17 protein-coding genes, 1 tRNA gene and 2 pseudogenes (2 of these 20 only partly in view) are annotated in these 57671 nt (G+C 73.9%); 13 read left to right on the forward strand and 7 right to left on the reverse strand.

Annotation, left to right across the window (positions count from 1 at the left end; translation table 11 throughout):
* Together ACQP2H_RS20415 and ACQP2H_RS20420 are read right to left on the reverse strand one after the other, a co-directional pair.
* Positions 1-11813, reverse strand: the 5' portion of a protein-coding gene (locus ACQP2H_RS20415) for an amino acid adenylation domain-containing protein (RefSeq protein WP_433228503.1). The gene continues 736 nt to the left of window position 1, outside the view; 11813 of the gene's 12549 nt are visible here — the first part of the coding sequence; it begins with the start codon at positions 11811-11813; its stop codon lies beyond the left edge, outside the window.
* 4 nt (positions 11814-11817) lie between these two features.
* The gene (locus tag ACQP2H_RS20420) at positions 11818-33024 is read right to left on the reverse strand and encodes a non-ribosomal peptide synthase/polyketide synthase (RefSeq protein WP_433228505.1); all 21207 of its coding nucleotides are present in this window, start codon (positions 33022-33024) and stop codon (positions 11818-11820) included.
* A gap of 193 nt (positions 33025-33217) precedes the next feature.
* Between ACQP2H_RS20420 and ACQP2H_RS20425 the strand changes: the two genes are divergently transcribed.
* The 5 genes from ACQP2H_RS20425 to ACQP2H_RS20445 all read left to right on the forward strand — a co-directional run bounded on the left by ACQP2H_RS20425 (position 33218) and on the right by ACQP2H_RS20445 (position 37670).
* A complete protein-coding gene (locus ACQP2H_RS20425; RefSeq protein ID WP_433228507.1) occupies positions 33218-34189 on the forward strand; it encodes a glycosyltransferase family 2 protein in 972 nt (323 codons plus the stop codon).
* Positions 34186-34701, forward strand: a complete 516-nt coding sequence (locus ACQP2H_RS20430) for a flavin reductase family protein (protein ID WP_219463566.1) — start codon at positions 34186-34188, stop codon at positions 34699-34701. The genes ACQP2H_RS20425 and ACQP2H_RS20430 overlap by 4 nt, the downstream gene beginning before the upstream one ends.
* 810 nt (positions 34702-35511) lie before the next feature.
* The gene (locus tag ACQP2H_RS20435) at positions 35512-36219 is read left to right on the forward strand and encodes a hypothetical protein (RefSeq protein ID WP_357537649.1); all 708 of its coding nucleotides are present in this window, start codon (positions 35512-35514) and stop codon (positions 36217-36219) included.
* Positions 36216-36767, forward strand: coding sequence for a hypothetical protein (locus ACQP2H_RS20440; protein WP_357537651.1), 552 nt, complete (start codon positions 36216-36218; stop codon positions 36765-36767). Before ACQP2H_RS20435 ends, ACQP2H_RS20440 begins: the two co-directional genes overlap by 4 nt.
* A 57-nt stretch (positions 36768-36824) precedes the next feature.
* A complete protein-coding gene (locus ACQP2H_RS20445; protein WP_357537653.1) occupies positions 36825-37670 on the forward strand; it encodes a hypothetical protein in 846 nt (281 codons plus the stop codon).
* A gap of 204 nt (positions 37671-37874) precedes the next feature.
* Here the strand turns inward: ACQP2H_RS20445 and ACQP2H_RS20450 are convergent, their stop codons facing one another.
* Entirely contained in the window at positions 37875-40922 is a 3048-nt protein-coding gene (locus ACQP2H_RS20450) for an SMC family ATPase (RefSeq protein ID WP_357537655.1), read from the reverse strand.
* Positions 40922-42067: an exonuclease SbcCD subunit D gene (locus ACQP2H_RS20455; protein ID WP_219463576.1), complete on the reverse strand. Its 1146-nt coding sequence runs from the start codon at positions 42065-42067 to the stop codon at positions 40922-40924. Before ACQP2H_RS20455 ends, ACQP2H_RS20450 begins: the two co-directional genes overlap by 1 nt.
* A 479-nt stretch (positions 42068-42546) precedes the next feature.
* On the opposite strand from ACQP2H_RS20455, the gene ACQP2H_RS20460 reads away from it, so the two are divergent.
* Positions 42547-43989 (forward strand): recombinase family protein, encoded by a 1443-nt coding sequence (locus tag ACQP2H_RS20460; RefSeq protein WP_433228510.1) that lies wholly within the window; start codon positions 42547-42549, stop codon positions 43987-43989.
* A 2-nt stretch (positions 43990-43991) separates the two neighbouring features.
* Here ACQP2H_RS20460 and ACQP2H_RS20465 read toward each other — a convergent pair.
* Positions 43992-44075 (reverse strand) — tRNA-Leu (locus ACQP2H_RS20465).
* 209 nt (positions 44076-44284) lie between these two features.
* Between ACQP2H_RS20465 and ACQP2H_RS20470 the strand changes: the two are divergent.
* The 6 genes and pseudogenes from ACQP2H_RS20470 to ACQP2H_RS20495 form a co-directional block, all read left to right on the forward strand.
* A pseudogene (locus ACQP2H_RS20470) lies at positions 44285-44458 on the forward strand (tetratricopeptide repeat protein); the annotation flags it as partial.
* Positions 44459-46738: 2280 nt separating this feature from the next.
* Positions 46739-47338, forward strand: coding sequence for a fibronectin type III domain-containing protein (locus ACQP2H_RS20475; RefSeq protein ID WP_433233605.1), 600 nt, complete (start codon positions 46739-46741; stop codon positions 47336-47338).
* A gap of 184 nt (positions 47339-47522) precedes the next feature.
* Complete coding sequence (locus ACQP2H_RS20480; protein WP_219463581.1) at positions 47523-50147, forward strand: fibronectin type III domain-containing protein; 2625 nt, start codon at positions 47523-47525, stop codon at positions 50145-50147.
* A 35-nt stretch (positions 50148-50182) separates the two neighbouring features.
* Positions 50183-51181, forward strand: a complete 999-nt coding sequence (locus tag ACQP2H_RS20485; RefSeq protein ID WP_219463583.1) for an AAA family ATPase — start codon at positions 50183-50185, stop codon at positions 51179-51181.
* Between the two features lie 11 nt (positions 51182-51192).
* Positions 51193-52376 (forward strand): annotated as a pseudogene (locus ACQP2H_RS20490) (DUF58 domain-containing protein).
* The gene (locus ACQP2H_RS20495; protein WP_433228513.1) at positions 52352-54700 is read left to right on the forward strand and encodes a DUF3488 and transglutaminase-like domain-containing protein; all 2349 of its coding nucleotides are present in this window, start codon (positions 52352-52354) and stop codon (positions 54698-54700) included. The pseudogene ACQP2H_RS20490 and the gene ACQP2H_RS20495 overlap by 25 nt, the downstream one beginning before the upstream one ends.
* Positions 54701-54849: 149 nt before the next feature.
* Here the strand turns inward: ACQP2H_RS20495 and ACQP2H_RS20500 are convergent, their stop codons facing one another.
* Together ACQP2H_RS20500 and ACQP2H_RS20505 are read right to left on the reverse strand one after the other, a co-directional pair.
* The gene (locus tag ACQP2H_RS20500) at positions 54850-55659 is read right to left on the reverse strand and encodes an SDR family oxidoreductase (protein ID WP_219463587.1); all 810 of its coding nucleotides are present in this window, start codon (positions 55657-55659) and stop codon (positions 54850-54852) included.
* A gap of 1 nt (position 55660) precedes the next feature.
* Positions 55661-56680, reverse strand: coding sequence for an LLM class F420-dependent oxidoreductase (locus ACQP2H_RS20505; protein ID WP_357537122.1), 1020 nt, complete (start codon positions 56678-56680; stop codon positions 55661-55663).
* An 86-nt stretch (positions 56681-56766) separates the two neighbouring features.
* Here ACQP2H_RS20505 and ACQP2H_RS20510 point away from each other — a divergent pair, with 86 nt between their 5' ends.
* On the forward strand, positions 56767-57671 hold the 5' portion of the coding sequence (locus tag ACQP2H_RS20510) for a low temperature requirement protein A (RefSeq protein ID WP_433228515.1). Its footprint extends 358 nt past the window's final position; 905 of the gene's 1263 nt are visible here — the first part of the coding sequence; its start codon is at positions 56767-56769; its stop codon lies off the right edge, out of view.

The following is a 57671-nucleotide window of genomic DNA, read 5'->3' on the forward strand; positions in this document are numbered from 1 at the left end:
CCGTGGTAGCCGAGGGCCAGCCCGGCACCCCCGATCCAGAGCTCGCCGGGCACACCGGCCGGGGTCCGGCGCAGCCCCGGGTCGAGCACGTGCAGTGTGGTGGCGCGGACCGGTCCGCCGATGTGCGGGCTGCCGTCGACCACGGATGCGGTCGACCAGACCGTGGTCTCGGTGGGTCCGTACATGTTGAGGACCTGCGCGGCCCGCGCGGTCAGAGCGGTGGCCAGCGCCGGCGGCAGGGCCTCCCCGCCGACCAGGACGCGCAGCCCGTCGATCGCCGCCGGGTCCTCGTCGAGCAGCGCCTGCCACAGGCTCGGCGTGGCCTGCATCAGCAGGTCACCGACGGCGGAGCGGTGGGCGTGCACGAGCGCGGCCAGCCGCGCCGGGTCTCCGACGACGTCGCGTGCGGCCAGCACCACCGTCGCGCCGACGGTCAGCGGCAGGAAGATCTCCAGCACCGAGATGTCGAACCCGACCGTGGTGACCGCGACCAGGCGATCGCCGGCGCTGAGGTCGCACCGCTGCTCCATCGCGGCCAGGAAGTTGTCCATGGCGGCGCGCGGGACGACCACGCCCTTGGGCCGGCCGGTCGAGCCGGAGGTGTAGATCGTGTAGGCCGGCGCCATGCCCGGCACCGTCTCGTCCGGGATCCGGTCGGGCCCGGTGACGTCGCCGATCAGCAGCACCGGCACACCGGCGTCCACGGCGGTGTCGGTCACCAGCACCGACGGGGCGGCGTCGGTGAGCATCCAGGCCACCCGCTCGGCCGGGAAGTCCCGGTCGACCGGCAGGTACTGGGCGCCCCGGCGCAGCACCGCCAGCAGGGCGGCGACCAGGTCGGCGTCGCGCGGCAGGGCCACCGCCACGGTCGATCCGGGGGTCACGCCCCGGGCGGCCAGGGCGGCGGCGATCGCGGCGGCCCGGCGGTCCAGCTCGGCGTAGGTGACGAAGACGCCTCCGGCGTCCACGGCGACCGCGTCCGGCGTACGCGCGACCGCCGCCGCGAACCTGTCGAGCAGCTCCGGGGTCGTCCCCGCAGGCTCGCCGGTACCGGCGACGACCAGCTCGGCGACCTCGGCCGGGGTGGTGAGCGGGAATCGGCTCACCGGGGCGTCCGGGTCCGTCACGACCGCCTCGACGACGCGCCCGAGCCAGTCGGCCAGCCGTTCGGCGGTGGACCGGTCGAACAGGTCGGTGGCGTACTCCAGGGCGCCGGTCACCCCATCTGGGGAGCCGTCCGCTGCCCGCCGTTCGGCCAGGTTGAGGGTCAGGTCGACCTTGGTGGTCACCGCCGGGGTGGGCAGCGCCCGGGCGACCAGGTCACCGAGCGGCAGTTCCCGGTCGCCCAGGCTCTCGTTGTTGTTCCACATCAACAGGGTCTGGAACAGCGGGTGACGGGCGGTGGACCGGGCCGGGTTGAGCACCTCGACGAGCCGCTCGAACGGCACGTCCTGGTGGGCGAAGGCGGCCAGGTCGGCCTCCCGGACCCGGGCCAACAGCTCGGTGAAGCTCGGATCGCCGGACACGTCGGTCCGCAGCACCAGCGTGTTGATGAACAGGCCGACGAGGTCCTCGACCGCGTCGTCGGTGCGACCGGCGACCGGTGTGCCGATCGGGATGTCGTCGCCGGCGCCGAGCCGGTGCAGCAGCACCGCGAGCGCGGCCTGCACCACCATGAAGACACTGACCTGCGTACGGGCGGCCAGCGCGGCCAGCCGCCGGTGCGCCTCGGCCGGGATCTCCAGCGGCACCTGGCCACCGCGGTAGGAGGCGGTGACCGGACGGGACCGGTCGACCGGCAGGGTCAGCTCGTCCGGCAGGCCGGCCAACGCCCCGGTCCAGTGGCCGAGCTGGCGGCTCAACTCGCCGCCCTCGTCGAGGACCCGCTGCTGCCACAGGGTGTGGTCGGCGTACTGCACCGGCAGCGGCGCCCAGCCGGGCGCGCGGCCGGCGCTGCGGGCGGCGTACGCGACGGCCAGGTCACGCACCAGCACCGGCATCGACCAGCCGTCCCCGGCGATGTGGTGGAGCACAACCACCAGGGCGTACTCGTCGGAACCGAGGTCGAACAGGACCGTACGCAGGGGCGGCTCGGTGGCCAGGTCGAAGCCGAGCCGGGCCTCGGCGGCCACCGCACGCTCCAGCTTGTCCGGCGAGCAGCTGATCACCCGCAGGCCGGGCCGCGACTCCGGCCGTACCACCTGGTAGGCGCCATCGTCGTCCTCGGCGAAGATGGTGCGCAGGCTCTCGTGCCGGCCCGCCACGTCGGCGAACGCCGTGGCCAGCGCGCCGGGGTCCAGGGCGCCGCTGATCCGCAGCGCGGTGGTGAGGTTCCAGGTGGCGCTCGGTCCTTCCATCTGGTGCAGGAACCAGAGACGCTGCTGGGCGAAGGAGAGCGGCAGCCGTTCCGGGCGCTCGGCCGGGGTGACCCCGGCCCGGGCTCCGGCGGCGCCGGCCAGCGCCCGGCTGAGACCGGCCACCGTCGGCGTCTCGAACACCTGCCGAACCGACAGCTCGACGCCGAGCATCGTGCGGATCCGGCTGGTCAGCCGGGTGGCGAGCAGCGAGTGACCACCGGCGGTGAAGAAGTCGTCGTCGATGCTCACCACCGGCACCCGCAGCACCTCGGCGAACAGCCCGCAGAGCAGTTCCTCGCGCGGCGAACGCGACGCCCGGCCCTCGGTCGCCCGGGTGTAGCGCGGCGCGGGCAGCGCCCGGCGGTCGAGTTTGCCGTTGTGGGTCAGGGGCAGCCGGTCCATCGGCACCAGCGCCGACGGGAGCATGAAGTCCGGCAGCGAGGCGGCCAGGTTACGGCGCAGCGCGTCCGCGTCGAAGGTCCAACCCGGCTCCGGTACGACGTAGCCGACCAGCCGCTTGTCGCCGGGCCCCTCCTCGCGGACCACGACGGCGGCCCGCAGGACGCCGGGCGCCCGACTGAGCACGGTCTCGATCTCGCCCAGCTCGATCCGGTAGCCGCGCAGTTTGACCTGGTCGTCGGCGCGGCTGACGTACTCCAGGACGCCGTTGCGCCAGCGGGCGAGGTCGCCGGAGCGGTACATCCGGCGGCCGGGCACACCAAACGGGTCGGGCAGGAAGCGCCCGGCCGTCATGCCGGGCCGGCGCAGGTAGCCGCGGGCCAGGTTGTCGCCGGCGATGTAGAGCTCGCCGGTGACGCCGGGCGGCACCGGCAGCAGCGCGCTGTCGAGCACGTAGACCCGGGTGTTGCTGATCGGGACGCCGATCGGCGGGCTGTCCGGCCACTCCGCCACGTCGGCGGGCAACGTCCACGCGGTGACCACGTGGGTCTCCGCCGGACCGTAGTGGTTGTGCAGCCGGTGACCGGGGTGCGCGGCGTAGAAGTCGCGGACCCCGCGGCGCAGGGTGAGCGCCTCGCCGGCCTGGACCACGCGCCGCAGGTGGCCCAGCCCGGCGTCACCGCGCTCCTCGAAAAGGCCGTCGACGACCAGATTGGGCGCGTAGAGCTCGGCGACACCGTGCCGGTCGAGCCACCGCGCCAGCGCACGCGGGTCCCGGCGGACGTCCTCCGGGCAGACCGCGAGGGTACGGCCGTGCAGCAGCGCGGAGAGGAACTCCTGCACCGAGACGTCGAAGCTGACCGCGGTGAACTGGGCGACCACCGCGCCGTCGGGGCTCGGCATCGCCTGTTCGTGCCAGGCCATCAGGTTGGTCATCGCCCGCCCCGGCATCACGATGCCCTTGGGGCGGCCGGTGGATCCGGAGCTGAAGATGACGTACGCGGGATGGTCCGGCCGGATGTCCGGCGCGGGACCAAAGCTCCGCTCCGGCAGCGTGGCCGTGTCGAGCAGGAGCCGCGGCGTGTCCGCCGGCAGCAGCGTCCCGGGGATCGCCGCAGTGCTGATCACCAGCGCCGGGCGGGCGTCGGCCAGCATCGCCTGGATCCGCTCGGCCGGATACTCCAGGTCGAACGGAACGTAGGCCGCGCCGGTCTTGAGGACGGCGACCACCGCGACCGCCAGGTCAGCGCCGCGCGGCAGGGCCACCGCGACGAACTCCTCGGGGGCGGCGCCACGGCGGGCCAGCTCGGCGGCGAGCCGGTCGGCGGCGGCGTCCAGTGCGGCGTAGGTGAGCTCCCGGCCGTCCTCGACGATCGCCACGGCTTCCGGCGTACGGGCGACCTGAGCGCTGAACTGCTCGGCCAGCGACGCGTCGGTGCGCGACGCCGTCGTCGCGTCGTTGATCCGGTCCAGGGCGGCCCGCTCGGTGTCGTCGACGATGTCGATGCGGTGCACCGGCCGGTCCGGCGCGGCGGTGACCGCGGTGAGTACCCGGACGAAACGGTCGGCGATCCGCGCGGCGGTGGCGGTGTCGAACATGTCGGTGCTGAACTCCAGCCGCCCGGCGAGCCCGGCCGCCGCCCCGCGTTCTCCGCGCCGGTCCTGGATCGCGAGCAGCAGGTCGAACGTCGCCACGTCGGTGCCCAGCTCGAGCTGGCCGACCGACAGGCCGGGCAGGCTGAGGGTGTCGGCGGCGCCGGCCTGCGACCGCGCGGTGTTCCAGGTGATCATGGTCTGGAACAGCGGGTGCCGGGCCATCGACCGACCCGGGTTCAGCTCCTCGACGAGCCGCTCGAACGGCACGTCCTGGTGGCTGTAGGCGTCCAGCGCGGTGGCCCTGGTCCGGGCGATTACCTCGGCGAACGTCGGGTCGCCGGACAGGTCCGTACGCAGGACCAGGGTGTTGACGAAGAACCCGATCAGACCTTCCAGCGCGGCGTCGGTGCGGCCCGCGGTGGGTGTGCCGAGCGGAATGTCCTCACCCGCGCCGAGCCGGGACAGCAGCACCGCCAGCGCCGCCTGCACCACCATGAACGTGCTGGTGCGGTGCTCGCGGGCCAGGTCGTCGAGGCGGGCGTGCAGAGCGGCGGGCACGGTGAACGCGACGGTCGCGCCGCGGTGGGTGGCGGTCAGCGGCCGGCCGCGGTCCACCGGCAGGGACAGTTCCTCGGGCAGCCCCGCCAGCTTGGTTCGCCAGTAGTCGAGCTGCCGAGCCATCTCGCTGCCGGTGTCCTCGGCCTCCCCGAGCACGTCACGCTGCCACAGGGTGTAGTCGGCGTACTGGACCGGCAGGGCGGCCCAGGCGGGCGGGGCGCCGGCCGTACGGGCGGTGTAGGCGACCGTCAGGTCCTTGATCAACAACGGCATCGACCACCCGCCGTCACCGGCGATGTGGTGCATGACCAGCAGCAGCACGTGCTCGTCGGCGGCGACGCGGAACAGGTGGGCCCGCAGCGGGATCTCGGCGCCCAGGTCGAAGCCGACCCGGGCCGCGCGGGTCAGTGCCGCGTCCAGGTCGTCCGGGGCCACGGTCCGCGACGACAGGCGGAACTCGGCCGGGGGCAGGATCCGCTGGTGGACGCCCTCGGTGTCCTCCTCGAAGAGGGTGCGCAGCGTCTCGTGCCGGGCCACCACGTCGCCGAGGGCCGCGGCCAGCACGGCGTCGTCGAGGTCGCCGGTGAGCCTCAGCGCGGCCGGCACGTTGTAGGTGGCGCTCGGTCCCTCCAATTGATTGAGGAACCAGAGCCGCTGCTGGGCGTAGGAGACCGGCAGCCGCCGCGGCCGGTCGCCGGCGATCAGCGGGGGCCGGGCGGTGCCGTTCGTGGTGAGCAGCGCGGCCAGCCCGGCCACGGTCGGCGTCTCGAACAGCGCGCTGATCGGGATGTCCTGGTCGAAGACCGCCCGGACCCGGCTGAGCAGGCGCATCGCGGCCAGCGAGTGGCCGCCGGAGGCGAAGAAGTCCTCGTCGATGAAGACCTGCGGGCGGTTCAGGATCTCGGCGAACAGCCCGCAGAGGATGTCCTCCTGCGGCGAGCGCGGCATCCGGCCGGCCGCGTCGGTCACGACCTCGGCCGGCTCCGGCAGCGCAGCCCGGTCGATCTTGCCGTTGGCGGTCAGCGGCAGCTCGTCGAGCAGGACGAACACCGACGGCACCATGTAGTCCGGCACCGCGGTGGCCAGATGTTTGCGCAGGACGCCGACGTCCACCGCGCCACGGGTCACGGCGTAACCGATCAGGCGGCTCTCGCCGCGCGAGTCGGGCCGCACCGCGGCGACCGCGGCGGTCACGTCCGGGTGCCCGGCCAGGACGGCTTCGATCTCGCCCAGCTCGATCCGGAAGCCGCGCAGCTTCACCTGGCTGTCCACGCGGGTGAAGAACTCCAGCTCGCCGGCGGCGGTCCAGCGGACCAGGTCGCCGGTGCGGTACATCCGCTCGCCCGGCTCGCCGTACGGATCGGCGACGAACCGCTGCGCGGTCAGCCCGGCCCGCCGCAGGTAGCCGCGGGCCACGCCGAAGCCGGCGATGTACAGTTCGCCGGCCACGCCCACCGGCACCGGTCGCAGCGCGTCGTCCAGCACGTAGACGCGGGTGTTGGCGATCGGGGCGCCGATGGTCGGCGGCGCGCCGGTGACCGCCGCGGCGGTCGACCACACGGTGGTCTCGGTCGGGCCGTACACGTTGGTGACCGAGGCGGCGTGCCCGGCCAGGGTGGCCGCCAGGGCCGGCGGCAGCGCCTCGCCACCGACCAGGACGTCCACGCCGCCGAGGACCTCCGGCTGCTCGGCGGTAAGCACCTGCCACAGCGTCGGGGTGGCCTGCATGGCGGTGATCCGGTCACCGGCCAGCAGGTCGCGCAGGGCGGCCGGGTCGCGCACCGTGTCCCGTTCCGCGACCACCACTGTCGCGCCGGCGAACAGCGGCAGGTAAAGCTCCAGGCCGGCGATGTCGAAGCCGACCGTGGTCACCGCCAGCAGCCGGTCGCCCTCGGTCAGGCCGAGCCGGTCGCGCATGGCGAGCAGGAAGTTGTCCAGCGCGCCCCGGGAGACGACCACGCCCTTGGGCACCCCGGTGGAGCCGGAGGTGTAGATGACGTAGGCGGCCGTGCTGTCCGGGACCATCCGGCGGCTGAACTCCCGGGCCGGCTCGGCGACGTCCAGCAGGACCGGCGCCGCCGGGGTCGCCGGCAGGCCGAGCAGCAGGGCAGTGGACGTTAGCAGGGCGACCGGCGCGGCGTCGGCGAGCATCAACCGGATCCGCTCGGCCGGGTACTCGGTGTCGATCGGCAGGTACGCGGCCCCGGTGCGCTGCACCGCGAGCAGCGCCACGACCAGGTCGGCGGAGCGCGGCAGGGCCACCGCGACGAACGTCTCCGGCGCCGCGCCACGGGCGGCGAGACGGCCGGCGAGGGCGTCGGCGCGGGCGTCCAGCTCGGCGTAGGTCAGCCGCACACCGGCGCACTCGACGGCGATCGCGTCCGGCTGGTCGGCGGCGAACCGGTCGATGCGGTCGAGCAGGGAGCCGCCGGTCAGCTCGGCGCCGGTGTCGTTCCAGTCGTCGAGCAGCAGCCGGCGCTCGACGGCGGTCAGCACGTCGGCGGCGCCGGCCCGCAACGCCGGGTCGGCGGCGAACTGCGCGAGCAGGGCGGCGAACCGGTCGGCGAGCTGTTCCACGGTGGCCCGGTCGAACAGGTCGGCGGAGAACTCGATGATGCCGGTCAGCCCGTCGGCGCCGGGCTGCTCGGCCAGGTTGACTGCGAGGTCGAACTTGGCCACGCCGCCGTCCACGCCGTGGCTGCGGATGCGCAGGTCGCCGAGGGAGGCGAGCGCCTCGGTCCTACCGCCCTGATCGTTGTTGTTGAACGAGAGCAGCACCTGGAACAGCGGCGACCGGGAACGGGACCGGACCGGGTTGAGCACCTCGACGAGCCGCTCGAACGGCACGTCCTGGTGGGCGAAGGCGGCCAGGTCGGTCTCCCGGACCCGGGCCAGCAGCTCGGTGAAGGTCGGGTCGCCGGACACGTCGGTCCGCAGCACCAGCGTGTTGACGAAGAGGCCGACGAGCTCCTCGAGGGAGTCGTCCGGTCGGCCGGCGACCGGGACGCCGATCGGGATGTCGTGGCCGGAACCGAGGCGGGACAACAGCACGGCCAGGGCCGCCTGTATCGCCATGAAGACGGTCACCTGCTGGTCGCGGGCCAGCTCACGCAGCGCGCGGTGCACCCCGGCCGGGACATGCAGGGGCACCGTGCCACCCCGGTAGGAGGCGACCGCGGGCCGGGGACGGTCGACCGGCAGCGGCAACTCCTCCGGCAGCCCGGTCAGGTGACTCGTCCAGTAACCGAGCTGGCGGACCACCGGCGAGTCCGGGTCGTCCTCGGAGCCGAGCAGCTCACGCTGCCAGAGGGCGAAGTCGGCGTACTGGACCGGCAGCGGCGTCCAGGTGGGAGGGGCTCCACCGGCCCGGGCGGTGTAGGCACGGGTCAGGTCACGGGAGAGCAGCGGCGTGGACCAGCCGTCCCCGGCGATGTGGTGCAGCAGCACGAACAGCACGTGCCGGTCGGCGTCCAGGCGGAACAGCCACAGCTTCAGCGGGTTCTCCCGCGACAGGTCGAAGGCGTAGCGGGAGCACTCGGCGAGCCGCTGCGGCAGGGCCGCCTCGGAGCAGTCGACGACCGGCAGGTCGAACTCCGGCTCGTCCACGATGATCTGGTACGCGCCCTCGGCGTCCTCGGCGAAGACGGTCCGCAGGCTCTCGTGCCGTGCCAGCACGTCCCCGTAGGCGGCACGCAGCGCGGCCACGTCGATCGGGCCGGTCAGCTCCAGCGCCGAGCCGAGGTTGTAGACCGGGCTGGGACCCTCCAGGCGGTGCAGGAACCACAGGCGCTGCTGGGCGAAGGAGAGCGGGAGCCGCTCCGGGCGCGGGCCCGCGGTCAGCGGCGGGCGGGCGGTGCCGGCCGAGCTCAGGGACCGGGCCAGCTTGGCCACCGTCGGATTCTGGAAGAGCTGCCGTACGGACAGCTCCGCGCCCAGGGCGGCCCGGACCCGGCTGACCAGGCGGATGGCGAGCAGGGAGTGCCCGCCGACGGCGAAGAAGTCCTCGTCGACGCCGACCGACGGCCGGCCCAGGACCGCCGCGAACAGGTCGCACAGCAGCTCCTCGCGGGGGTCGCGAGGGCCGCGGGCAGCCGCGGCGCCGTCCGCCCAGTCCGGCGCCGGCAGGGCCGCGCGGTCTACCTTGCCGTGCGCGTTGAGCGGCAGGTCGGCCAGCGGCACGATCGCGGCCGGCACCATGTACTCGGGCAGGGCGGCGGCGAGGTGCTCGCGCAGCGCGGGGATCGCCGGGTCGGTGCCGACGACGTAGAGGACCAGGCGCCGGTCGCCGGACTCCTCGCGGACCACGGCGACGGCGCGGGTCACCGCCGGGTGGGCGGCCGCAGTGGCGGCGATCTCGCCGAGCTCGATCCGAAAACCACGGATCTTGACCTGGTCGTCGGCGCGGCCGACGTACTCCAGCGCGCCGCCGACCCGGCGGCGGACCACATCGCCGGTACGGTACATCCGGGCGCCGGGCGGGCCGAACGGATCGGCCGGGAACCGTTCCGCGGTCAGGCCGGGGCGGCCGAGGTAACCACGGGCCAGCACGACGCCGGCCACGTAGAGCTCCCCGGTGACCCCGTCGGCGACCGGGCGCAGGGCCGAGTCCAGCACGTACGCCCGGGTGTTCCAGAACGGGGTGCCGATCGGCACCGGGCCGTCCGGGAGCGGCTCACCGGCCGGGATGCGGTGCTCCAGGCAGTTCACGGTCGCCTCGGTCGGGCCGTACGCGTTGATGATCTGAACCTCGGGGTGAGCGGCCCGCCAGGCGCGCAGGGCCTCACCGCGCAGCGCCTCACCGCCGAGGATGAGCGTGCCGCTCGGGCTGACCGTCTCCGACATGGTGTCGAGCAGCGGCAGGTGGCTCGGGGTGCCCTTGAGGAAGGTCGGCCGGGGCCCGTCGACCGCGTCCGGCAGCTCGGCGACGTGCACCTGACCACCGGAGACCAGCGGGGACCACAGCCCGGTGACGGTCAGGTCGAAGGCGACCGAGGAGTGCGCCAGCGCGATGCCGGCCGCGTCCGGGTAGACCACCCGGGCCCGGCTCAGGTAGGCGCCGACCGAGCGGTGCTCGACCACGACGCCCTTCGGGCGGCCGGTGGAACCGGAGGTGAAGATGACGTAGACCGGGTCGTGCGGTCGGACCCGCACGGTGAACGGCTCGGACTCATGCTCCCCCAAGGTGACAGTCCGCAGGCCCTCCGGCAGGGCGGTCCCGGCCGTGGTGACCGCGAGAACCGGGTCGGCGTCGCCCAGGATCACCGCGATCCGGTCGGCCGGATAGTCCGGGTCGATCGGCGCATAGGCCCCGCCGGCCTTGGTCACCGCGAGCAGCGCCACCACCAGCTCGACCGAGCGGGGCAGCAGCACCGCGACCAGCCGGCCCGGGCCCACCCCGCGGGAGGCCAGTTCCCGGGCGAGGTGGCTGGCCCGGGCGTCCAGCTGACGGTAGGTCAGGGTCCGGCCGCCGGCTAGCACGGCCGGCGCGTCCGGGGTCCGGCGGACCTGCTCGTCGAAGAGCTGCGGCAGGCTGGCCGGAGCGACCTCGCGGGCGGTGTCGTTCGCTAGGGCGAACTCCCGCTCGGCCGGCGTGAGCAGGCTGATCCGGCCGATCGGCCGGTCCGGGTGCTCGACGAGCGCGTCGAGCACCCACCGGAACCGGTCGACGATCGCCGCGACGGCCGCGTCGTCGAACAGGTCCGGCTGGTGGAACAGCTTGAACCGCAGACAGTCCTGCGGCATGCCGACCAGGCTGAGTGGGAAGTGGTTGGCCGAGTGGCTGCGGGCACCGACGACGCGCAGCTCGTCGTTGTCCGGCGCGGGGGCCGGGGCGTCGTCGAACGGGAAGTTCTCGAACACCACCGAGGTGTCGAAGAGCGCGCCCAGCCCGGCCCGCCGCTGGATCTCGCCCAGGCCGATGTGCTGGTTCGCGACCAGGCGCAGCTGCTGGTCCTGCACCCGGGCGAGCAGGTCGCCGACGGTCTGGCCGGGATCGAGGCGTACCCGCAGCGGAAGGGTGTTGATGAACAGGCCGACCATCGACTCGACGCCGGGCAGCTCAGCCGGACGGCCGTTGACGGTGACCCCGAAAACGACGTCGTCGCGGCCGGTGAGCCCGGCCAGCACCAGCGACCAGGCCGCCTGGACGACCGTGTTGACGGTGACGCCGGAGGACCGGGCCAGCGCGGTGACCGCCCGGGTGCGCTCGGCAGTCAGCCCGAACTCGGTGCGGCCGGGATCCTGCGGGGCGCGGTCAGCCGGCACCGTGATCACCCGGGTGGGCGCGTCCAGCCCGGCGAGCGTCTCGTCCCAGGCGGCGCGGGCCGCGTCCTGGTCCTGGGCGGAGAGCCAGGCCAGGTAGTCCCGGTACGGCGCGACCGGGGGCAGCATGCTCGCGTCGCCGCCGGCGAGGTAGAGGGCGTGGAACTCCTTGAGCAGCGTCGGGAACGACCAGCCGTCCAGAACCGTGTGGTGAATGGTCAGCACCAGGCGGTGGTCCCGCTCGCCGAGCCGGATCAGCAGGAACCGGATCAGCGGCGGCCGACTGATGTCGAACCGGGTGGCCCGGTCCGCGAGAACGGCCTGCCGGGCCTGCTCCTCGGCGTCCGCGCCCGACCCGGCCAGGTCCAGGACGGTGAACGGCACCGTCACCCGCGCCGCGATGAGCTGCGCCCAGTCCCCGTTGCCCCGATGCCGGAACGCCGCCCGCAGATTGGCGTGCCGCCGCACCAGCGCGTCCGCGGCCGCCCGGGCCCGCTCCTCATCGAGCGTCCCGGCCAGGTGGAAGGTGGACTGCACGGTGTAGATGTCCGGCGTCGTCTCGTCGAAGACGCTGTGGAAGAGCAGGCCACCCTGCAGGGGTGACAGCGGCAGGATGTCTTCGATGGTCCCCCGACGAGTCACGTCACTACTCCAAATCCGAGTCGAATGCTGATTCGAACTCTTCGATCTCGTTCTGTGTCAGGCCTATAAGGCCCACGTCATGCGGGGTGAGACCGCCGGCGTCGGGCCGCTGCGCCCAGGCCGCGAGACCGCCCAGAGCGCTGATCCAGAGGTCGGCGAGCGCGGCCGTCTCCGCTTCGGTGAGCACATCGCCGGCCCAGGTGAAGGTGACGCTCAGGACCGACCCGTCCGCGGTCTCCGAGGTGCCCGCGTTGAGCTCGAGCACGTGCGGCAGCGGAGTGGACGGGTCCTCGCCCGGCGGACGGGGCAGACCATCGGCCACCGCCCAGTCGACGGTCTCGGCGGTGACGAAGCGGCCCAGGTAATTGAAGCCGAGGTCGGCCTCGCCGAGCCCGGCCAGCGCGCTGCGGGTGGCCGGGTTCAGGTGGCGCAGCAGGCCGTAGCCGATGCCCTTGTCGGGGACCGCCAGCAGCTGTTCCTTGACCGCCTTGAGCAGGGCGCCCGCGGCGGGTCCGCCGGCCAGCGCGGCGGCGGTGTCGAAGCCGCGCGGGTCCAGGGCGACCGGGTGCATCGCGGTCAGCCAGCCGATGGTCCGGGACAGGTCGATGCCGCCGCCCGGGCCGCCGGTGCGGCCGTGCCCCTCCAGGTCGATCACCACCGGGCCGTCCCCGCGCCACCGCGCCACCGCCACCGTGAGCGCGGTGAGCAGCACGTCGTCCACGCCCGCGCCGACCGCGGCCGGCACGGTGGTGAGCAGGGTCCGGGTGAGCTCCGAGGGGACGGTACGGGTCAGCCGCCCGGCCGTGGCGTAGGTGTCGGCCCGGCTCAGCGGACGCCGGCCGATTCCGCGCCGGTCGCCGGAGAGCACCCCGGTCCAGTGCGTGAGCTCGGCGGTCCGGGACGGACTGATGGCCTCCGCGGCCAGCGCGTGCGACCAGCGGCGCAGCGAGGCCGGCACCGGGGCCAGCGACACCTCCCGACCGGCCTGCACGGCCTGCCACGCCTCCAGCAGGTCGGGCATCAGGATCCGCCAGGAGACGCCGTCCACGGCGAGGTGGTTCACCGCCAGGACCAGCACGCCGGGCCGGTCAGCCCGGTCCAGCCAGGCAACCTGCAGCATCACCCCGTCGGCGGGGCGCAGCCTGCCGACCGCGGCACGGCCCTCCCGGTCGACGGCGGCGGACAGCTCGTCGTCGTCCAGGCCGGAGGCGTCGACGCGGTGTACGCACCCCTCGGCCCGCACCGAGCCCGGATCGGGCACCTCGCAGCGCCAGGTGGTGGCGTCCCCCGGATCGACGGCGTCCACCCGCATCCGCAGGCTGTCGTGCCGGTCCAGGACCGCCTGCAGCAGAGCGTGCAGGGTGGCCAGGTCGAGTCCGGCCGGCGACCGCACCAGCGTGGACTGGTTGAACGCCTCCAGCGGCGCGGCCCGGTCGGCGAGCCAGTGCATCATCGGCGACGGCACGACGTCGCCGACGCCGACATCCGGGGTGTCCGGCTCGCCGTCGTCCGTGCCGGCCACCGTGGCCAGATCGGCGACAGTGCGATGCCGGAACACGTCGGCCGCGGTGATCCGCAGCCCGGCCCGGGTGGCCCGGCTGACCAGCTGGATGGCCATGATGCTGTCGCCACCGAGGTCGAAGAACGCGTCGTCGGGGCCGACCTCGGGGAGCCGGAGCACCTCGGCGAAGAGCTCGGTGAGGATCCGCTCGACCGAGGAGCGCGGCGCCCGGGCCGTCTCGCCAGTGGTGAACACCGGTGCCGGCAGTGCCCGCCGGTCGACCTTACCGAGCCCGGTGAGCGGCAGTTCCGGCAACTCGACCAGGACCGGTACGGCGTAGTCGGGCAGGACCGCGCGCAGGTGCTCCCGGGCCCGTTCGGTGTCGTAGCCGTCGACCGGGACGACGTACGCGACCAGGCGCTTCTCACCCGGCCGGTCCTCGCGCAGCAGGACGGTCGAGGTGCCGACACCACCGGCACCGGCCACCGCGGCCTCCACCTCACCCAGCTCGATCCGGAACCCGCGCAGCTTCACCTGGTCGTCGATGCGGCCGACGAAGTCGATCTGTTCGTCGCGGGTCCATCGGGCCAGGTCGCCGGTGCGGTACATCCGGGCGCCGGGCGCGCCGTACGGGTCGACCACGAACCGTTCCGCGGTGAAACCGGGCCGGTCCCAGTAACCGCGGGCCAGGCCGTCCCCGGCCAGATAGAGCTCACCGGTGGTGCCGGGCGGCACCAGCCGCAGGCGGTCGTCGAGCACGTAGTGGCGCAGGTTGTCCAGGGAACGGCCGATCGGCACGGTGGTCGCCCACTCCCGCTCGGTCTCCGGATCGGCCCGGTAGACCAGCGCGAACACGGTCGTCTCGGTCGGGCCGTAGCCGTTGACGATGCGGCAGCCGGGCGCGTGCTTGTGCAGCCGCCGGACCGAGCCCGGGGTGGTCACGTCGCCGCCGGCGCTGAGCTGGCGGACCCGGCGGAACGCCTCCGGCGCCTCCTGCGCCATGACGCGGACCAGTCCGGACGTCATGAACAGCGAGGTGATGTCGTTGCCCTCGATCAGCTCGCGCAGGGCCGCGACGTCCAGGTCACCGGGCGGGGCGACGACCACGCAGCCGCCGCGCAGCAGCGGCACCCAGAGTTCCAGGACCGAGCCGTCCCAGGCGTGTGGCGAGTGCAGCGGCACCCGGTCCAGCACGTCGTCCCAGAGCCGGTCACCGGCCAGGGTGGCGACATCGCACTGCTGGACGGCCACCCCCTTGGGCTCCCCGGTCGAGCCGGAGGTGAACATGACGTACGCCAGCTGCAGCGGCGCCACCACCACACCGGTCGGGCTCGCGTCGCCACCGGTCCAGCCGGTCTCGTCGATCGTCATCACCGCCGCCGCGACGCCCAGGCTCTCCGCCCGGGCCCGGCCGGGCCGGTCGGTGACCAGCAGCGGGGCCTCCACCTGCCGGTCGAGCAGCGCGGCGAGCCGGTCATCCGGGTAGGTGGGGCTGAGCGGCACGTAGACGCCACCGGCCTTGAGGATCGCCAGCAGGGTCACGATCAGGTCGAGGGAGCGTTCCATCAGCACACCGACCCGGGTCTCCGTGGTCACGCCGCAGGCGATCAGGCGGTGGGCGAGGCGATTCGTGGCGGCGTCGAGCTCGGCGTACGTGAGGACCCGCTCGCCGAACCGCACGGCGGGCATCGCCGGCGTGGCCCGGACCTGTGCGGCGAAGAGGTCCGGGATCGACCCGCTCAAGGTCGGCTGCCCGGTGTCCAGCAGGCCGACCAGCAACCGGTCGCGCTCGCCGCCGACAAGCGTCTCCAGGCCGGAGATCGCCGCGTCGGGCCGGCGGGTCGCCTGCTCGAGGACACCGAGGAAGCGCTGCGTCAGCGTCTCGACGGTCGTGACGTCGAAGAGGTCGGCGCTGTACTCGACCGCACCGGTCTCACCGACCAGGGTGACCATCAGGTCGAACTTGACGTGCTGCGGCCCGACGTGATCGGTGGTGACGACGAGGCCGGGCAGCTCGGCGACCGCTTCGGCGGCCTCGGCTCCCGCGGTGTCCACCGTCAGAACGGTCTGGACGAGCGGGTGGCGTCCGGTGACCCGGGCCGGGCGCAGCGCCTCGACGAGCCGCTCGAACGGGACGTCCTGATGCTCGTACGCGGCAAGATCGGTCTCCCGGACCCGGCCGACCAACTCGGCGAAACTCGGATCACCGGAGACGTCGGTCCGCAACACCAACGTGTTGACGAAGAACCCGACCACCTCGGCCAGCGCCTCGTCCACCCGACCGGCCACCGGCGTACCGATCGGCACGTCAGCCCCGGCTCCCAGCCGCGACAACGTCACCGCCAGCGCCGCCTGCACCACCATGAACGGCGTGGCGCCGAGCCGGGCGGCCAGGCCGGCGATCCGGTCGTGCACCCCGGCCGGCAGGGTGAACGTGCTCCTTCCGGCCCGCTGCGGCCCGTCGAGCGGCCGGGATCGGTCGACCGGCAGGGCCAGCTCGTCCGGCAGCCCGGCCAGCGCCGACCGCCAGTAGTCGAGCTGCTCCTCCTCGTCGCCGGCGACCGCTCGCTGCCAGAGCGCGTAGTCGGCGTACTGCACCGTCAGCGCCGCCCACCCGGGCGCCCGGCCGGCCAGCCGCGCGGTGTACGCGGTCACCAGGTCCCGGGCCAGCACCGGCATGGACGCGCCGTCGCCGGCGATGTGGTGCACCACCACGAGCAGCTGGTGGTCGCGCTCCCCAGCCCGCCCCAACCGGGCCCGGATCGGCAGGTCGGTGGTCAGGTCGAACGGCTCGGCCGCCGCCTCCCGCAGGGCCGCGACGGGCACCACTGGCAGCGCGGGCCGGGCCGCTTCGGCCGGCACCACCACCTGGTAGGCGTCGTCGCCGGAGCCGGCCACCAGGGTGCGCAGGCTCTCGTGGCGGGACACCACGTCGGCGAGGGCCGCGGTCAGGGCGGCGACGTCGAGGTCGCCGCCCAGGCGCAGCAGCACCGGAATGTTATAGGTGGCGTCCGGGCCGCCCAGCTCGTGCATCAGCCACAGCCGCCGCTGCGCGGCGGAGAGCGGCAGCCGGTCCGGGCGCTCGGCCGGGGTGACCGGCGGCCGGGTGGTCCGGGCCGCGCCGCCCAGCACGGCGTCCAGGCCGGCCACGGTCGGCTCCTCGAACAGTTGCCGCACGCTGACCTCGACGCCGAGGACGGCCCGGATCCGGGCGACCAGGCGGGTGGCCGACAGCGAGTGCCCGCCGAGGGCGAAGAAGTCGTCCTCGGCCCCGACCGAGGGCACGCCGAGGATCTCGGCGAACGCCTCGGCGAGCAGCCGCTCGCGCGGCGTGCGGGGTTCGCGGCGGGTCGCGGTGGAGACGTGCACCGGCGCCGGCAGCGCCCGCCGGTCGAGCTTGCCGTTGGAGGTGAGCGGGATGGCGCTCAGCTCCACGAAGGCGGAGGGGACCATGTAGTCCGGCAGCGCCTCGCCGAGAGCGTGCCGCAGCTGGTCCGTGTCGCACTCGCCGACCAGGTAGGCGACCAGGCGCTGGTCGCCGGGCTGGTCCTCGCGGACGACGACTACGGCTTGGGCGACACCGGGCTGGGCGGCCAGCACCGTCTGGATCTCGCCGAGCTCGATCCGGAAACCGCGGATCTTCACCTGGTCGTCGATCCGGCCGAGATACTCCAGCGTGCCGTCGGCCCGCCAGCGGGCCAGGTCGCCGGTGCGGTACATCCGGGTGCCGGGGGCACCGAACGGGTCGGCGACGAACCGGATCGCGGACAGGCCCGGGCGGTTGAGGTATCCGCGGGCCAGGCCGGCGCCGGAGACGTACATCTCGCCGGCGACCCCGGCCGGCACCGGCTGCAGTCCCTCGTCGAGGACGTACATGCCGAGGTCCGGGATGCCGACGCCGATCAGGCTGGCCGCCTGCTCGGCCGCGGTGCGCTCGGTCAGCGGCTGGTAGGTCACGTGGACCGTGGTCTCCGTGATGCCGTACATGTTGACCAGTACCGGCGCGTCGTCCGCGTGCCGTTCGTACCAGCCGGAGAGACGGCCGAGGTCGAGCGCCTCCCCACCGAAGATCACGTAGCGCAGCGCGAGATCGGCGCCGCCGACCTCCCGGTCAGCCTGCATCAGCTGGTAGAAGGCGGACGGGGTCTGGTTGAGCACGGTGACCCGTTCCCGGCTGAGCAGGTCGAGGAAGTCCGCCGGGCTCCGGCTGGTGTCGTACGGAACCACGACGAGGCGGCCGCCGTGCAGCAGCGGGCCCCACAGCTCCCAGACCGAGAAGTCGAACGCGTACGAGTGGAACAGCGTCCAGGTGTGCGTCTCGTCGAAGCCGAACCAGTGCGCGGTCTGCCGGAACAGCCGCAGCACGTTGGCGTGGGTGACCGCCACGCCCTTGGGGGTGCCGGTGGAGCCGGAGGTGTAGATGACGTACGCCGGGTGTTCGGCGGCCGGCTCAGTCACCGGCGGGGTGTCCGGCAGCCCGGTCAGGTCCACGTCGTCGAGCAGCACCCACCGCACGTCCCCGGCGTCGATGCGGGACCGAACGCCGGCGGTGCCGACGATCAGCGCCGGCTGCGCGTCGGCCAGCATGAACGCAATGCGGTCGGCCGGGTAACCGGGGTCGATCGGCAGGTAGGCGGCGCCGGACTTGAGCACCGCCAGGATGGCGACGACCAGCTCGGTACGGCGCGGCAGGGCCAGCGCGACAAAGCGCTCGGGGCCGGCCCCGTGCCGGGCGAACAGGTGGGCCAGCCGGTTCGCGGCGGCGTCCAGTTCCGCGTACGTCAACTCGCCGTCCTCGCCGGTCACCGCGACCGCGTCCGGGTGCCGTCGCGCCGCCGCCTCGAACTCGCGCACCAGGTTCCGCTGGGCGCCGGCCGGGACCGGCTGTTCCGGGGCGGGCCGGCTCCACGATCCGAGGATGCAAGCACGCTCCTGCGCGTCGAGCAGGTCGATGCGGCTGATCGGCTCCTCGGGGCGGGTCAGGGCCGCGTCCAAGACCCGGATCAGCCGGGCGGCGAGCCGGGCGGCGGTGTCCGGGTCGAACATCTCGGCGCTGTACTCCAGGACCCCGGCCACCTCCCCGGCGTCGCCTGCGGTGAGGTGGAAGACCAGGTCGAACTTGGCGGTCCGCAGATCGACGGTCACCGGCGTGACGGCCAGGCCGGGCATCGCGCCGAGGGCGGCGAGCGCGGCCGGCTGCCCGTCACTCCAGTCGAGAACGGTCTGGACGAGCGGGTGGCGTCCGGTGACCCGGGCCGGGCGCAGCGCCTCGACGAGCCGCTCGAACGGGACGTCCTGATGCTCGTACGCGGCAAGATCGGTCTCCCGGACCCGGCCGACCAACTCGGCGAAACTCGGATCACCGGAGACGTCGGTCCGCAACACCAACGTGTTGACGAAGAACCCGACCACCTCGGCTAGCGCCTCGTCCACCCGACCGGCCACCGGCGTACCGATCGGCACGTCAGCCCCGGCTCCCAGCCGCGACAACGTCACCGCCAGCGCCGCCTGCACCACCATGAACGGCGTGGCCCGCAGCGCCCGTGCGGCGCCACGCAGCCGCTCGTGCAGGTCGGCGGGGAGGGTGAACTCGGCCCGGCCACCTCGGCCGGCGCTGCCGGACGGGCGCGGCCGGTCGACCGGCAGGGCCAGCTCGTCTGGCAGCCCGGCCAGCGCCGACCGCCAGTAGTCAAGCTGGTCGTCGGCTTCACTGGTCATCTCCAGCTGCCAGAGCACGTAGTCGGCGTACTGGACCGGCAGCGGCGCCCAGTCTGGCTCACCGCCGCGGGTGCGGCCGGTGTAGGCGGTGGCCAGGTCGGCGGCGAGCGGCTGGACCGAGCCGGCGTCACCGGCCACGTGGTGCAACAGCAGGAGCAGGACGTGCTCCCGGTCGCCGGTCCGGAACAGCGAGACCCGCAGCGGCGTCTCGGCGGACAGGTCGAACCGGTACGCGGCGGCCTCGGCGAGCACGGCCGGAAGGTCGGCCGGGCTCACCTCGCCCGTCTCGAACGGCGTCGGCCGGTCCACGAGGATCTGGTACGGCCCGTCGGTGTCGTCGGCCAGCACGGTCCGCAGCGTCTCGTGCCGCTCGACCAGGTCGGTCACCGCCTGACGCAGCGCGGCGACGTCGAGGTCGCCGTGCAGGCGCAGGGCGGCGGCGATGTTGTAGGCCGGGCTGGGGCCCTCCATCTGGTGCAGGAACCAGAGGCGACGCTGGGCCGCGGAGAGCGGCAGCCGGTCCGGCCGGGTCCGCAGGCGGACCGGGGGCCGGCCGGTCGCGGCGCCGTCCAGTAGGGTCGCGATCCCGGACGCGGTCGGCGTCTCGAAGAGCTGCCGGACGGTGACCTCGACGCCGAACAGCACCCGGATCCGGGCGACCAGCCGGGTGGCGGTCAGCGAGTGGCCGCCGAGCGCGAAGAAACTCTCGTCGGGTCCGACTCGCGGCACGCCGAGCACCTCGGCGAAGGCGTCGCAGAGCAGCGCCTCGCGCGGGGTGGCCGGTTCCCGGCCGGTGCCGGCCGGGCCGGCCAGCACCGGCGAGGGCAACGCCTTCCGGTCCACCTTGCCGTTCGGGGTGACGGGGAGCTGGTCGAGGACCATCACCACGGCCGGGACCATGTAGTCGGGAACGCCGGCGGCGACGTGCTCGTGTACGGCCGCCGGTTCGGCCGTGCCGGTCACGTAACCGACCAGGTGCCGGTCGCCGAGCCGGTCCTCGCGCACCACCGCGACTGCGGCGGTCACCCCGGGATGCCCGGCCATCAGGGCCTCGACCTCACCCAGCTCGATCCGGTGGCCACGCAGCTTCACCTGGTCGTCGCTGCGCCCGCGGAACTCCAGCTCGCCGTGGCCGGTCCAGACCGCCACGTCGCCGGTGCGGTACATCCGGGCGCCGGGCGGACCGGCCGGGTCGGCGACGAACCTCTCCGAGGTCAGCGCGGAGCGGCCGTGGTAGCCACGGGCCAGGCCGTGGCCGGAGACGTAAAGGTCACCGACCACGCCGGGCGGCACCGGCTGCAGGTGCGGGTCGAGCAGGTAGACCCGGGCGTTGACGATCGGCCCGCCGATGGTCGGCGTGTCCGGGCCGGCCAGCGGCGTGCTCATGGTGGCGCAGACCGTCGTCTCGGTCGGCCCGTACGCGTTGATCATGCGACGGCCGGACGACCACTGGGCGACGATGCCGCCCGGGCAGTGCTCACCGGCCACCGCGAGCGAACGGACGCCGGGCAGCGAGTCCGGGTCCAGCTCGGCCAGGAGCACCGGTGGCAGGGTGACGTGACTGACCCGCTGGGCGGTGATCAGGTCGACCAGGGGTGCCTTCGGCAGCAGCCGGGCCTTCGGCGCGACCACCAGGCAGGCTCCGGAGAGGAGCGTGACGGCCACCTCGGAGACGGCGGCGTCGAAGCTGGGCGAGGCGAACTGCAGCACCCGGCTGTCCGGCCGCACGTCGAATCGCTCGCGTTGCGCCTCGACCAGGGAGTCGATGCCGCGATGCGAGACCACCACGCCCTTCGGGCGCCCCGTGGAGCCGGAGGTGTAGATGACGTACGCAGGATGATCGGCTCGCAGGCCGGGCTCGGTCCACGGGGCGGAACTCGCGTCCAGGCCCGCGATGCTCTTCTCGGTGATCACCACATCCGGCGCCGCGTCCCGCAGGATGTAGGCGATCCGCTCGGCCGGGTACTCCGGGTCGACCGGCACGAATGCCGCCCCGGCCAGGACCACCGCGTGCATGGCGGTGATCAGCTCGATCGACCGCGGCAGCAGGACGGCCACCCGGCGCTCGGGGCCGGCGCCGGCTGCTGCCAGCGCTCCGGCCCAGGCCGTGGCGCGCCCGGCCAGTTCACCGAAGGTGACCTCGACGCCCTCGAAGGCCAGCGCCGGGGCGTCCGGCGTCCGGCGGGCCTGGGCCAGGAACTCCACCGGCCACAGTCCGGTGGCCTCCGGGACCGGCCGGCCCTGCTGGCGGGGATCGTCCCGCCCGACCAGGCCGACCGCGCCGACCGGCGTCTCCGGGGCCAGGGCGACGACGTCGAGCAGTTCGCCAAGCCAGCGGGCGACCAGAGCGGCCCGCTCGGCCGGCACCACGTCCGGCCGGTGGTGCAGGCGGAGGTCAAGTCCGCCACCGAGCCGGGGCGCGGCCTCCAGCGCGAGGGCGTAGTGCGGCGCCGAGTGGTGGGCGATGTCGCCGATCTCCAGGCCGGCGCCGCGGGCGTACGCCCGGATCGCCTCCGGGTCGAACGGGTAGTTCTCGAACACCATGGCCGTGTCGAACAGCTCGTCGGCCCCGGCCGCCCGCTGGATCTCGGCCAGGCCGAGGTGCTGGTGCTCCAGCAGGGTGACCTGCTCGCGCTGCAGCCGGCGGGCGAACGCGGCGAGGCTCTCCCCGGCGTCGAGGCGGGCACGCAGCGGCAGGGTGTTGATGAACAGGCCGACCATCTCGTCCACGCCGGGCAGCTCCGGCGGGCGACCGGCCACCGTCATACCGGTGACCACGTCGTCCCGGCCGGTGAGCCGGGCCAGCAGCAGCAGCCAGACGGTCTGCAGCACGGTGCCGGGGGTGACGCCCAGGGCGCGCGAGGTGACGTCCAGCGGGACCGGCCCGGCGTAGGAGACGTCGATGCGGGCCGGTTCGGCGACGCCGGGCGCGGCGGCGACGAGCGTCGGATCCTCGAGCCCGTCGAGGGCGGTGCGCCAGGCGGCCAGGGCGGCGGGCCGGTCCCGCCCGGCCAACCAGGCGAGCTGAATCGCGTACGGCCGCGGCGCCGCCAGCGGTTCACCGCGGTAGAGGGCGAGCAGCTCGCGCACGATGATCGGCACCGACCAGCCGTCGCGTACCGCGTGGTGACCGGTGATCGCCAGCCGCCACCGCCCCTGCGCCAGACTGATCAGCGTGAATCGGATCAGCGGCGGCCGGCCCAGGTCGAAGCGCCGGTCCCGTTCGGCGGCCAGCACCGCGTCCGGTGAGCCGGTGTGCACGCTGAAGTCCAGCGGCGGGTCGGCCAGCACGACCTGCACCGTGGTGCCCTTGACGGTGAGCCGAAATCCGGAGCGCAGGGCGGTGTGCCGCCGCACCACCTCGGTCGCGGCCGTCCGCAGCCGCGCCACGTCCAGGTCCCCGTCGATATCGGCGACGAGCTGGGTGAGGTACGGGTCGCGCTCCCCCTCCTGGTGGGCGCTGTGGAAGACCAGGCCCTCCTGCAGCGGGGCGAGCGGTAGCAGCGCCGCGACGTCGCCCGCCGCCTCCAGCTCGTCGATCTCCGCCTGGGTCAGCCGGACGAGCAGGTCGGATGGGGTGTGCCCGGCCCGCGGCGGGGCCGCGGCGAGCGCCCGGAGCGCGGTGAACCACAGGTCGGCGAGTCGTTCCATCCGCTCGTCGTCGAGCGCCGCGCCGGCCCAGGTCCAGGTCGCGACGAGTTCGGGGCCGTCCGGGCCCTCGTGGGTGGCGGCGTTCAGCTCGACCAGGTGCCCGAGGGCGCGTTCCGGGTCGTCGGGCGCGCCCGGATGCGCATCCAGGGCGAACTCTCCGGCCTCGCCGGTGGTGAGCCGGCCCAGGTAGTTGAAGGCGAGCCCGGGGTGGCCGCGATCAGCGAACTCCGGCGCGGTGACCGGGTCGAGGTAACGCGTGACCCCGTACGCGAGATCTTGTTCCCCGGCCGCCCGCAGCTGCTCCTTGACCGTCTTGAGTAGGCCGTGGCCGCCGCGGCCGGCGAGCACGTCGGTGGCCCGGGCCGCGCCCAGCCGCAGCCGGACCGGCTGCACACCGGTGAACCAGCCGACCGTACGGGACAGGTCGGTGCCCGGCACCAGCCAGTCGGCACGGCCATGGCGCTCGGTGTCGACCAGCACGCCGTCGTCGTCGCCGCGCCAGGCCGAGACCGCCACGGCCAGGGCGGTCAGCAGCACGTCGTCGACGTCGCCGTGCACCGCGGCCGGGATCGTGGTGAGCAGGGGCAGAGTCGTGGCGGTGGACAGCCTGCGGGTAAGCCGACCGGCGCCGGCCACGGTGCCGGGGTCGGTGCGGCCCGGGTCGACGGCGAGCCCGGGCTCGTCGTCGAGCAGTGCCAGCCACGGCGCGGCGCCCACGGCCGGCAGCCGCGTCGAGCGCGCCGCCCAGGTCCGGAACGAGGTGGACGCCGGGTCGAGCGGGGCGTCCGGGTCCCGCCAGGCCGCCGCCAGGTCGGGCAGGAGGATCCGCCAGGACACGCCGTCGACGGCCAGGTGGTGAACGACCAGCAGCAGTCGTCCCGGAGCGTTGCCGGCGTCGAACCAGACGGCCCGGACGATCACTCCGGATGCCGGGTCCAGCTCGTCGCGGGCGATTTCACCGGCCGCAGTCAGCTCCGCGTCGGCGCCCGGGCCAGCGATCCGGCGCAGGCAGGTGGTGACGTCCACCGAGCCGGGCGGGGTGATCTCCAGTTCGGTGTCGTCGAGCAGCCGCAGCCGCAGCCGCAGCGCGTGGTGGTGGTCGAGCACGGCCTGCAGGGCGGCGGTCAGCCGGGCCGCGTCGGTCGGCGGGACGGTCACCACGACGGATTGGTGGTAGCGACTGGTCCGGCCCCCGCGTTCGGCCAGCCGCCGCATGATCGGGGTGGCCGGCATCCGCCCGAAGGCGGCGGCGACCGGCTCGGTGAAGGGGGCGGCCGCCTCCGCGGCGACGGCGAGCAGGGCGGCCGCCGTACGGTGCTCGAACACCTGCCGGGCGGTGAAGTGCAGACCGGCCGTGCGAGCCCGACCGACCAGCTGCATCGACATGATGCTGTCCCCACCCAGGGTGAAGAAGTCCTGGTCGGGTCCGACGTCGTCGCGTCCGAGGACCTCGCCGATCAGCCGGCACAGGCGCTGCTCGCCGGGGGTGGCCGGGGCTCGCCCGGACGCCGCCGCGGTGAAGTCGGGCGCCGGCAGGGCGGCCCGGTCGACCTTGCCGTTCGCGGTGGTCGGCAGGTTGGTGAGGGAGACCAGCGCCGACGGTACGAAGTGCTCCGGCAGGGTGGCACGCAGGGCGGCCCGGACGGTGTCGTGCTCGGCGACCCCCACCAGGTAGCCCACCAGCCGGCCGTCGCGGACGGCGGCGACCGCGCGGGTCACGCCGGGCTGACGGCCGAGCGCCGCCTCGATCTCCCCGAGCTCGATCCGGTGTCCACGGATCTTGATCTGCTCGTCCGAGCGACCGAGGTAGACCAGGAGTCCCTCCGGCGTCCAGCGGACCAGGTCGCCGGTGCGGTACATCCGGGTGCCGGGCGCGTCGTACGGGCTGGGTACGAACCGCTCGGCGGTGGCGCGCGGCGCGTTCAAGTAGCCGCGGGCCACCCCGGCGCCGGCCACGTACAGTTCGCCGACAGCGCCGACCGGGACCGGGCACAGGCCACTGTCCAGCACGTACGCGCGGGTGTGGGCGAACGGGCGGCCGATCGGCAGCGGCCCGGGCGGCAGCTGTTCGCCCGGTTCCACCCGGTGGTCGATGCAGTTCACCGTGGTCTCGGTCGGGCCATACGAGTTGATCACTGTGACGTCCGGGTGAGCCTCCCGCCACTCGTGCAGCCCTTCGGCGGTGAGCTGCTCGCCACCGAGCATCAGCAGCCCGGTGGGCGACACGTCGATCCGCTGGTTGACCAGGACCGGCAGGTGGCTCGGGGTGCCCTTGAGGAAGGTCGGCCGCTCGGCCGCGTCGGCGAGCTCGTCGAGCTGCACGCAGCCACCGGTCACCAGCGGGCCGAACAGCCCGGTGACGGTCAGGTCGAAGGCCGGTGAGGAGTGCACCAGGCTGGTACCGCCGACCTCCGGGTACGCCTCGCGGATGCGCAGCAGGTGCGCGGCGAGCGCGTCGTGCGGCACCACCACGCCCTTCGGCACGCCGGTCGAGCCGGACGTGAAGATGACGTAGGCGGCCTGCTCGGGGCCCGGATTCGGGGCCGGGACGGCCGTCGAGCCGGTGGCCAGGCCGGGCAGGTCCGCGGGGCGGATCACCAGGGCCGGGCGGGCCTCGGTGAGGATCCGGTCGATGCGGTCGGCCGGATAGTCCGGGTCGAGGGGCAGATACGCGGCACCCGCGTGGTGCACCGCCAGGAGCGTCGCGACCAAGTCGATGCCGCGCGGCAGCAGGACCGCGACCAGCGACTCCGGTCCGGTGCCGCGGGCCTGAAGTCCGGCCGCCAGTTCCCGGACCCGGGCGTCGAGCTGCCGGTAGGTGAGCACGGCGCCGCCGGAACCGACCGCGGGACGGTCCGGGCCAGCCGCGACCTGCTCGGCAAAGAGCTGCGGCAGGCTGGTGCGGGGCCGCTCCGGAAGGGTGCCGTTCCAGCGGGTCAGCACCCGGTCGCGGTCCTCGTCGCTGATCAGGTCGAGCCGGCCGACGGCGCGGTCCGGCGCCGAACTGAAGGCGCGCAGGGCCCGCAGGAACAGCTCGGTGACGCGGGCCGCGGTGTCCCGGTCGATCTGCGCGGACTGGTGGTGCAGCCGGAACCGGAGCCGCTCGCCGGGCATCGCCATCAGGCCGAGCGCGTAGTGGCTGGCGTCGGTGACCCGGGCGTCGATCAGGCGCAGCCCGGTGGTGGCGGCCAGGTCGTCGAGGGCGTCCTGCTCGAACGGGAAGTTCTCGAAGATGACTGCGGTATCGAAGAGCTCGCCGAGCCTGCGGTCACGCTGAATGGTGGTGAGCGCGACGTGCTGGTGGTCCAGCAGCCTGGCCTGCTCCCCGGCCAGGCGACCGAGCAGGGCGGTGACCGGCTCGGCCGGGTCCAGGCGGACGGCGAACGGCACCGTGTTGATGAAGAGGCCGACCATGTCCTCGGCACCGGCCAGATCGGCCGGCCGCCCGGCGACGGTGATGCCGAAGACCACGTCGTCACGGCCGGTCAGCCGGCTCAGGGCGAGCGCCCACGCCGCCTGCACCAGGGTGTTGAGCGGAACCCGGGCCTCGTGCGCGGCCCGGACCAGTGCCCGCGTCTCGGCCGCCGTCAGCTCGCGGTCCAGGCGGATCGGCTCGCTGTCGGCCGCCGCGGGGGTGCCGGTCCCGAGCAGCGTCGGCCGCTCCACGCCGGCCAGGGCCCGCTGCCACACCCGGGCCGAGCCTTCGTCCCGGGTGGCCAGCCAGTCGAGGTAATCGCGGTAGGGCCGGCGGACCGGCAGTTCGGTGGCGCCGCCGTACAGCTGGAGAAGCTCCCGGACCAGAATCGGCAGGGACCAGCCGTCGGCCACGAGGTGGTGCAGGGTGAGGACGATCGCCCGCTCGGCCAGACCGACCCGGATCAGCGGCGGGTTCGCCAGATCGAACCGCTCGGCCCGATCGTGGTCGAGGAACGCGTCCAGGTCGGTGATCTCGCTCCACGGCAGGGCGGCCGACTCGTGCACCACCTGGGCCGGCTCGGGCAGCCCGGTGGAGACGAACCCGGTGCGCAGCACGGGGTGCCGGTCCAGCAGCGACGAGCAGGCGGCTCGCAGCCGCGCCGCGTCGATCAGCCCGGCGACGTGCAGCACGATCTGGATCAGGTACGGGTCACGCGTACCGCCGTCGTAGGAGCTGTGGAATAGCAGCCCCTGCTGGATCGGCGCGAGCGGCAGCACGTCGGCGACCCCGGGCCGGGCCAGCAGCTCGGCGTGCTCGGCGCGCGGGGCGGCCACCGCGGGTGACTCCGGCGCCGTCCCGCGGTCACGGGTGACCGAGGCCAGCGCGGCCACCGTACGGCGCTCGAAGACGTCTCGGATGGCGAACGTGACACCCCGGACCCGGGCCCGGCTGAGCAGCCGGAAGCAGAGCACACTGTCCCCGCCGAGCGCGAAGAAGTCATCGTCGACACCGACCCGCGGCAGACCGAGCACCTCGGCGTAAAGGTCGCAGAGCAGCTGCTCGCGCGGGTTGTGCGGGGCACGCCCGGCCGATTCGGCCCGCTGCGGCGGGGCGGGCAGCGCCCGCTTGTCGACCTTGCGGTTCGGGGTCAGCGGGATCTCGTCGAGCGGCACCACCACCGCGGGCACCATGTACTCCGGGAGGGTGGCCGCGGCGTGCTCGCGCAGCGCGTCCGGATCGATCGCCGCGTGGGCGCCCACGACGTAGGCGACGAGCTTGCGGTCACCGGCCCGGTCCTCGCGGACCACCGCGACCGCGCGGACCACGACCGGGTGGGTCGCCAGCGCGGCCGCCACCTCGCCCAGCTCGATCCGGAAGCCACGCAGCTTGACCTGGTCGTCGACCCGGCCGAGGAAGTCCAGGCGGCCGTCGGGACGACGCTGGACCAGGTCTCCGGTGCGGTACATGCGAGCGCCGGGCGGGTCGTCCGGCGCGGCGACGAACCTCTCCGCGGTGAGCCCGGCCCGGCCGTGGTAGCCGCGGGCCAACCCGTCCCCGCCGAGGTAGAGCTCGCCCGGGACGCCGGGCGGGACCGGGCGCAGCGCGGTGTCGAGCACCCGGGCGACGGTGTTGAGAACCGGCGTGCCGATGTCCGGCCGGTGGTCGGTGACGACGCCGACGGTCGACCAGACGGTGGTCTCGGTCGGGCCGTACATGTTGAGCACCACGTCAGCCGCGCCGGCCAGCACGGCCGCCAGGTCCGGCGGCAGCGCCTCGCCCCCGACCAGGACCCGCAGCCCCTGCAGCGCCGCCGGGTCCTCCTCGGCCACGGCCCGCCACAGGTTGGGGGTGGCCTGCACGAGCAGGGCCGATCCGGAGCGGCGGGGCCGGCGCAGGGCGGCGCAGAGCGCGACCGGGTCGGTCACGACGTCGCGCGGGGCGAGGACGACGGTGGCGCCGACGAGCAGCGGCAGGAACAGTTCGAGGACCGCGATGTCGAACCCGACGGTGGTGACCGCGAGCAGGTAGTCGCCGGCGGCCAGGCTGGTCCGGTCGATCATCGCGATCAGGAAGTTGTCCATCGCCGCGCGCGGGACGACCACGCCCTTCGGCTTCCCGGTCGAGCCGGAGGTGTAGATCATGTACGCTGCGGCTCCGCCGGGCACGTCGACCCGCACCGGGGCGGTGCCGGTGACCGTGGTGTCCTCGACGTAGAGGCGGGTGACCGGGTGGTCCAGCTCGACCGTACGGTCGGTCAACAGCAGGACCGGCCCGGCATCGGCGAGCATGTAGTCGGCGCGGTCGGCCGGGAACCCGGTGTCGATCGGGACGTAGGCGGCGCCGCAGCGCAGCACCGCCAGCACCGACACCAGCAGGTCGGCCGTGCGGGGCAGGGCGATCGCGACGAACTCACCGGGCTCGACGCCGGCCGCCACCAGGCGCGCGGCCAGCGCGTCGGCACGGTCGTGGAGTTCCCGGTAGGTGAGCGTCGCGTCCGTGGCGACCAGCGCGATCCCGTCCGGGGTCCGTCGGGCCTGCTCGGCGAACCACTGCACGGTGTCGCCGGCCGGCAGCTCCCCGGCCGGTCCGGCGAGCGCGGCCGGGCCGCTCTCGAGCGCGACCGCGCCGAGGGTTCGGGTGGGGTCGTCGGCGACGGCCCGCAGCAGGGTAAGCAGCCAGTCCAGCGCGTGGCCGGCCAGCAGTCCGGTGACCGGCTGGTAGTCCAGGCGCAGACGCAGCTCGTCGCCGGGGAAGGCGTACAGGGCGAGCGGGTAGTGCGTGGCGTCGTCCACGCCGGCGTCAAGAATCCGCAGGTCGTGACCGGCGGCCGCCACCGCGGCGGGATCGGCCGGGAAGTTCTCGAAGATCAGGATGGTGTCGAACAGGTCGGCGCCGCCGGAGGTGGCCCGCTGCACGTCAATCAGCGGCAGGTACTGGTGCTCCAACAGGTCCGACTGCCGGTCCTGGATGTCCCGGGCCAGGCTTTCCAGGGTGTGCTCCGGCCCGACGACGGCGCGCAACGGCACCGTGTTGATGAACAGGCCGGCCATCTCCTCGACGCCGATCAGCTCGGCCGGGCGGCCCGCGACAGTAACGCCGACGACGACGTCGCTCCGGCCAGTGAGCCGGCCGACTACGGCCGCCCAGGCCGTCCGCACGAACGCGTTCACGGTGACGCCGGCGGCCCGAGCGCGGGCGGCCAGGCGGGCGGTCTGCGCGGCGTCCAGGGCGGCGGTCAGCCGCTCCGGGCGCCGCGGGGTGTGCGGCGCGGCGACCCGGGTCGGCTCGGCGCCGGCCAGCGCGGTCGTCCACGCCTGCAGCGAGGACCGCCGATCCCGGCCGGCCAGCCACGCCAGGTAGTCCCGGTAGGGCCGCGGGCCGGCTGCGGGAAGTTCCCCGTGGTACGCCTGGAGCAACTCGCGCAGCAGCACCGGCACCGACCAGCCGTCGAGGACCATGTGGTGACAGGTGATCGTCAGTCGACGACCGCCCTCCGGCAGCGCCTCCAGAGCGGCTCGCAGCAGCGGCGCGACGGTCACGTCGATCGGCCCGCCCGGCTCGTCGTCCCAGGGCACCCCCGGAGCGGTGTGCACGGCCAGCACGGGCCGGCTCAAACCCTCATGGCGTACGGCCGAGCGCAGGACCGGATGCCGGGCGAGGACTGCGGCCAGCGCCCGGCGCAGCGCGGCCGGATCGACGTCGCCGGCCAAGTCGAGGTGGATCCGCATCACGTAGACGTCGTCCTCGGCGTACGCGCTGCGGGCCAGTAGCCCCTCCTGCAGCGGCGTCAGCGGCAGCACCTCCGCGACGCCCGGCTCGGCCAGAACCGCTTCCAGTTCGCCGGCCGGCAGCGGCGCGGGCAGCTCGGTCTCCGCGGTGTGCACCGCGGTGCAGACGCCGACCAGCCGAGCCACCGTACGCAGCCGGAACAGCTGCCGGATGGGCACGTCCACGCCGGCCCGGCGAGCGGCGGCGACCACCCGGGTGGCGAGCAGGGAGTGCCCGCCGAGGGCGAAGAAGTCGTCGTCGATGCCGACCAGGCCACTCTCCAGCACCTCGGCGAAGATCCGGCAGAGGAGCGCCTCCAACTCGGTACGCGGCGCCCGGCTACCGGCCGTCCCGGTGCGCACGGGCGCGGGCAGGGCGCGCCGGTCGAGCTTGCCGTTCGGGGTCAGCGGCAGTACGTCGAGGGCCACGATCGCCGCCGGGACCATGTATTCGGGCAGCCGGTCAGCGATGTGGCGGGTCAGGTCCGCGTCGGTGCCGACCACGTAGGCGACGACCCGCTTGTCGCCGGGCGAGTCCTCGCGCACGATCACGGCGGCGCGCTCCACGGCCGGGTGCGCGGCGAGCACGGCTTCGATCTCGCCGAGCTCGATCCGGTGACCGCGGACCTTGACCTGGTGGTCGACGCGGGAGACGAAGAACAACCGGCCGTCGTCGCCGACCCGCACCAGGTCGCCGGTGCGGTAGAGGCGGCCGGTTCCGTAGGGGTTGGCCACGAACCGCTCGGCGGTCAGCCCCGGCCGGCCCAGGTAGCCGCGGCCCACGTTGCCGCCGCCGATGTAGAGCTCGCCGGCGTGGCCGGGCGGCACCGGTTGCAGGGCCGCGTCGAGCACGTGGACCTGGGTGTTGAGGATCGGCTTCCCCAGGTCGACGGTGCTGCCCCGGACCGCGCCGGCGGTGGCCCAGACGGTGGTCTCCGTCGGGCCGTAGACGTTCGTAACATCGCCTGCCGCGGCGAACAGCCGGGCGGCCAGGTCGTCGGGCAGCGCCTCGCCGCCGGCCAGCACGCGTAGCCTGGCCAGGTCGTCGCCGCCGCCGGCCAGGAACATGTCCCACAGGCTCGGCGTGGCCTGCATGACGGTCACCCGCTCCCGGGCGATAAGGGCACGCAGTTCGCCGGTGTCGAGGACCTGGTCACGAGTGGCGATGGCGGTCGAGGCACCCGACAGCAGCGGCAGGAACAGCTCCAGTACGGCGATATCGAAGCTGATCGTGGTGAGCGCCAGGACCACGTCGGCGCCGGCCAGCGGGAAGCGGACGACCATCGCCTGCAGGAAGTTGGCCAGGTTGGACCGGCTGATCGCGACGCCCTTGGGCCGGCCGGTGGAGCCGGAGGTGTAGATGACGTAGGCGAGGCTCTCCGGCGTCTGCGGCACGCCCGGGCTCCCGGCCGGGTCGGCCGGCACGTCGGACAGCAGCATCACCGGGGTGTCACCGGCTGACGCGGGGCAGGTCGCGTCGTCGGTCAGCAGCAGGGCCGGTCGGGCGTCGGCCAGCACCCCGGCGATCCGGTCGGCCGGGTGCTCCGGATCGAGCGGCAGGTAGGCAGCGCCCGTCTTGAGCACGCCGAGCAGGGCGGCCAGCAGGTCGGCGGACCGAGGCAGGGCGACCGCCACCAGACGCTCCGGGCCGGCGCCGTGCCGCATCAGGGCGTGCGCGATCCGGTTGGCCCGCTCGTCGAGGGCGGCATAGGTCAGGGCCTGCTCACCACGAACCGCAAGGGCGTCAGGGGTGGCCGCCACCTGCCGCTCGAAGCGTTCGACCAGGCCGGCCGGCACCGGGCCGCCCGGGCCACGGCCGAGCCGGAGCAGAACGGTACGGGTGTCGTCGTCGAGCAGATCGGCCGTGCCGATGGGCGCGTCCGGCCGGGCGGCCAGCGAGGCGAGCAGGGTGAGGAAGCGGCGCTGGTGCGCCATCACGTCGGTGTAGCGGTAGGAGCGCGGGTTGCCTGCGAACTCCAGCTGCACGTCGTCCGACGCCGGGTCGCCGAAGCTCTGCAGCATCAGGTCGTTGACCGGCCCGTTGGCCAGCTGAACGCCGGTCGCCACGGTGTCGCCGAAGCTAACCCGGGCGCCGAACGCCATCGCGTTGACGAGCAGGCCGTACAGGGTGCCGGTGGTGCCGGCCCGGCGCAGCTCGGTGTGCATCTCCTCACGGCGGAACCGCTGTGCGCGTAGCGCCTCGCCGAGACGCTCGCGGACCTGGCTCACCACCTCGGCGAAGCTGTCCTGAGCGGTGACCGTCAGCCGCAGCGACACGTCGTTGGCGAGCATGGCCGGGGTGCGCAGCGCGGCCGGGGTGCGGCGGGCGGCGACCGGCAGGCCGATCACGATGTCCGACTCGGAGAGCAGACGGTGCTGGTAGACGGCGGTCGCGGCGGTCATGACGACCGGCCAGCGCTCGACCGCGCTGAGTGCGGCGACCAGGGGTCCGTCGAGCGTGGTCCGGCTGCGCAGGGCGTCCGACGCCGGGGCCGCGGAACGCTCGGCGAGGGCCTGGCCGGCGGTCTCCTCCGCGTACCGGTCCAGCCAGTACCGCCGATCCCGGTGATACTGGTCCGACCCCGGATAGGCGGCCTCCTCGCCGGTGACGGTGCCGAGGCCGTCCCACTTGGGCTCGCCGGCGCCGGCGCCGGACGCCAGCGCCGTGTAGATCTCGGCGAGCCGAGCTACGTACTGGCTCTGTCCGTAGCCGTCCAGCAGGATGTGGTGGTACCGCAGGTAGAACACCCAGCGGGTGTCGCCGAGGCGCAGCAGCGCGTGGTGGAAGAGTGGGCCGGTGGTCAGGTCGGCCGCGGTCGCCCGGTCGTTATCCATCCATTCGATCGCCGCGGAGGCCGGGTCCGGCTCATCTCGCAGATCTAGCACGTCTAGGCCGGCCTCGACCCGTGGGCGGATCAGCTGGTGCACCTCGCCGTCGTCGCCGAAGACCGCGCGCAGCGCCTCGGCCTCCCCGACCGCCCGGTCGACCGCAGCGGCCAGCAGCCGCTCGTCGATCGGCCCGTCGCCGTCGTAGCGCGCGGCGCACTGATACATCGGGCTGTCCGGCTGGAGCCGCTGACCCACCCAGACGCCGAGCTGGGCAGCGGTGACGGGCAGCCGGACGGCTTGCAGGCTGGGGACCTCGGTGACTGCCAATCGACTCACGCTCCATGGGAGGGTTCACGGCTACTCCGCAGAAGCTCGGCCGTCGCACTACCCGGGGCCTATATGGCCGCCACATAGAGCAGGCATAGACGCTCACCTCAGCGTCGGCCGAAACCCGTCCGATGTCTGTGAGGTTTCGTTGCCTGCGACCATCGATATCGTCTGCCCGGCCTTCAACCGATCCGTGGCCATCAAGAACACCATCGATAGCGTCGTGGCGCAGAACATGACGGATTGGCGGCTGCTTGTCGTTTCGGACGGCAGCACCGACGACACCGACGAGGTGGTCCTCTCCTACGCCGACTCCCGCGTGCGGTTGATCCGCACCGAGCGGCATGGCCACCCCGGCGGGCCCCGCAACATCGGCCTGGCCGCGGCGGCCGCCCCGTACATCGCCTATCTGGACAGTGACGACCGCTGGCTGCCGGACCATCTGGCGGTGCTGCGCCGGGAGTTCCACCGTGGCGCGCGGCTGGTGGTCACCGCCAGCATCGGGATGAACGGCCAGGACGAGGAGCAGTACCGCTCCGACCTGCTGAACCACGTGTGGCACCCGGATCTGCAGCTGCTCTGGGCGCTGTACGAGCCGTCCCGCGTCGGGCACGTACGCGGGCTGGCCGAGGCGGCCGGCGGCTGGACCACCGAGCACACCGGCATGGAGGACTGGGATCTCTGGCTGCGGATGGCCGACCAGGGCGAACGCTTTACCACGGTGTCCGACCGGACGGTACTGATGTACCTGTCCGACTCGTCCCGACGCAAGACCATGGACGTCCGGCACCGCATCAAGCTGGGCCGCACCACCAAACCGGAGGCGCTGCTGGCCCGGGTCCGCACCCCGGAGATCCAGCACGAGCTGCGGGCCGCGTTCGCGAAGCAGATGCTGCGCTTCTACGAGTCCAAGGCGCAGGCCGGCGAGTTGGTCTTCCCCGCCGAGGTCTCGGCCGGTGCGGTGCTGGCCCGGGTGACCGAGTTCGTCCGCGAACCGGCGACACCGATGTACCGCGAGCTCAGCATCGACCCGGATGGCACCGTTTACCTGCCGCTCCAGGTCAGCAGCGCCAGCCACGCCGCACGACTGCAAACCTTCCTGCGGGTCCACGACAGCGGCCGGCACCGCATCGTGCGCCGCCTGATCGACGGAGGCAACCGATGACCGGCACCAGTCCGCTGCGCAGCCCGATCGCGCCCGCCGTCGCCTCGTCCGACTTCCGCGCCACCCTCGGTCACTACTGCACCGGCGTCGCGGTGATCGCCGGCTACCACCAGGGCCCGGCCGGTTTCGCCTGCCAGTCCTTCGCCGCGCTCTCCCTGGACCCGCCGCTGGTGACATTCTCGGTGGCCAACACCTCGCGCAGCTGGCCGCGAATCGCCCGCTCGGGCGCGTTCTGCGCCAGCATCCTCGGCGGGCACCAGATCGACACGTGCCGCACCTTCGGCACCCCCGAGGCCGACAAGTTCGGCACCACCGACTGGGCCCTGGCCACCATCACAGGCTCGCCCCGGCTCACCGACGCCATAGCCTGGATCGACTGCGAGGTGACCAACGTCCTGCCCGGCGGCGACCACACCATCGTCATCGGCCGGGTGGTCGCCCTGGACTACACCGGCAGCGACGACCCGCTGGTCTACTACCGCGGCCGCTTCCATACCGACGTCACCCGATGATCCTGTGGCCCGAGCGAAGCGTGGGCGATACAGCCGGCCTGAACCGCCCTCGGCGGCCCGAGTAGACCGAAGCGGGCAGCGCCCAGCACCAACACGACCCGGTACACCAACTTCGAGGGCGTCGTGCAGTCTGCTGGACTCAAGATCGCCGGATCCTGTCTCTGGCGGTACCGCTGCCCCACGGCACGCCTTGCCTCCGGCCTTCGACGAGAGTCACCACCAGCTCCCGTGTTGGCCGCCGCCCCGCCGGTGGGTGGACCGTCGGAAGTCACAGGTGGCGCGCGCCGGTCGACGGGCCCGTACCGGCAGGTGGGTCGGCGTCGGTGGAGAGGTGACTCCATCGAAAGGGCCCGGTCATGGCGAGGTCAGGTGTGATCTTCAAACGGTGTGGGTGCCGAGACGACCAGCGGCGGAGATGGGAGCAGTCTGCCCCCGACTGGGCGATCGTGGCCACGGCACCTGGTACTTCCACTGCTCGGCGAGGAACCCGCCACGCCCGCGACGAATGGTTGACCGCCACGAAGGCGGACCGGACGGCACAGGGCTGGACGGTCGAGCGGTGGCTGCGGTACTGGCTCGACAACCGCACCAAGATCCGCCCCACCACTCGCTTCCACTACACCCGCGACGTCGATACCGTCCTCATCCCCCACCTCGGCCCTCGGACGACAGGGCGAGTTCCTCGGCCCGAGCCCGCTCTGAAACCAGGAAGGTCTTCTCGACGGTGATCGGTGGCAGGTCGGTTGGCCTCGCGGACGTGTCGGGTCGCTTGGCCCACCGGGTGGCCTGCGTGTCTGGTGTGATGTACCGGTGGGGGTGCAGGGCGACAGCGAGTTGACGGTGCTGGTGGATCGGTTGCGGCGGGATCGTCGCCGTGATCCGTACTCGGGCCGGGACGCCTACTCGCGTACGGTGCGGGAGGTCGCCGACCGCTGCGAGGAGTTGATCGACGTGGGTGAGGCGTTGGTCGCGGTGCCGGTGCTGCGCAAGGCGGTCGATCGGATGACGAGCGCCCTGATGTACATGGACAGCTCCTCGGGCGTGCTCGGCAACGACCTCGCGTACCTGATGGAGGTCTACGCCCGGGCGTGTCGGGCCGCGCTGCCGCGGCCGGCAGGGTTGGCGGCGTGGCTGGTGAAGCTGGTGTGTGACGGCCCGGGCTGGCCGGACGTGGTGCTGCGCGAGTGGGCGCCGGCGCTGGGGCCGAAGGGCCTCGCTGAGGTCGCCCGGTTGGTCGACGAGCGTGCCGCCGCCGGGAACGAGCCCGATGGCTGGCATCGGCAGTGGGCGGTGCGGTACCTGCGGGAGCAGATCGCTGAGGTCTCCGGCGACACCGACCGCCACGTACAGGTCCTGGCGGAGCATCTGGTCAGCGCCGACCAGTACGGGCGGATCGTCACGGTGTTGGCGCAGGCGCAGCGCCCCGCCGAGGCGATCGGCTGGGCCCGACGCGGACTCGCCGCTCACCCGTCGGGGCATCAGGCTGTGGCGCTACGGACCTGCTCGTCTGGCTGTTGATCGAGACCGGTGAACCGGAGGCGGCGGTGGCCGAGCGCCGGACGGCGTTCGACGTCCAACCGACGATCGACAACTTCCGGTCACTGCCGGCCACGGTGGCCGACACCGACCGGGACGCCGCGCACACCGAGGCGGCATTGACGGTGGTACGCGAACGCGCCGCAGAGCAGGCGGGATATCTGCCCCACCTGATCGACGTGCTGATCCTCGCCGGTCGTGACGATGAGGCCTGGCACACCGGGCTCACGCGCTGGAACGAGATTCCCACCCAGCAGCGCGTCGAACTGGTGGAGTTGCGGCGGCGCACCCACCCGGCCGAGGTGTGCGAGCCCTACCAGGCGCTCATCGACGCCCAACTGCTGGACCCCTACGACAAACGCCGCTACGACAGGGCGATCACGCTGCTGCGCAACCTGCGCGAGGCGTACGTGGACACCGGTGAGGTCACCTGTTTCGAGGCGTACCTGGAGACGTTGCGCGCAGAACACCGCCGCCGGCCGACGTTCCTGGCCAAGCTCGACGACGCCCGCTTCCAGCCCAGCCGATAGGATGTGCCTGTGGCGGTCCGCATCGACGTAGAGGCCTTTCGTGATTCGATCCCCACCGTGGTGGATGAGATTGCGGCGCGACTGCTGGCCGACGGCAACGTCGGTGAGTTGGGATCCGCCGGGGGCGGTGTCCAGGCCTTGGTGCGCGACCACGACGCCACTTTCCAGCCCTGGGTGGGCATCGTCGACGGGATCTTCACCGGGGACTGCGATTGCGGGATCAGCGGAGACGACCTGTGCGCACACTCGGTCGCGGCCGCGTTGACCGCGTTCCACGCAGGCGCCACCTTCTCCGGCGCCGCCACCCCGCCCGGCGCCGCTCCCGGTGTGCCCGAACACGCCCGCTACCTTCGAGCCGTGCAGCGGCTGTCGCCCCACCAACTCGCCGAACTGGTGGCGGGGCACGCGGCCCGGGACCGCCTCTTCGCCACCCTGCTGCTGGGCGGGGCCGGCATGCTCGACGCCGCCGACACGTCCGGCCTCGCCGACTTCCGCACCGCAGTCGAGGACGCGTCGACCGTGACCGCCGGCAGCAGGTGGCAGATCTCCGACGTGGAAACCACGGGGGAGCGCCTGGCCGCCGAAGTCGAGATCCTCTGCGCCCACCCCGCAACCCCCGCCGCGCTCGACCTCGTCGAGGAAGCCATCCTCGTCTGGGACGACCTGTCCGGGCATCTCCGCGACGCCTACCACATCACCCGCACCGAACCGCAGGAGATCGCCGAGCCGCTCGTAGGCGCGCACCGTTACCTGTGTGAACGCCTCGACCTCGCCTCGGACGAGATCGCCCAGCGACTCAACCGGCTCCTCGAACGCTGCCACTACGACACCGTGGACGTCGACATCTACGCCGATCTCCTCGCTGAGCACGCCGTAGGAATGGCTGGTACGGCCGGTTGCTGATCATCGCGCGCGGAGGTAACGCCGTGTGATGCTTGTGCCGCCCGCCGCAGGACAGGACAACGCCGCCGGCAAGCACCGGCGGCGGGGCTACTGCCGGCCCCTACAGGTCAATCGTTGTTTGGTGGCAGTGGCTTGACCAACCGGAGTCGTTAAAGCCCTGGTAGCTGGGCTTGACCGAGAGGAATAGGCGTAGACAAAGTGTCCTCAGTCGATTGCTTGGGTTTCGACGGCCACGGTGGAGCCGGTGGCTGTCTTACGGACGTAGAGGCGGGATGGAATCCGCCGACGTAGTTCCGCGACGTGGCTGACCAGTCCGACGGTACGGCCACCTGAGCGCAGGCCGTCGAGGGCGTCGAGTACCTGGTCGAGTGCTTCTTGGTCGAGAGTCCCGAAGCCTTCGTCGACGAAGAGGCTGCCGAGTTGGGTGCCGCCAGCCTCAGCCAGGACGACGTCGCTGAGGCCGAGCGCCAGGCACAGCGAGACCAGAAAGGTTTCCCCGCCGGAGAGGGTGGCCGGGCGGCGTTCCTGGCCGGTCCAGGCGTCGACGACGGACAAGCCGAGCCCATTGCGGCCGGCGCGGCGGCCGGTGTCCGACTCGGTGACATGGCGCAGCAGGTAGCGGTTGTGGGTGACCTGCCCGAGTCGGGTGTTCGCCGCCGTGACGACGTGCCGGAACCGGTGGGTCAGCACATAGGTGGAGAGGGTCATCCGGGTACCGCTGTCGCTGCTATTGCCCTCGACGAGTTGGGCGAGGCGGTTGGCGATCTCGTACTCGGCGCGGATGGGTCTCCACTGAGCGAGGGCGTTGACCAGATCCGGGCCCAGCTGCTTCAGCCGGTCGTGTTGCTCGACGGCGAGGCCATGCTGGGCGTGCAGCTCGGTGGCCCGCAGTCGGGCGGCTTGGTAGGTCTGTTCGCTGCCCTCAACGTCCGGTGATGGTTGGTGTGCGGCGGCGAGCAGGGTGGGGTCCTGTGCTCGTCCTGCGGCCTGGTGGTACTCGCCGTCGAAAGCGTCGATACGCTCCTGCAGGTCGACGATCTCGGGGTCGGTCAGGGCTGCGGCCCGCGCTGCCACGGTGTCGGCGAACTCCGACAGGTGCAGGTGGTGCTGCGCCTCCCGGTGGGCGTCGGCGAGTTCCCTTCCTGCCTGTAGCCACTGCCCCAGGTTGGTCGCTGCGGTCCTGACCTCGGCGAGTTCCCCGGTCAGGCGGGTCACCCGCGCCCGCAGGGTCTTGTCCTGGCCGCGGACGGCGTCGATGCTCTCGTCGAGTTCGGTGATCTGCGCGGTCAGGGCGGCCTGCTGGGCGTTCGCCACCGCTTCGTCGCGGCCGATGTCGGCGGCCTCGCGGTGCTGATCGGCCAGCATCACGTCGAGGGTTTCCAGGTGGGCGCCGAGTTCGTCGGCCAGTTTCGTCGCCTCGGTCGCCGCCCGCACCGCCTTGCGTGCCTCGGTGACCGTCGACCTCGCATGGGCTGCGGTCAGGTCACCGACCGTCTCGGTGACTTCGTTGAGCTGGGCGTTGATGCGCTCGACGGTGACCTCGGCGCTGCGACGTTCGTCGAGCAGTTCGCCCGCCTCCGTCTTGGCGTGGTCCTCGTCGGCGGCGGAGACGGCGTCGGCGGCGGCCTGCGCGGGTTCGGGGTGTTCCGGGGAGCCACAGACCCCGCAGGGCTGACCGGGCCGTAGTTCACCAGCGAGCTCCGCGGCCATGCCGGCCAGCCGACGCTGCCGTACGTCGAGGTGCCGGGCCTCGGCGGCTTGGTGGCGGTCGACGGCAGTACGCCGTTCCTCCTCGGCGGTCGCAAGCCGCGCGGTGAGGTCGTCGCGGCGCTTGCACGCCTTGGCTTGCTTCTGCGCCTCGTCCAGCCGCAGCTCGGCGGCCTCCCGGTCGGCGGCCACCGCCAGGGCCTGCTCGCGCCGGCCAGTGATCTCGGCATGCTCGACCGGCAGCTCGACCAGGCGGGCGTTGACCTTCTCGCTTCGGCCGGCCAGATCTTCGAGCTTCTTGCCGACCGCCGTCCGCTGCCCTCGCAGCGTGGTCCGTCGCGCCTCGCTGTCGATCGCGGCCTCGGCGGCACGCAGCTGCGTGGTGCGGGTCTGTTCCGCCCGGGTCAGCGCGTTGACGTCGAGGCCGGCCACGTCGACGGCCTCCCCGCCGTCCGGGACAGTCAGCGCGATACGGTCCGGCAGCACCGCCACGTCAGCGGGCAGCGAGGCGAGGTGTTCGATCGTCGTGCGGCGGAGCAGGTCGAGGTCGGTGTGCCGCCGGTCGACCTGGTCGAGGTACGGCTTCAGCGTCGCCGCCGCGCGGGCGGAGTCGAGCTGGCGCTTCCAGCGGTCACGCTCCGGCTTGCGTGTCGTCAGCTCATCGCGCTGCTGCACCGCCGCCTGGTACTCCCGTTGCTGCCTGGCGAGGGTCGCGGCGGCCTGCCGAACCTGGTCGAGGCGCTGCTCCTCCGCCGTACCCACGGCCATGTTCTGGGCCAGGGCCTCCACCAGGTCAGCGGCCCGGTTTCGGTGCACGGCGGCCCAGGCGTCCAGCTCACTCAAGGTGTCAGGCTTGTCGAGATCGGCGGGCACCTCGACCTTGACCACCTCGGCGAAGCGCTGCGTCAGGTCGCGGATCGTGCCGAGGGCCGCGCGTTCCTGCTGGCCGAGTTGCGTCCGGTGCTCCGCCAGCCATCCCTCGGCGCGAGTGAAGATCTCGATGTCGAAGAGGCGCCGCAGGAGCCCCTGCCGGTCGTCGGCAGACGCCTGCAGGAACCTGGCGAACCCGCCCTGGGGCAGCAGGACCACCTGGCAGAACTGCTGGACGTCAAGGCCGGTCTCCGCCCTGATCAGGTCGGCGGCTTCCCGGTGCTCCCTGGTGACGAACTCGATCCGGTCCGGGAGCTGTTCGACGATCTCGACAAGAGCCTGTTGCCGGGTGGTCCCGCTGCCGCGCCTACGGGGACGCATCCACTCCGGGCTGCGGCTGATCAACAGCCGTCGGTTGGTCAGGGTGACGTCCAGTTCGACCCGGGGGCCGACACCAACGGCGGCATGCTGCGAGTGCAGCGACTTGGCATCGTCCCGGAAACCGGGCACGGACCCGTACAGGGCGAAGCAGATCCCGTCCAGGATCGTCGTCTTCCCCGCACCGGTGTCCCCGTGGATCAGGAACAGGCCGTCGGCCGTGAGCGCCTCGAAGTCCACGCTCACCGTGTGAGGAAACGGCCCGAAGGCGGTCATGGTCAGCCGGTGCAGTCGCATCAGCGGGTCACCTCCACCCGGCGCAGCTCGTCGAAGGTCCGCTGCAGCAGCGCGACCTCGTCGTTGTCCGCCGGCCGACCACGCACCTCGGTCACGAAGTCCAGCGCCACCTCCACCGGTGACAGCCGATCCAGATCGGCGAGATCCCGGCCGCCCACCTCGACGGCCAGGCTCGGCACCACGAGCTTCAGCAGATGTGGGAACCGACGCTTGAGCCGCTCGTGCGGCGACAACGGACGCACCGCATCGGTCAACGTCGCCTCGACCCAACACTGCTCATACGCGCTGTAGGCAGGGCTGTTCAACAATTCCTCCACGGTGCCGGTGAGCCGGGCCATCCGCCTCGGCACCGGAGCAGGAACCTCCTCCACACCACGCAGCCCATCGACACCAAAATCCACCAGATAGGACGACTTGACGTGCGCGGCCTCGGAAAAGCTAAAGGCAAGCGGTGAACCGCTGTACCGCAACCCGTCGGCCAGACGCTGACGCCCGTGCAAGTGACCCAACGCCACATAGTCGACGCCCTCGAACACCGCACCGGGCACATGCTGCACTCCACCCACGCTGATGTCCCGCTCAGTGTCACAACCCTGACCGCCGGACACGAAGGCGTGCGCCATGACGACGGACCGATAGCCGGGACGAAGGGCCAAATCCGACCGAACCCTACCCATCGCGGCACGCAGCGCCGCCGCGTGACTCCGATCCTCGACCCCCCAGGAGGCAACCACCGACGCCGGTTCGAGGAACGGCACCGGGTAGCAAGCGACCCTCGCGTCCTCGTCTTCCAGCAGCACCGGCGTACCCACCGCACCCGTGCCCACCCGCACGTGCACACCGGCCCGCTCCAGCAACCGGGAACTGACACCCAACCGCGCCGGCGAATCATGGTTCCCGGCGATGACGACCACCTTGGTCCCCGCCTCCAGCACGAGCCGGGTCTGCGCCTGATCCCACAGACCGACCGCGTCCGGCGGCGGCACCGCCCGGTCGTAGAGATCACCCGCGATGAGCACCGCATAGACCCGCTCGCTCCGAGCGACCTCGACGAGATGGTCGATGAACGCCTGATGCGCGTCGTGCAGGCTGAGGCCGTGCAGATGACGGCCCAGATGCCAGTCCGAGGTGTGAAGAAAACGCACGAGCCGAGACGCTAGAACATCCATTGACCGCAGCACATCACCCCAGCCGACCACACTTCCGGACGAAGATCGGGTGTGTCCCGGCAGTCCATAGGGGAAACCTTTGCTATGGAATGGCCGAAGGACCGGCGGGCGGTCCTCTTGGCACCATCGGCGCCACTGGCCTTGGAGGGCCCCGTGCCATACCGCCACAGCCGACCGGTCGCGCTGTCTCACACTTCGGCGGGGACACCTCGGGTGAAGGGGCGTCCGGTGTAGACCATGCGGTGAGCTACCCCCACTTCGGTGGAGAGAGGACTCCACCAAGTTCAGGCAGGACTACCGATACACGGCCGACACTGGCACCGCGCCAGGCGAGTAATAGCCTCGACCCCTCCTCCGCGCCAACGGGTGTGGTGAGTGGCCGAGTCCAACAAACCACTGCATCGTTGTCCCTCCATGTCGAGGGATGCCCGTAGGCCTCGGTGTGGGAGGTCCTGATGCAGTACACGCCGGAACTCGACGGCCCTGACCTGCTCGGCTGGTGGATGCGGCAGCCGACCCGGCGAAGCCGCCCTCGGACGCGGCGCCAGGCAACACCAAAGCCGATGGGTATCCGGTTCGCGTTCTACGGCCGGATGTCGACGCGGGAGTTCCAGGACCGGTTGTCGTCGGCGCGGTGGCAACGCGACTTCGCCGAAGAGGTGATCGACGGCCGGGGCGTGATCGTGGCCGAGTTCTTCGATGTCGGCGAGTCCCGTCAGGTGCCCTGGCCGCGTCGCCCGCAAGCCGCGCGATTGCTGGCAGCTCTCGCGGACCCTGGCCGGGGGTTCGATGCGGTGGTCATGGGCGAGTTCGAGCAAGCGTTCTACGGCAGCCAGTTCCGCGACCTCGCGCCGATGTTCAACCTGTACGGCGTGCAGCTGTGGCTGCCCGAGCTCAACGGACCGGTCGACGCCAGCAACGAGTTCCACCTGTCGCTGCTGGCCCTGCTCGGCGTGCACTCGAAACGAGAGGTCCAACGCTCCCGGTTTCGGGCCAAGGCGGCGATGCGCGCCCAGGTGGTCGAGCAGGGCCGTCATCTCGGTGGCCGACCGCCCTACGGCTACCGGCTGGCCGACGCGGGCCCGCACCCGAACCGGGCACACGCCAAATGGGGACGCGTGGTCCACCGGCTGGAACCTGACCCGTCCACGGCACCGCATGCGCAGTGGATGTTCGCCCAGCGCCTCGCCGGCCGCAGCGTCGCCGGGATCACCCGCGACCTCAACGATCGGCACGTGCACTGCCCCTCCCGCGTCGATCCCGGCCGCAACCCGCACCGCAGCGGCACGGGATGGACACTACGCACGGTGGCGGCGATCCTCGCTAACCCTCGCTACACCGGACGGCAGGTCTGGAACCGGCAGCACACCGACCGCGGCCCGCTCGACGCCGCCGATGATCTCCTCGGCCAGTCAGAGGCACGCCGCTGGAACCTGATGCAGCAGTGGGTCATCTCCCGGGACCTCGCGCATCCGCCGCTGGTCAGCGAGCACGACTTCGTCGCCGCCCAACAGGCCAACGCCCTGCCCGCACCTGCCGACGGCTCGAACGGGCGCTACCTGCTCACCGGACTGATCCGCTGCCAGGAATGCGGCCGGATCCTCGACGCCCATTGGGTCAACAAGCACGCCGCCTACCGCTGCCGCCACGGCCACCGCACCGCCTCAACAGATGACGCGCCCCGGCCGCGCAACGTCTACATCCACGAAGCCAAAGCGATCACACAACTCGCCGAATGGATCGGCATCCCGGCCGCCGACTCCCACACGGTCACCGACGCGCTACTCGAACACGAGCTCCACATCACCTGCGCGATCGGCGGGACACTGACCATCACAAAGATCTCCGAGGCGGCCACAACGCATCGACTACCCGCGAAGACCACCCGTGGGGGTTAACGTGTCCGAGGGGGGACTTGAACCCCCACGCCCTATACGGGCACTAGCACCTCAAGCTAGCGCGTCTGCCATTCCGCCACCCGGACCTGCTCGTTCAGCCTACCGCGTCGGCCCCGGCGGCTTTCACCCCGGTCAGCCGCCCTGGCGGGCCGCACGGGGCATTACTGTACACGGCCCGTATGGATCATGCACATCACCGCCCGACCCGCCGGCGGGAGCCGGATCATCGCAGCTCAGAACGCGGCTGTGGCGGGTGGGTAGCGTCCGGGCCCGCTCAGACGGCAGCATTGCTGGCGTGTCCGCACCCTCACCCCTCGCCGCAGTCCAGCACCGGGCCCTCGCCCTGCGTTCCGCCGGTGACCTGTCGGAGGCCCGCCGGCTACTCACCGACGCGATCGCCTCGGCCCGTCCCGCGTACGGTGAGGACCACCCGGAGATCATGGGCACCGCGCACCTGCTCGCGAGGTTGCACCGGGAGGCCGACGAACCGGCCGCCGCCCGGCGGGTGTTGGAGGAGGCCTACGCGGCCGGCGAGCGGCGGTGGAGTCCAGCCGACCCGTTGATGCTCGCCCTGGCCTTCGATCTGGCCGGGGTCGCCGAGGAGTTGGGCAACCGGCACGAGGCCCGCCGCAACTACACCCGCGTCGCCACCGCCGGGCCCGCCGCGCTCGGCGAGCAGCATCCCGCCGTACGCACCGCCCGTCAGTATCTCGGCATCCCCGGGGGTCAACCGCAGCCGCCCTCCCCCGCGCCACCGGCCGTCCCCCCGGCGGCTCCGCCATCGGCACCTCCCGGGTACGCCCCGGCGGCGGCCCCCCACCAGGGATACCGGCCCACCCCGACGCCCCGGCCCGAGTCTGCGCCACCGTCGCCCCATCCTGTCTCCGCGCCCCCCACCCCCGCCGCCCCGGGCCCACCGGCCCCGGCTGGACCAGCACCCTCCTCGGGCCAGCCCGCCCCTGCCGGCCAGCCGGTACGCCCGACGGCACCACGGCCGGGACCCGCCCCGGACACCGAGCCCCGGGTGCCACTGCCCCGGCAGATGTACGGGGTCCAGCCCACCCACCGGCCCGGCGCACCCCGGCCCCACCCGGCCTCCCCCGCCCCCCGGCCCCACCCGGCCTCCCCCGCCCCCCGGCTGCACCCGGCCTCCCCCGCACCGCAGTCGGGGCCACCGGCGGCACCGCCGGGCCCGCCACCCGCCGCCCACCCGGGGCCGGACGCCATCGCGGAGGCGGCACCACCGCGACGGCATGCGTCGTCCCCCGATCCGGTCTCCGGTGGTGCGCCGCCGACGTCGCCCTGGGCACCCCCGCGCCTCCAGCAGCCGCCCCACCCGTCGTCACCGGTCCCGCCGGGAGAGCCCACCCAGCCGGCTGCTCCCCTGTCCGTACCGCACCCCGGGCCGCCGGCCACGGTGCCACCCGGTCCACCGGCCCACCACGGGCAGCCGGTCCCCATCCCCGCCGGGCCGCCCACCGACCCCGGCCAGCCGACCGGGGCACCGGCCGGGGCACCCATCCGGCACGGCCAGCCGACCGCGCTTGCACCCGTGCCCACCATCGCCGGGTCGGTACGCCCCCTCCCCGTCGCCGAGCCGCCCACCCGGGCCGAGCCGCCCAGCGGGCCATCGGCCGGCACACCGGAACAGCCGACCGGGCCCGTCGACGTCTCCATGTCCCGTCGCCCCACGGAGCAGCGGCCCGGGCCAGCCCCGACCGGGGACCGCACCACGTCGGGCTCTGCACCCGCCCACGCACCGGTGGCGAACCCGGCCGCGGCACCCGGCTCCGCCGCGGCAGCCGACCCGGTGGCGGCAGCCGACTCCGCCGCGGCAGCCGACTCGGTGGCGACTCCGGCAGCTCCACCCGCACCGGGCGCCGCCGCGACCCCGCCCGCGCCGGGTTGGGACCGGCCGACGGTACGGGTCCAGCAGATCGGGCCTCTGCTGGCGGAACCGCACAGCGGCCCCGGCCAGGCCCCGGCGGCAACCGCAGCCGACGACACGGCACGCGGGCCTGCCGCCGCCACCCCACCCGACCCGGCACCCGCCCCAGCCGTCGACCACACCACAGGTCCGGCGTCCACGGCAGGGTCCGGCTTCGCAGCCCAGCCACCGCCGACAGCGACCGTGCCCTCTCCTGCGGATTTCCCACCGGCGTCCCCACCGTCGTCGGCGCACTCCTCACCACCGGTACCACCACGGACGGCACCAGGTCCCGCGTCGCCCCCACCCGCAGCCGCACCGCCGCCGGCCATGGTCACCCCGCCGGCAGTGGTACCGCCGCCACCGCGGGCCGGGCGGGATGCCGTCCCGGCCGATGCCCCCGATTCGCGGGGCTCCGCCGGGGGCACACCCGTCCCGGCCTCGACCGCCGGGCACCCCGCAGGTCTCGGCGGACCAGACGAGGACGACGATGCCCCCGCCGACGGCCCGACGTGGGGCGACGTGGCATCGGGGCGGTCGATCATCCTACCGCTGGCTCCGATGACCGAGCAGGCTCCCCAGCCGCCACCGACGACGGCACGGACCGCCGTACAGCCACCGGACACGGGACCAACCCCCGGCGCACCGTCGGCACCGGCAACCGGGCGGGGCTTCGAACCGCCACCGCCACCGGCATCACCGCCACCGCCACCAGCGGCACCGCCATCACCGCCAGCGCCACCACCGGCACCGGCATCCCCACCGGCAGCGGACAGTGCGCAGGAACTCAGGCCACCGGCCGCCCCCGAGCCGACGCGGCAGGTGGTCCCGCAGTCCGGGCCGCAGGCACCGGCACAGCCGGGTTCACCGACCGGCTCCGGTTCGTCAGCCGGGTACGACGGTGGACGTGGCACCGGCCGGGGCGTACCGCCGGAGGTGGAGGAGACGGGTTATCCGGAGCTGACGCCGTCGTACCCGACACGGGACGGACGCCCGCGCCGGCGGGGCCGGACGGTGGCCGTGGTGGTCGGGGTGGTGGTGCTCGCCGTCGGAGGCACGATCGGGGCGGTGACCCTGAGCCGGGACGCGGACGGGCCGCAGCGGTCGACCGGCACCGCGCCCCGGGAGACGGCGGGGCCGCCCCCGGCCGACCTGAAGTTGCGCGACGACGCCGCCACCATCACGGTCACCTGGTCCGATCCGAGCAACGGGTCGGTGCCGTTCATGGTCGCGGGTGGACGCACCGGTCGGGCGCTCGGGGTGATGGCCACCGTCGACCCCGGACAGACCAGCTTCACGGTCAACGGGCTGAACGCCGAGGTGAACTACTGCTTCACGGTGCTGGCGGTCTACTCGACGGACGCGTTCGCCACCTCCGGTCAGGTCTGCACCGACCGGGTCCGACCGTCGCCGAGCGGCTGACCGGTCGACGGCGACCGGCACCGCGACGGCACGTCGCCCCGGCATCCCGGAACGCTGGGTGTCCGAATCGGAACGGTACGGGTTTCGTCGTCCCGGAGTGGCCCCTATGATGGCCCACGGTTCAGGCGCGGGCGTCCGGCACCCGGCACGCCGCCCCGGGCCACCGGACGGAGGGCAGCCCGCTGTGGCCAGCATCGACGACGCCCCGAGCGCCGACGCCGGCACGTCCCGCCGACGTTCCCGGTTACGCGGCGGGCTGGTCACGGTCGGTACGGTGACCGCGTTGGTGGCGGCGTTGGGGCTCACCCTGCTCGGCCGGGGTGCCGCCGAGGACGCGTTGGCCAGCTTCGACGCCAGCAGTTGGTTGTGGAGCAGCACCCGCGGCGAGTTGGCCCGGGTCAACGGGATCACCGCCCGGGTGGACACCCGCAAGGAGGTCCCCGGGGCCCGGCAGCATCAGGTGCAGGTCACCCAGACCGACCGGTTGCTGATCCTGCGGGACCTGGAGACCGGTCAGGTCAGCGCGCTCGACCTGGCCACCCTCCAGATCACCGCGACCACCCCCACCACGCCGGGTCTCGGGGTCAACGTGGTGCTGCACGACGACGCCGCGTTCGTGGTGGACGCGGTGCGGGGGGTGGTGCGCCAGCTCGACCCCCGTTCGCTGGTGCCGGTGGGTGAGCCGGTGCTCTTTCCGCCGGGCATCACGGCCGGCGCGTTCGACGGTCGGGGCCGGCTGTGGATCGCGGTGCCGACGGAGGGCACCGTCTCGGCGGTCACCCCCGCCGCGCTGCCGTCCGGCCCGGTGTCGGGGGCGGCCGACGGTCGGGGTCCGCAGCGGGTGGAGACCCGTCCGGTGGCCGAACCGCACCACGAGTTGGCCCTGTCCACGCTGGACGACGGGGTGGCGGTGCTGGATCGGACCACCGGCACGTTGGTGACGGTCCGGGCCGGGCAGACCCGGCGTACCGTGCTCGGGGACGCCGCAGGTGGCGCGGTGCCGGCGCGGACCAGCGGCCCGGTGGTGCCGGTGACGATCGGCGGTGACCGGCGGGTGCTCGCGGTCGGTGACGGCCGGGTGGTCACCCGGTTCGTCGTGCCGGGCAGCGGCGACCGGGTCGGGCCGGCCGTCGCCTGGGCGGGCCGGTTCTACTGCGCCGACGGGGTCACCGGCGCGGTCTACGCCTTCGACGGCGACGGGCGGCTGGTGGAGACCATCCGCCCCGGCCGGGCCGCCGGCCCGTGGGAGCTGGAGGTGCGGGAGAACCACCTGTTCATCAACGCCCCCGGTGCGGCCACCGCCCGGGTGGTCGACGACGCGCACCGGGTGCGCACCGTCGACAAGTACGCCAACGACGTGCTGGGCGGGGACCCGCCGCCGGACCCACCCCCGCCGCCTCCGCCGCCGAAACCCCGGGTGGGCAAGCCCGGTGCGCCCCGGCAGGTCACCGCCACCGCCGGTGACGCGCGGGCCCGGGTCGCCTGGCGACCGGCCGCCGCGAACGGTGCGGCCGTCCTGCGGTACGTGGTGGAGGGCGCCGGCCAACGTCACGAGGTGGGGGCGAACCAGCGGGCCGTGGAGATCACCGAACTGACCAACGGCGCGACGTACACGTTCTCGGTGCACGCGGTGAACGCGAAGGGCGACGGCCCCGCCCGGCGCAGCAACCCGGTGACCCCGACGTCGGCGGTGCCCGCCCCGCCGGCCGAGGTCACCGCGCAGGCCCGCGCCGACGGGACCGTGCTGGTGCGGTGGCCGGCCGCCGACGGGCAGGGCAACCGCATCGCCCGGTACGTGGTCACCGCGACCTCGGCCGGCGCGAGCGCCCCGGTCGGCGAGTCGCGCCGTACGGAGCTGGTGGTGCCGGCCGGCGAGTTGACGTACGGCACGCAGTACGCGTTCACGGTGACCTCGGTCAACGACCGGGGTGCCGCCTCGGCGGCCTCCCCGATCAGTGCCACTGTGGTGCCGTTCGCCGCTCCGGGGCAGCCGGTGGACCTGCGGGCGGCCACGGTGGCCGACCGGCCGGGCACGATCGCGGTGCGGTGGTCCCCGGCGGCGGCGAACGGCCGGCCGGTGAGCCGCTACCAGGTCGACGTGGGCGGGCGGACCAGCGAGGTGACCGACACCGCCACGACGGTCAGCGGGCTGGACGACGGGCAGAACGTGATGGTCCGGGTGAAGGCGGTCAACGAGGCCGGCCCGGGGCCGGAGGCCACCGCGACCGCGCGGACGGTGGCGGTGCCCCGGGTGACGGTGACCGGGTCCTCGGCGGAGGCGACGTCGGTGACGGTGACGTTCACCGTGGACGCCGGTGGTGGGGAGCCGACCTGCACCGCCGCCACCGGGGGGAAGAGCGCCACGGGCAGCTGCGCCAGCCTGCGGGTGACCGGCCTGACCCCGGGTACGGCGTACACGGTGACGGTCACGGCCAGCAACGCCGCCGGCCGGGGCACGGCTACCCGGGCGCAGGGCACCGACCCGCTCTACGGGGTGGCGACCTGCGTCAACGGGCCGGACGGCGACCAACGCACCTACTGCGACCGCGATGTGGACGGTCGCAACGGCAACGAGGTCTTCTCGGTGCCCCGGCAGGACAACGACGAACAGGTCGGTTGGGCGAAGCCGGGCACCCGGCTGCGGGCGTACTGTCGGCGGCAGGGCGAGAACGTCGACTCCTGGATCTACAACGACCAGAAGCAGTCCACCTGGTGGGTCCGGGTCGACTACCAGGGCCGCAACTACATCCCCTGGGCCTGGCTCAACCTGGCCGGCGGTGACGACATCGCCGTGCTGCCCACCTGTTGACCAGCGTCGCCGCAGCCGAGGAGCATCCCGCCGTCGTGAACGACACCCCCGCACCGCTCAGCCAGCCGGAGGTCCAGGGTTTCGCCGCCCTGGCCGCCCGGCTGGCGGAGAACGTCAACGCGGTCGTGCTGGGCAAGCCGGAGGTGGTGCGGTTGGCGTTGACCGCACTGTTCGCCCAGGGGCACGTGCTGCTGGAGGACGTGCCGGGGGTGGGCAAGACCACCCTGGCGCGGGCGGTGGCGGCGACGGTGCAGGGCCAGTGGCGGCGCATCCAGTTCACCCCGGACCTGCTGCCCTCGGACGTCTCCGGGGTGACGATCTTCAACCAGGCCACCCGGGGGTTCGAGTTCCATCCGGGGCCGGTGTTCGCCAACATCGTCATCGCCGACGAGATCAACCGGGCCTCCCCCAAGACCCAGTCGGCGCTGCTGGAGGTGATGGAGGAACGGACGGTCACGGTGGACGGGGTCCGGCACCCGGTGCCGCAGCCGTTCCTGGTGGTCGCCACCCAGAACCCGGTGGAGATGGACGGCACGTACCGGCTGCCCGAGGCCCAGCTGGACCGGTTCCTGGTGAAGCTGTCGGTGGGGTACCCCGACGAGGCGGTGGAGGTGGAGGTGCTGCGCGGGGCGACGGTCCGCTCCCCCGACTCGCTGCAACCGGTCACCGACACGGCGACCGTCGGGGAGATGGTCCGGATGGCCCGCCGGGTGCACATCGCCGAACCCCTCTACGGGTACGCCGTCCGGCTGGCCACGGCGACCCGCCAGCACCCGCAGGTACGGGTGGGGGTCAGCCCCCGGGGGGTGATCGCGTTGACCCGGGCGGCGTGCGCGTACGCGCTGATCGACGGCCGGGGGTGGATCATGCCGGAGGACCTGAAGGCGCTCGTCGAGCCGGTCTTCGCCCACCGGCTGCTGCTCACCGCCGACGCGCAGGTGCGCGGGGTGACCGCCGCCGACGTGCTGCGTCATGCGGTGGCGTCGGTGCCGGTGCCGCTGCCGTCGGGCCAGTCGACCCCGACGCACGGCTGAGCGGGCCGGGCGTGGGGCTCACCGCCCGGGGTACCGGGCTGCTCGTCGCCGCGACCGCGTTGCTCGGCGCGGGGTTGCGGTTCGCGTACCCGGAGCTGGCCGTGCTGGGGGCGGCGGGCGCGGTGGCGGTCGGGCAGGCGGTGCTGGTGGCGGCCCGCACCCCCGGCTGGTGGTGTCCCGCACCGCCGACCCGGACCGGGTGGCGGTGGGTGAGCCGGCGCGGATGGCCCTGACCGTCCGCAACGCCGGGCGGCTGCGGGTGGGCAGCCTGCTGGCCGAGGACCGGTGCGCGGGCCGGCCGGTGCCGGTGCCGGTGGTGCGGCTGCGTCCCGGCCGGGACACCGGCCTCGGGTACGACGTGCCGACCCGTCGACGCGGGGTGCTGCCGGTGGGGCCGCTGCGGGTGACCCGCCGCGACCCGCTGGGCCTGTCCGCCGCGACCCGCGCGTACGGGCCGACGGCGGTGGTCCGGGTGCATCCCCGGGTGCACCCGTTGACGGCGGTGCCGACCGGGGCGGGGCGCAGCCTGGACGGCCGGGTGGACGGGGTGCCGCACGGGTCGATCACCTTCGACTCGCTGCGGGAGTACGTGGTCGGCGACGAGTTGCGCCGGGTGCACTGGCGGACCAGCGCCCGGGTGGGTGAGCTGATGGTGCGGGAGAACGTGGACACGTCGCTGCCCCGGATCGTGGTGCTGTTGGACAACCGGTCGGCCGCCCACCCGGACCGGGTCGGCGGGGTGGCCGGGTCGTTCGAGGCGGCCTGCGAGGCGGCGGCGTCGCTGGTGGTGGCCGCGTTCCGCCAGGACCTGCCGGTGGTGCTGCTGCTGGTGGACCCGGCCGACGACCGGACGGCTGACCCGCCGCTGGACCGGCTGGCCGCGGTGACCCTGACCGACCCCTCGGGCCGGGGGCCCGACGGCGCGACGACGGGTGACCGCGACGGTGCGGCGTTGGACGCCACCCTGACCCGGCTGCGCGCCGACCGGCCGGGCGACACGCTGGTCTTCCTCACCGGCCCCGGGGGCCGCGACGACGTCGGCCGGGTGGGCGCGCTGCGCGGGGCGTACCCGTCGGTGCTGGTGGGGGTGTTGGGGGCGGCCGGGCCGACGCCGACGGCGGCCGGGCCGGTGGTGCTCGACGCGGTCGACGGCGCGGCGTTCGCCGCCGCGTGGGACGCGACCGGCCGATGGTGACGGTGACCGAGCGGCCCGACGCCGCCCGACCGGACCGGGCGCGGGCGGGTGGCCCGGCCGGCGGTGGGCCGGGCCGGGCCGTCGCCCGGGTGCTGCGGGCGGCCGTGGTGCCGGTGACGCTCGTCGCCGCCATCGGCCTGGCCGGCGTGGCACTCGACCGGGTGTACGCCGGTGACCTGCTGACCCGGCTGGTGAGCGGCGCGGCCCTGGCGGCGGTGCTGGTCAGCGTGGCCGCCCGCCGGTTGCCGTCCTGGCAGGTGGCGCCGCTGTCGGTGGCCGCCATGCTCGGCGCGACGGCCTGGTCGGTGCGGCTCGCCGCCGCACACGCCGACCTGCCGGGCGGATTCCTCGACGTGACCGCCGACGCCGCCGCCAACGCGGTGCCCCGGCTGCTCACCGCGATGATCCCGGTCGAACCGGCCCCGGACACGGTGCTGGTGCCGGTGGTCGCCGCCTGGTTGGCCGGGCTGGCCGGTGCCGAGGTGGCGCTGCGGGCCGGTCGGGTGCTGCTCGGTTTCCTCCCGGCCACCGCGCTGTACGCCGGGGCCGTCTACGTCGTCGGCCCGAACGCGGAACCGGCGGTCGGGTCGTCGGTGGTCTTCGCCGGGCTGGTCGCGCTCGCCCTGGCCGCCGGCCGCACGCCGGGAGGCGACCCGGCCGCCGGGCTGCCGCCGGCCGTACGCGGCCCGGTGCGGGCCCGGGCGACGGTGGTCGCCGCCGCCGGGGTGGCGGTGGTGGTCGGGTCCGCCGCGCTGCTCGGGCCGGCCCTCGCCGGCCGGATCGACGACCGGCCGGTCGACCCGCGCCGCTACGTGCCACCGCCCCGGGTGGAGTCGCTGGACGAGAACCCGCTGATCCGGATCTCCGGCTGGGCGTTGGAGCCGCAGCAGAAGCTGCTGGACGTGTCGACCCGGGCCCCGGGCGAGGGGCCGACCACGATCCGGCTGGCCGTGCTCAGCGACTACGACGGGGTGACCTGGCGGGTCGGGGCGACCTACCGCACCGCCGGTCGGGTCCTGCCCGGCGGTGACCCGCAGGCGGCGGACACCGTCCGGCAGGAGATCACCGTGGCCGGGTTGACCGGCCGGCTGCTGCCCGCGGTGGCCACCCCCCGCACTGTCGACGGGGCCCGGGTGGCGTACGACCCGCAGAGCGGCACGTTGATCCGGCCGGAGGGGCTGACCCCGGGGTTGAGGTACACGGTCACCTCGGCGCGGGAACGGCTGGACGTGAACCTGCTCGCCACCGCCGACGTACCGGCCGGGGCGCAGGTGGCCCGGGTGCTGCGGGTGCCCGACGGGACGCCGGAACGGTTGCGCCGGCTCGCCACCCACCTGGCCGAGGAGAACGGCGCCCCGTACGCGCGGGCGGCGGCGGTGGAGCAGTTCCTCGCCGAGCACTACCGGCTGGTGGCGGACGCGCCGAGCGGGCACGCGTACCCGAACCTGGAGTTCTTCCTGTTCGGGCCGCGCGGTGGCGGCGGCCAGCGGGGCACCTCCGAGCAGTTCGCCGCCGCCTTCGCGGTGCTGGGCCGGTTGACCGGCCTGCCGACCCGGGTGGTGGTGGGGTTCACCGCCCGGGGTGACGGACCGGTGCGGGCCGCCGACGCGTACGCCTGGCCGGAGGTGCTCTTCGCCGGGGTGGGGTGGGTGCCGTTCGACCCCCGGCCCCGCCCGGACACCGCGCCCCGGCCGGTGGAGGACGACTTCCGGCCGGCCCCGCCGAGCCCGCCGCCGTCGGAGGTGCCCGAGCCGACCGCGACCCCACCGGCCACCCCACCGGCGGCGACCGCGCCGGGCCGGAGCACCGGGGAGCGCGGCGGGCCGACGCCGCTGCTGGTGGGGTTCGGCACCGGTGGGTTGCTGCTGGCGGGGCTGGTCCTCGCCGGGCTGGTCGGGTGCCGCCGGGCGCAGACCCGGGCCCGGTTGGGCCGGGGCGACCCGGGGACCCGGGTGGGCGGCGCGTGGCGGCACACCACCGACGCGCTGCGACTGTCGGGACGGCCGGTCGGCGGGGACCTCTCCGCCACCGAGGTCGCCGACCGGGCCCGCCGCGCCCTCGCCGAGGACACCGGCCGGGCCGAGGGTTCCCTCCCTGCCGGGGGTGCCGGCACCGGTGACCCCGGTGCGGACCCGGTGGGGTTGGCGGAACTCGCCGGGCTGCTCAACCAGGCGGCCTTCGCGCCGGGCACGCTGACCGACGCCCAGGCCGACCGGGCCCGGGACGTCGCCGTGGGGTACGCGGCGGCGCTGCGGGCGGCCCGGCCCCGCTGGCGGCGGTTGCTGTGGTCGGCACATCCCGGTCCCCTGCGCTGGCCCCGCTGACCGGTTCCCTGCCCCGGGAGACCGGGGCACGGTGAGGCCCGCCGGACCGGACGGTGGCGGGACGGGACCACCTCGACCGTGGGCCGGACCCTGGCGACGCGGAACCGGACCCCGGCAGCCCGGACCGGATCGTGGTGGGCCGGGGCCGGCTACGCCGGTGGTGGGCCGGCGGCCCGCAGCCGGCGGACCAGTTTGCGCAGGCCCGCCTGCCAGCCGTCCGGGTCCTCGGCGCGGCGCAGCGCGTACCCGGCGACCTCGGGGTGGGGCAGGATGAGGAAGCGTTCCTCGGCGAGCCCGGCGACCGCCGCGTCGGCGACCTGGTCGGGGGTGAGCACCGGGCCGGAGGCGGCGATCACCCGGGCGGCCAGGTGGCCGGTGGCCAGCCCGTCGGCGAGCATCGGGGTGTCCACCCCCTGCGGGCACAGGGCGCTGACCCGGATGCCCTGGTCCCGGTAGGTGACCGCCAACCACTCGGCCAGCCCGACCGCCGCGTGTTTGGTGGCCGTGTACGGGGCGTCGCCGACCGCCGTGAGCACCCCGGCTGCCGAGCAGGTGTGCAGCAGGTGGCCGCCGCCCCGGGCCAGCATGCCGGGCAGCACGGCGCGGGCGGCGTACACGTGGGCGAGCACGTTGACCCGCCAGGCGCGGTCCCAGTCGTCGTCGGGGGCGTCGATGCCGGCGCCGGTGGCCACGCCCGCGTTGGCGCAGAACAGGTCGATCCGGCCGTACCGTCGCTCGGTGTCGGCGACCAGGTCGCGGACCTGGCCCTCGTCGGCGGCGTCGACGGCGACCCCCCGGGCGACCGGGCCGACCGCCTCGGCGACGGCGGCGGTCGCGCGGGCGTCGAGATCGGCCAGGACGACGGCGGCGGCCCCTTCGGCGGCGAAGCGACGGGCCAGCGCCGCGCCGATGCCCCCCGCTCCCCCGGTGATCACCACCACCCGGTCGGTCAGGTTCATCTCAGCCCCGTTCCGTCGGCCGTCCGGCGTCCACCGCCGACGGCGGGCCCAGCCGGCTGATCAGCTCACCCAGGGCGGCGGCCCCACCGGCGGTCACCTCCGGGGTGGGCAGCAGGGCCAGCACCGGCACGTCCACGCCCGCGTCGGCGTAGCGGCGGACCTGGTCGCGGCAGTGCTCGGGCGAGCCGTGCAGGATCAGCGCGTCGACCACCTCGTCGGGCACGGCCGCGGCGGCGGCCCGCCGGTCACCTGCCGCCCAGGCCGCCCAGACCGGGCCGAGCACGTCCTCCCGCCCCAGCCAACGGTGGAACTCCGCGTACGCGGGGACGGTGAGGTAGCTGGTGATCAGCCGCCGGCCGAGGGTACGGGCGTAGCCGGCGTCCTCGGTGGGGCAGACGAAGATCCGGGCGACCACCTCGAAGCCGGGGCCGCGCCCGGTCAGCTCGGCGAGGGCCTGCGCGACGTCGTCGGCGGCCAGCCAGTTGAGGATCACCCCGTCGGCCTCGGCGGCGGCCAGCCGCAGCATCCCCGGGCGCAGGGCGGCCAGCAGCAGCGGCGGTGGGCTGGCCGGCGGGCGTTCCAGGGTGAACCGGCGCACCCGGAACGTGTCGAACGCCCCGTCGACCGTCTCGCCCCGCAGCGCCGGCCGGAGGAACCGCAGCAGGTCGCGGGTGCGCCGGAACGGCTCGGTGTACGGCACGCCGTTCCAGTCCCCCACCACCACCGGGGAGGACGCGCCGATGCCGAGGGCGAACCGGCCCGGGGCGGCCTCGGCCAGCGCCGCCGCGCTCATCGCTAGCAGGCCCGGCCCCCGGGTGAAGGCGGGGGTGATCGCGGTGCCCAGCCGCAGTCCGGGTTGCCAGGCGGCGGCCAGCGCCAGCGGGGTGAACGCGTCGGTGCCGTTGACCTCCGACGACCACAGGTCGGTGAAACCGGCCTCTGCCAGGGCCGCGTAGCCGGCCGCGTGCTCGGCGAGCGGGACACCGGTCAGCGGCACGGTGAAGCCCCATCGGTTCGTCATCCGGTCGATCGTGCCCGCTCGCCCCGGCCGGAACAAGGCCGGCACCGGGGTGGATTCGGCGATGCCCGCCGCCGCAGCCGCCCGGGATGTTACGAACCCCTGGTGGGCCGGGCCGACGGCGACTGCCGACGATCATGACGGGCGGCGAGGAGGCCGCTCCGCTGCGGCGTACCGGATCGGCCCAGCGGGCCACGTTCCTGGAACTCTTCTTCGACCTGGTGTACGTCTTCGCGCTCACCCGGATCTCGTTCCGCGCCTTCGAGGACCTGGCCCTGGAGCCCGGCGGCACCACCGGCTGGTCCCCGGTCACCGGGGGCGTCAAGACGCTGCTGCTGCTGCTCGCGCTCTGGGCGGTCTGGCAGGGCACCGCGTGGACGACCAGCCGGTACGACCCGCACCACGGCTGGCTCCAGTTCGTGGTGATCACCGCCCTGATCGGCAGCATGGTGATGGGGGTGGCGATCCCCCACGCGTTCACCTCCACCGGGCTGGCGTTCGCGGTGGCGTACGTGGTGACGCAGGTGTCCCGCCCGGGTCTGCTGCTGCTGGCCCTCGGCAGCCACGAGTACCGGCGGCTCAAGCTGCGCATGCTCGTCACCTTCGGCGCGACCGGGGTGCTCTGGCTGACCGGGGCGTTCCTGTCGCCCACCCCCCGGGGGCTGCTCTGGGCGCTGGCACTGGTCGTGGAGTACCTGGCCGCCCGGTTCGGGTGGCCGGTGCCGGGGCTGGGCCGGTCGAGGGCGAGCCGCTGGGACGTCGCCGGGGAACACCTGGCCGAGCGGTACCAGCAGTTCTTCCTGGTCGCGTTGGGCGAGACGATCCTGGTGGGCGGGCTGGCGTACAGCACGGGTCCGTTCGACCCGGCCCGGACCGGCGCGTTCGCGGTGGCGTTGGTGACCTCGGTGCTGCTGTGGCGGATCTACGTGCAGCGGGCCGGGCAGGTGCTCGCCGAGGCGGTGGTGCGGTCCCGGCACCCGTCGGACACCGGCCG

This window comes from Micromonospora sp. CA-248260, from assembly GCF_050942205.1.
Taxonomy (GTDB): domain Bacteria; phylum Actinomycetota; class Actinomycetes; order Mycobacteriales; family Micromonosporaceae; genus Micromonospora; species Micromonospora antibiotica.

Bases quoted from the DNA above. Each gene is read 5' to 3' on its own strand.
- ACQP2H_RS20450 (WP_357537655.1), bottom strand. From the start codon at position 40,922: ATGCGACTGCACCGGCTGACCATGACCGCCTTCGGGCCGTTTCCTCAC.
- ACQP2H_RS20505 (WP_357537122.1), bottom strand. From the start codon at position 56,680: ATGACGAACCGATGGGGCTTCACCGTGCCGCTGACCGGTGTCCCGCTC.
- ACQP2H_RS20460 (WP_433228510.1), top strand. From the start codon at position 42,547: ATGCAGTACACGCCGGAACTCGACGGCCCTGACCTGCTCGGCTGGTGG.
- ACQP2H_RS20430 (WP_219463566.1), top strand. From the start codon at position 34,186: ATGACCGGCACCAGTCCGCTGCGCAGCCCGATCGCGCCCGCCGTCGCC.
- ACQP2H_RS20500 (WP_219463587.1), bottom strand. From the start codon at position 55,659: ATGAACCTGACCGACCGGGTGGTGGTGATCACCGGGGGAGCGGGGGGC.